The 55,960-nt window shown below is 62.3% G+C and carries 54 protein-coding genes (1 of these 54 cut by a window edge); 28 read left to right on the top strand and 26 right to left on the bottom strand.

What is annotated here, in order from left to right; translation table 11 throughout:
- Positions 1–432: 432 nt before the first annotated feature.
- Positions 433–822, bottom strand: coding sequence for a nuclear transport factor 2 family protein (locus tag NLM32_RS11825; RefSeq protein ID WP_254129147.1), 390 nt, complete (start codon positions 820–822; stop codon positions 433–435).
- 54 nt (positions 823–876) lie between these two features.
- Between NLM32_RS11825 and NLM32_RS11830 the strand changes: the two genes are divergently transcribed.
- Together NLM32_RS11830 and NLM32_RS11835 are read left to right on the top strand one after the other, a co-directional pair.
- Positions 877–1,893 (top strand): GlxA family transcriptional regulator, encoded by a 1,017-nt coding sequence (locus tag NLM32_RS11830; RefSeq protein WP_254129148.1) that lies wholly within the window; start codon positions 877–879, stop codon positions 1,891–1,893.
- A gap of 93 nt (positions 1,894–1,986) precedes the next feature.
- On the top strand, positions 1,987–2,373 hold the full coding sequence (locus NLM32_RS11835) for an SPW repeat protein (protein ID WP_254129149.1): 387 nt from the start codon (positions 1,987–1,989) through the stop codon (positions 2,371–2,373).
- 8 nt (positions 2,374–2,381) lie between these two features.
- On the opposite strand, the gene NLM32_RS11840 is transcribed toward NLM32_RS11835, so the two are convergent.
- Entirely contained in the window at positions 2,382–3,287 is a 906-nt protein-coding gene (locus NLM32_RS11840; protein WP_254129150.1) for a helix-turn-helix domain-containing protein, read from the bottom strand.
- Positions 3,288–3,337: 50 nt separating this feature from the next.
- Here NLM32_RS11840 and pobA point away from each other — a divergent pair, with 50 nt between their 5' ends.
- A complete protein-coding gene (gene pobA / locus NLM32_RS11845) occupies positions 3,338–4,510 on the top strand; it encodes a 4-hydroxybenzoate 3-monooxygenase (RefSeq protein ID WP_254129151.1) in 1,173 nt (390 codons plus the stop codon).
- 181 nt (positions 4,511–4,691) lie between these two features.
- Here pobA and NLM32_RS11850 read toward each other — a convergent pair whose 3' ends face one another.
- The 3 genes from NLM32_RS11850 to NLM32_RS11860 all read right to left on the bottom strand — a co-directional run bounded on the left by NLM32_RS11850 (position 4,692) and on the right by NLM32_RS11860 (position 8,855).
- Complete coding sequence (locus NLM32_RS11850; RefSeq protein WP_254129152.1) at positions 4,692–6,842, bottom strand: CHASE2 domain-containing protein; 2,151 nt, start codon at positions 6,840–6,842, stop codon at positions 4,692–4,694.
- A 19-nt stretch (positions 6,843–6,861) separates the two neighbouring features.
- Entirely contained in the window at positions 6,862–7,530 is a 669-nt protein-coding gene (locus NLM32_RS11855; protein ID WP_254129153.1) for a hypothetical protein, read from the bottom strand.
- A 185-nt stretch (positions 7,531–7,715) separates the two neighbouring features.
- The gene (locus NLM32_RS11860) at positions 7,716–8,855 is read right to left on the bottom strand and encodes an HD domain-containing phosphohydrolase (RefSeq protein ID WP_254129154.1); all 1,140 of its coding nucleotides are present in this window, start codon (positions 8,853–8,855) and stop codon (positions 7,716–7,718) included.
- Positions 8,856–9,141: 286 nt separating this feature from the next.
- On the opposite strand from NLM32_RS11860, the gene NLM32_RS11865 reads away from it, so the two are divergent.
- From NLM32_RS11865 to NLM32_RS11925, 13 genes are all read left to right on the top strand, one after another.
- Positions 9,142–9,465: an STAS domain-containing protein gene (locus NLM32_RS11865; protein WP_254129155.1), complete on the top strand. Its 324-nt coding sequence runs from the start codon at positions 9,142–9,144 to the stop codon at positions 9,463–9,465.
- A complete protein-coding gene (locus tag NLM32_RS11870) occupies positions 9,465–9,830 on the top strand; it encodes a response regulator (protein WP_194477495.1) in 366 nt (121 codons plus the stop codon). Before NLM32_RS11865 ends, NLM32_RS11870 begins: the two co-directional genes overlap by 1 nt.
- The gene (locus NLM32_RS11875) at positions 9,827–11,914 is read left to right on the top strand and encodes a chemotaxis protein CheA (RefSeq protein ID WP_254129156.1); all 2,088 of its coding nucleotides are present in this window, start codon (positions 9,827–9,829) and stop codon (positions 11,912–11,914) included. Before NLM32_RS11870 ends, NLM32_RS11875 begins: the two co-directional genes overlap by 4 nt.
- Entirely contained in the window at positions 11,914–12,375 is a 462-nt protein-coding gene (locus NLM32_RS11880) for a chemotaxis protein CheW (RefSeq protein WP_254129157.1), read from the top strand. Before NLM32_RS11875 ends, NLM32_RS11880 begins: the two co-directional genes overlap by 1 nt.
- A 39-nt stretch (positions 12,376–12,414) precedes the next feature.
- Positions 12,415–14,112, top strand: coding sequence for a methyl-accepting chemotaxis protein (locus NLM32_RS11885; protein ID WP_254129158.1), 1,698 nt, complete (start codon positions 12,415–12,417; stop codon positions 14,110–14,112).
- Positions 14,113–14,143: 31 nt separating this feature from the next.
- On the top strand, positions 14,144–14,614 hold the full coding sequence (locus tag NLM32_RS11890; RefSeq protein ID WP_200472456.1) for a chemotaxis protein CheW: 471 nt from the start codon (positions 14,144–14,146) through the stop codon (positions 14,612–14,614).
- A 57-nt stretch (positions 14,615–14,671) separates the two neighbouring features.
- Complete coding sequence (locus NLM32_RS11895; protein WP_254129159.1) at positions 14,672–16,477, top strand: methyl-accepting chemotaxis protein; 1,806 nt, start codon at positions 14,672–14,674, stop codon at positions 16,475–16,477.
- Positions 16,478–16,612: 135 nt separating this feature from the next.
- Positions 16,613–17,467 carry a protein-glutamate O-methyltransferase CheR gene (locus NLM32_RS11900; RefSeq protein ID WP_254129160.1) on the top strand — a complete coding sequence of 285 codons (855 nt, stop codon included), beginning with the start codon at positions 16,613–16,615 and terminating at the stop codon, positions 17,465–17,467.
- Positions 17,468–17,484: 17 nt separating this feature from the next.
- The gene (locus tag NLM32_RS11905; protein ID WP_254129161.1) at positions 17,485–18,576 is read left to right on the top strand and encodes a chemotaxis response regulator protein-glutamate methylesterase; all 1,092 of its coding nucleotides are present in this window, start codon (positions 17,485–17,487) and stop codon (positions 18,574–18,576) included.
- Positions 18,577–18,581: 5 nt separating this feature from the next.
- Positions 18,582–20,303 carry a chemotaxis protein gene (locus NLM32_RS11910; RefSeq protein WP_254129162.1) on the top strand — a complete coding sequence of 574 codons (1,722 nt, stop codon included), beginning with the start codon at positions 18,582–18,584 and terminating at the stop codon, positions 20,301–20,303.
- A 150-nt stretch (positions 20,304–20,453) separates the two neighbouring features.
- Positions 20,454–20,900, top strand: a complete 447-nt coding sequence (locus NLM32_RS11915; RefSeq protein WP_254129163.1) for a hypothetical protein — start codon at positions 20,454–20,456, stop codon at positions 20,898–20,900.
- Positions 20,901–21,026: 126 nt separating this feature from the next.
- Positions 21,027–21,311 (top strand): hypothetical protein, encoded by a 285-nt coding sequence (locus tag NLM32_RS11920; protein ID WP_254129164.1) that lies wholly within the window; start codon positions 21,027–21,029, stop codon positions 21,309–21,311.
- A gap of 129 nt (positions 21,312–21,440) precedes the next feature.
- Positions 21,441–21,869, top strand: coding sequence for a CHRD domain-containing protein (locus NLM32_RS11925; protein ID WP_254129165.1), 429 nt, complete (start codon positions 21,441–21,443; stop codon positions 21,867–21,869).
- Positions 21,870–21,922: 53 nt separating this feature from the next.
- On the opposite strand, the gene NLM32_RS11930 is transcribed toward NLM32_RS11925, so the two are convergent.
- From NLM32_RS11930 to NLM32_RS11950, 5 genes are all read right to left on the bottom strand, one after another.
- The gene (locus NLM32_RS11930; RefSeq protein ID WP_254129166.1) at positions 21,923–22,288 is read right to left on the bottom strand and encodes a VanZ family protein; all 366 of its coding nucleotides are present in this window, start codon (positions 22,286–22,288) and stop codon (positions 21,923–21,925) included.
- 154 nt (positions 22,289–22,442) lie between these two features.
- Positions 22,443–24,029: an EAL domain-containing protein gene (locus NLM32_RS11935; RefSeq protein WP_254129167.1), complete on the bottom strand. Its 1,587-nt coding sequence runs from the start codon at positions 24,027–24,029 to the stop codon at positions 22,443–22,445.
- Positions 24,030–24,181: 152 nt separating this feature from the next.
- Positions 24,182–24,346, bottom strand: a complete 165-nt coding sequence (locus NLM32_RS11940; protein WP_254129168.1) for a hypothetical protein — start codon at positions 24,344–24,346, stop codon at positions 24,182–24,184.
- Positions 24,347–24,535: 189 nt separating this feature from the next.
- A complete protein-coding gene (locus NLM32_RS11945; RefSeq protein ID WP_254129169.1) occupies positions 24,536–24,787 on the bottom strand; it encodes a hypothetical protein in 252 nt (83 codons plus the stop codon).
- A 220-nt stretch (positions 24,788–25,007) separates the two neighbouring features.
- Positions 25,008–25,181 (bottom strand): hypothetical protein, encoded by a 174-nt coding sequence (locus tag NLM32_RS11950; protein ID WP_254129170.1) that lies wholly within the window; start codon positions 25,179–25,181, stop codon positions 25,008–25,010.
- A gap of 588 nt (positions 25,182–25,769) precedes the next feature.
- Here NLM32_RS11950 and NLM32_RS11955 point away from each other — a divergent pair.
- The 3 genes from NLM32_RS11955 to NLM32_RS11965 all read left to right on the top strand — a co-directional run bounded on the left by NLM32_RS11955 (position 25,770) and on the right by NLM32_RS11965 (position 26,755).
- Positions 25,770–25,925: a hypothetical protein gene (locus NLM32_RS11955; RefSeq protein ID WP_254129171.1), complete on the top strand. Its 156-nt coding sequence runs from the start codon at positions 25,770–25,772 to the stop codon at positions 25,923–25,925.
- A gap of 158 nt (positions 25,926–26,083) precedes the next feature.
- Positions 26,084–26,236: a hypothetical protein gene (locus NLM32_RS11960; RefSeq protein WP_254129172.1), complete on the top strand. Its 153-nt coding sequence runs from the start codon at positions 26,084–26,086 to the stop codon at positions 26,234–26,236.
- A gap of 249 nt (positions 26,237–26,485) precedes the next feature.
- Complete coding sequence (locus NLM32_RS11965; protein ID WP_254129173.1) at positions 26,486–26,755, top strand: hypothetical protein; 270 nt, start codon at positions 26,486–26,488, stop codon at positions 26,753–26,755.
- A gap of 19 nt (positions 26,756–26,774) precedes the next feature.
- Here NLM32_RS11965 and NLM32_RS11970 read toward each other — a convergent pair whose 3' ends face one another.
- From NLM32_RS11970 to rfbA, 3 genes are all read right to left on the bottom strand, one after another.
- Entirely contained in the window at positions 26,775–26,981 is a 207-nt protein-coding gene (locus tag NLM32_RS11970; protein ID WP_254129174.1) for a hypothetical protein, read from the bottom strand.
- A gap of 89 nt (positions 26,982–27,070) precedes the next feature.
- On the bottom strand, positions 27,071–28,135 hold the full coding sequence (rfbB, locus tag NLM32_RS11975) for a dTDP-glucose 4,6-dehydratase (protein WP_254129175.1): 1,065 nt from the start codon (positions 28,133–28,135) through the stop codon (positions 27,071–27,073).
- A 12-nt stretch (positions 28,136–28,147) separates the two neighbouring features.
- Positions 28,148–29,029 carry a glucose-1-phosphate thymidylyltransferase RfbA gene (gene rfbA / locus NLM32_RS11980; protein WP_254129176.1) on the bottom strand — a complete coding sequence of 294 codons (882 nt, stop codon included), beginning with the start codon at positions 29,027–29,029 and terminating at the stop codon, positions 28,148–28,150.
- A gap of 85 nt (positions 29,030–29,114) precedes the next feature.
- Between rfbA and rfbC the strand changes: the two genes are divergently transcribed.
- The 3 genes from rfbC (at position 29,115) to NLM32_RS11995 (ending at position 31,100) form a co-directional block, all read left to right on the top strand.
- Entirely contained in the window at positions 29,115–29,669 is a 555-nt protein-coding gene (gene rfbC / locus NLM32_RS11985; protein ID WP_254129177.1) for a dTDP-4-dehydrorhamnose 3,5-epimerase, read from the top strand.
- Position 29,670: 1 nt separating this feature from the next.
- Complete coding sequence (gene rfbD / locus NLM32_RS11990) at positions 29,671–30,567, top strand: dTDP-4-dehydrorhamnose reductase (protein WP_254129178.1); 897 nt, start codon at positions 29,671–29,673, stop codon at positions 30,565–30,567.
- Between the two features lie 110 nt (positions 30,568–30,677).
- Positions 30,678–31,100, top strand: coding sequence for a hypothetical protein (locus NLM32_RS11995; protein ID WP_254129179.1), 423 nt, complete (start codon positions 30,678–30,680; stop codon positions 31,098–31,100).
- 88 nt (positions 31,101–31,188) lie between these two features.
- Here NLM32_RS11995 and NLM32_RS12000 read toward each other — a convergent pair whose 3' ends face one another.
- Both NLM32_RS12000 and NLM32_RS12005 read right to left on the bottom strand, forming a co-directional pair.
- Positions 31,189–31,923 carry a metallophosphoesterase family protein gene (locus NLM32_RS12000; protein ID WP_254129180.1) on the bottom strand — a complete coding sequence of 245 codons (735 nt, stop codon included), beginning with the start codon at positions 31,921–31,923 and terminating at the stop codon, positions 31,189–31,191.
- Positions 31,924–32,045: 122 nt separating this feature from the next.
- Entirely contained in the window at positions 32,046–32,372 is a 327-nt protein-coding gene (locus tag NLM32_RS12005) for a hypothetical protein (RefSeq protein ID WP_254129181.1), read from the bottom strand.
- A gap of 366 nt (positions 32,373–32,738) precedes the next feature.
- Between NLM32_RS12005 and NLM32_RS12010 the strand changes: the two genes are divergently transcribed.
- Positions 32,739–34,163 (top strand): undecaprenyl-phosphate glucose phosphotransferase, encoded by a 1,425-nt coding sequence (locus NLM32_RS12010; RefSeq protein WP_254129182.1) that lies wholly within the window; start codon positions 32,739–32,741, stop codon positions 34,161–34,163.
- A 106-nt stretch (positions 34,164–34,269) separates the two neighbouring features.
- Here the strand turns inward: NLM32_RS12010 and NLM32_RS12015 are convergent, their stop codons facing one another.
- From NLM32_RS12015 to NLM32_RS12045, 7 genes are all read right to left on the bottom strand, one after another.
- The gene (locus NLM32_RS12015; RefSeq protein ID WP_254129183.1) at positions 34,270–34,989 is read right to left on the bottom strand and encodes a hypothetical protein; all 720 of its coding nucleotides are present in this window, start codon (positions 34,987–34,989) and stop codon (positions 34,270–34,272) included.
- Positions 34,990–35,044: 55 nt separating this feature from the next.
- Positions 35,045–37,288, bottom strand: coding sequence for a polysaccharide biosynthesis tyrosine autokinase (locus NLM32_RS12020; RefSeq protein WP_254129184.1), 2,244 nt, complete (start codon positions 37,286–37,288; stop codon positions 35,045–35,047).
- 27 nt (positions 37,289–37,315) lie between these two features.
- On the bottom strand, positions 37,316–37,882 hold the full coding sequence (locus NLM32_RS12025; RefSeq protein WP_254129185.1) for a hypothetical protein: 567 nt from the start codon (positions 37,880–37,882) through the stop codon (positions 37,316–37,318).
- Positions 37,883–38,170: 288 nt separating this feature from the next.
- Positions 38,171–38,809, bottom strand: a complete 639-nt coding sequence (locus NLM32_RS12030) for a transglutaminase-like cysteine peptidase (RefSeq protein ID WP_254129186.1) — start codon at positions 38,807–38,809, stop codon at positions 38,171–38,173.
- A gap of 159 nt (positions 38,810–38,968) precedes the next feature.
- A complete protein-coding gene (locus tag NLM32_RS12035; protein ID WP_254129187.1) occupies positions 38,969–39,604 on the bottom strand; it encodes a hypothetical protein in 636 nt (211 codons plus the stop codon).
- Between the two features lie 63 nt (positions 39,605–39,667).
- Positions 39,668–40,075, bottom strand: coding sequence for an O-antigen ligase (locus tag NLM32_RS12040; protein ID WP_254129188.1), 408 nt, complete (start codon positions 40,073–40,075; stop codon positions 39,668–39,670).
- Positions 40,076–40,102: 27 nt separating this feature from the next.
- The gene (locus tag NLM32_RS12045) at positions 40,103–41,023 is read right to left on the bottom strand and encodes a hypothetical protein (protein ID WP_254129189.1); all 921 of its coding nucleotides are present in this window, start codon (positions 41,021–41,023) and stop codon (positions 40,103–40,105) included.
- Between the two features lie 375 nt (positions 41,024–41,398).
- Between NLM32_RS12045 and NLM32_RS12050 the strand changes: the two genes are divergently transcribed.
- The 4 genes from NLM32_RS12050 to NLM32_RS12065 are packed head-to-tail and all read left to right on the top strand — an operon-like array spanning position 41,399 to position 46,203.
- Positions 41,399–42,619, top strand: a complete 1,221-nt coding sequence (locus tag NLM32_RS12050) for an acyltransferase (RefSeq protein WP_254129190.1) — start codon at positions 41,399–41,401, stop codon at positions 42,617–42,619.
- Positions 42,620–42,627: 8 nt separating this feature from the next.
- Entirely contained in the window at positions 42,628–43,998 is a 1,371-nt protein-coding gene (locus tag NLM32_RS12055; RefSeq protein ID WP_254129191.1) for a hypothetical protein, read from the top strand.
- Between the two features lie 10 nt (positions 43,999–44,008).
- On the top strand, positions 44,009–45,112 hold the full coding sequence (locus NLM32_RS12060; protein WP_254129192.1) for an acyltransferase: 1,104 nt from the start codon (positions 44,009–44,011) through the stop codon (positions 45,110–45,112).
- Positions 45,109–46,203, top strand: a complete 1,095-nt coding sequence (locus NLM32_RS12065) for an acyltransferase (RefSeq protein WP_254129193.1) — start codon at positions 45,109–45,111, stop codon at positions 46,201–46,203. Before NLM32_RS12060 ends, NLM32_RS12065 begins: the two co-directional genes overlap by 4 nt.
- 5 nt (positions 46,204–46,208) lie before the next feature.
- Here NLM32_RS12065 and NLM32_RS12070 read toward each other — a convergent pair whose 3' ends face one another.
- The 4 genes from NLM32_RS12070 to NLM32_RS12085 all read right to left on the bottom strand — a co-directional run bounded on the left by NLM32_RS12070 (position 46,209) and on the right by NLM32_RS12085 (position 54,964).
- Complete coding sequence (locus tag NLM32_RS12070; protein ID WP_254129194.1) at positions 46,209–47,555, bottom strand: acyltransferase; 1,347 nt, start codon at positions 47,553–47,555, stop codon at positions 46,209–46,211.
- Positions 47,556–47,681: 126 nt separating this feature from the next.
- Positions 47,682–48,782, bottom strand: coding sequence for an acyltransferase (locus NLM32_RS12075; protein ID WP_254129195.1), 1,101 nt, complete (start codon positions 48,780–48,782; stop codon positions 47,682–47,684).
- A 189-nt stretch (positions 48,783–48,971) separates the two neighbouring features.
- Complete coding sequence (locus tag NLM32_RS12080) at positions 48,972–53,582, bottom strand: RHS repeat protein (RefSeq protein ID WP_254129196.1); 4,611 nt, start codon at positions 53,580–53,582, stop codon at positions 48,972–48,974.
- Positions 53,583–53,851: 269 nt separating this feature from the next.
- A complete protein-coding gene (locus tag NLM32_RS12085; RefSeq protein ID WP_254129197.1) occupies positions 53,852–54,964 on the bottom strand; it encodes a glycosyltransferase in 1,113 nt (370 codons plus the stop codon).
- 245 nt (positions 54,965–55,209) lie between these two features.
- Here NLM32_RS12085 and NLM32_RS12090 point away from each other — a divergent pair, with 245 nt between their 5' ends.
- Positions 55,210–55,960: the 5' portion of a hypothetical protein gene (locus NLM32_RS12090; RefSeq protein WP_375143555.1), read on the top strand. The gene runs 350 nt beyond the window's last position; only the first 751 of its 1,101 coding nucleotides appear in the window; the start codon lies at positions 55,210–55,212; the stop codon falls past the right edge of the window.

A 55,960-nucleotide genomic window follows, 5' to 3' on the forward strand; every position in this document is an offset into this window, starting at 1 on the left:
AAGCTCCAGTTTCGCATGGAAGCCGGCAGTTTCGACCGCGAGGGCTCGATGTGGCGGCCGGGAAACACACGGCCTGCTGAAAAGGCGGCGCAGACGACCGGACAGGGTGTGGCCGTCTTGCGCCAAGGTTAGGGAGGTCCCGTGCCACCAGCGCCTGGGCGCCGAATGCAGCCACGATAAGGCGTGGGCATTCCGGGCTCAATCGTACGGAGGTAAACGAATTCTATCAAAAGGGTTGGTCGTTCTATACGAAGGTAAGTAGAGGCGCCGGGAATAGGGGCGGCCCCGGTCCAAATTCACCCGATCCCGGTTATGGCCGCCTTCGACGTTCCCTTCGCCTGATCGGGAATGAGCCGGCCGCATCCGATGATGAGGCCGGCTCTCTTATCGTAGTTGAGCTTGCACCGCCGCGTTTTGTCGGCGGCGCGCCGGCTAGAAGCCGGTCGGTCCCACCGCGCCGATCCAGCGCTTGACCTTGTTGGGGTCCTTTTCGTCCATGTAGAAAAAATGGGCCATCGTCGGCCTCACGGCTGCGATGGTGGGATCGTCGAAGCGCATCGCGACCTTGCCGTGGAAGATCTTGAGCTCGGGACTATCCCAGAACTCGACGACATGATGGAGCGCGGTAAAGCCGCGGTCGATGAACTGCCGCAGATTATTGCGGATCGCCTCGCGGCCGTGCCAGTCGGCGACGCCGAGATTGCAGATCGCGTCTTCGGCGAAACAGTCAAAACCCTTGCCGAAGGTCTTGTCGTCGATCTCCTTCCACATCGCGAGAAGCCAGTCCGGCGGGACGGTCTTGATGAAAGTCTTGGTGGTCATGGTCTCTCCTCGAGGCTGGACAGCGGCAACATAACCGGGCACGCTTTGGCGCAAATGCCAAAGAACCCTCGTTTCTCGCCAAGCTCCAGGTCGCGCGCCACGCGGAACTCCGCGCGTGTGATCGAGGTGCTGGCCTATCCGTCGGTGCAGCTGCTCGACGTCACCGGTCCGCTCCAGGTGTTCGCGACCGCCAACGAGCAGATCGTGGAGGCCGGCGGAACGTCGCCTTATGTACTTCGCGTGGTGGCGAAAGGCCGCGCGTGTGTGACGGCATCCTCGGGATTGGAGATTGCAACGGAGTTGCTGCCGCGCGCCGGCAGCGGGCTGGACACGTTGCTGGTTGCGGGAGGCCCGGGCGTTGATGCCGCCGCCTCCGATCCGGTGCTGCTGGATTGGCTGCGGCAGCGCGTGAAGAAGGCACGCCGCGTGGCGTCGGTCTGCACCGGTGCGTTCCTGCTCGGTGCATCCGGCGCGCTCGATGGGCGCCGTGCGGTGACCCATTGGTCGTATTGCGCCGAGCTCGCGCGGCGTTTCCCGGCCGTGCGCGTCGAGCCCGATCCGATCTTCGTGCGCGATGGCGCGATCTGGACCTCGGCCGGCGTCACGGCCGGCATCGATCTGGCGCTGGCCCTGGTCGAGGAAGATCTCGGTCGCGCCACCGCGCTTGCCGTGGCGCGTTATCTCGTCGTCTTCCTCAAGCGTCCGGGCGGGCAGGCGCAGTTCAGCGAGGCGCTGTCGCTTCAATCCGCCGAGGATGAATTCGGCGCGCTGCACCGGTGGATCAGCACGCACCTCGCCGGTGACCTCTCTCTGTCCAGGCTGGCACGTGAGGCCGGCATGAGCGAGCGCAGTTTCAGTCGCCATTATGCCAGGGCGACCGGACTCACACCGCTTCGGGCCATCGAGCGGCTGCGGGTGGAGGCTGCGCGGCGGATGCTGTCGGAGACGCGCCTGCCAGTGAAGCGGATATCCCAGCGCTGCGGCTTTGGCTCCGAGGAGACCATGCGCCGCAGCTTCTTGCGCGTGCTCGCGACCGCACCGCAGGACTATCGACGGAGGTTCGGTTCCTGAGTGAGACCAAAGTCTAGGCAGTCAATCCGCACCCAATAGGAACAAAACCGCGCCCCGCCCCTTGCTTCGACAGGTCCCTCGCGGAGGTTTGCCATGAGCAAGCTGCAAGAGCGCGAAACTGCCCCTGACGTCTACAATCTGTTTCTCGCGGCCGTCCTCTTTGTGTCGCCGTGGCTGTTCAAGCTGACCAACAGTCAGGGCAAGATCGACCTCTGGGTCACCAGCGCCATCATTGTCGTGCTCTCGCTGGCGGCCATCATCGCCTACCGGGACTGGGAGGAATGGATCAACGTCCTGATGGGCGTCTGGCTCATCGCTTCGCCCTGGCTGCTCGGATTTCCCCATACACGGGCGATGCATTTGAGCATCGGCTTCGGTATCGCCATCGTGCTTCTGGCGTTGCTCGATCTCTTCCTGCATTACGAGAAGAGGCATCCGGAGGATGCGCGAACTGAAACCGTGAATCGGGCGCAGCAATAGGCCCCGGATCAGCCCTCGCCGCCAAGCAGTTGCTCCCGAAACGCGCGCGGCGACAGCCCGGTGGCGGCGGCGTAGACCCGGCTGAAATAGGCGGGGTCCTCGAAGCCGAGCGCGTAGGCAATCGCCGAGATCGGCAGGTTGGTATAGACGAGGTTGCGGCGGGCTTCGCGAATCAGCCGGTTCAGGATCAGATGCGAGGCGGTGTCGCCGGTCGCTGCGCGTGTGACGCGGTTGAGATGGGTCGGCGTGATCGCCAGTGTGTTCGCATAGTCCGCAACGGTCCAGCGCTCCAGATGATGTTGTTCGAGCAGGGCTTCGAAGCGGCGGAACAGATTTGATTCAGAGCTGCTACCGGTGCCGCTCTCGCCTGTCAGCGCGCGCGCCACGAGGCCGATCATGGCCGCCGACAACGCGCGCAGCACATGTGCGCGGCCGAAATCGCGCGCGGCGTGCTCGGCAAAGATCTGCTTCATCGTCGCGCGGATCTGCGGCGTGCCGCTCACCACGGCCGATCGTGACAGCACGCCGCGCAGGCCCTCGGCGGCGAGCAGGGCCTCATCCAGGATTTCCGCGGCGATGGTCAGCACCCAGCCCTGGGTCCCCGGCACGAAGCGGAAGCCATGGACATGGCCGACCGGTACGTTGACGATCCGCATCGGCTTGAGCGGCACCACACGTCCATCGAGTGTCGCTTCGCCGCCGCCGCGCTCGATCAGCAGCACCTGGTGCAGACGGGCGTGGCGGTGCACGGCGAGCGTCCAGTCATGCAGCACCGAGCGCGACGCAATCGTCTCGCAATGGACGACGTCGGGCAGGTCGCCGGCTTCGCCGAACAGATTGTAGACCCGGATGGCCGGGGCGGGGGCTGCGGTTCTCATGTTCGAATAGTACAAGACAATGGCGAAACCCTCCATCGGTCCGGACTGCTGAATCTGCAAAAAGGTGCCGACGGGAGGACGGAAAAATGAAAGTCCAGGTTTGCATCATCGGCGGCGGGCCGTCCGGGCTGCTGCTGTCCCAGCTCCTGCACCTGAAGGGCATCGACACCATCGTGCTGGAGAAATACAGCCGCGAGCACGTGCTGGCGCGCATCCGCGCCGGCGTGCTCGAGCACGGGTTTGCCCGGCTGATGCGCGAGGCGCAATGTGGCGAGCGGATGGACCGGGAGGGCGAGATCCACAACGGTTTCGAGATCGCCCATGACGGCGTGCTCTCCCATATCGATCTGCACAGGCATTCCGGCGGCAATTCGGTGCTGGTCTATGGCCAGACCGAGCTGACGCGCGACCTCTACGAGGCGCGCGATCGTCTTGGCGGCAAGGTCGTGCACGACGCCGAGGACGTGACGCCGCATGATCTGACCTCCGCCCGGCCCTACGTGACGTATCGATCGAACGGTGAGGCGATCCGCGTCGACTGTGACTACATCGTCGGCGCCGATGGATTTCACGGCGTCAGCCGCAAATCGATCCCGAAAGACGTGCTGCGCGAATACGAGAAGGTCTATCCATTCGGCTGGTTAGGGGTGCTGTCGCGCACGAAACCGGTGTCGCCGGAGCTGATCTATGTGAAGCACGCGCGCGGCTTTGCGCTCTGCTCGCTGCGTTCACAGGTGCTGAGCCGCTATTACGTCCAGGTACCGCTGACCGACAAGGTCGAGGACTGGTCGGACGATGCGTTCTGGGCGGAGCTGAAGCGTCGCCTGCCCGACGAGGTCGCCGACCGTTTGGCGACCGGACCCTCGATCGAAAAGAGCATCGCTCCCTTGCGCAGCTTCGTCGCCGAGCCGATGAGCTATGGCCGCCTGTTTCTCGCCGGCGATGCCGCCCACATCGTGCCGCCGACCGGCGCGCGCGGGCTGAACAGCGCCGCCTCCGACATCTATTACCTCTACCACGCGATGCTCGCGCATTATCAGGATGGTGACGATTCCGGACTGGAGGGCTATTCCGCCAAGGCATTGGCGCGGATCTGGAAGGCGCAACGCTTCTCGTGGTGGATGACGATGATGCTGCACCGTTTCCCGGATCGCTCCGACTATGAAGACCGGCTGCAGCAGACCGAGCTCGAGTACCTGCTGTCGTCCGAGACGGCGCAGCGGTTGCTCGCGGAGAATTATGTGGGGCTGCCGTTCTAGGAGCCGGCCTTCACCCTCCCCTGGAGGGGGAGGGTCGATCGCGCGTAGCGCGAGCGGGGTGGGGTGACGGTCTCTCCACGATGAACAGTGCCCGCGGGGAGAGATCACCCCACCCCGTCTCACATTTTCGCTGCGCTTAATGTGAGCCGACCCTCCCCCTCCAGGGGAGGGTAAGAGGTCGCTACTTCCCTTCCAGCGTATTCACCGGTGTCCACTCGCCCGGCGGCGGATTCGTTGCCAGGGCTCGGGCACGCCTGGCAAAATACCGGCACGGCGGATCGTCAGCGGCGGCGCTTTCGAACAGCTCCGCCGCCTTGGCGAAGTCGCGCGCGCGCCAGCATGCAAGTCCCATGGCGTAAGCTGCCGCGCGGGTACCCTGCTCCTGCGTCTCCTGGTTCTTCTCGGCAAGCGGCTCGTACACCCTGATCGGCTCGTCGCGTCCCTGCACCCTGACCATGTCCAGCTCGCGCCAAGTGTAGGCGTTGCGGCTCAGGTTCACGGTCATCTCCGACGCCATGATCACGGTGCCGAAATATTTGTTGGCGCCTTCGAGCCGTGAGGCAAGATTCACGGTGTCGCTCATGACGGTGTAGTTGAAGCGCCGGCGCGAGCCGATATTGCCGACCACGGCTTCGCCGCTGTTCAGCCCGATGCGGTGGGCGAGGCCGCGGCCGCGGAATGCGGGATGGTTTTCGTTGAGCTCCTCGAGCCGGTCGCGGCATTGTAGCGCGGCCGCGACCGCGTTGCGTGCATGATCGGGATCGTCGGCCGGCGCGCCGAACATCGCGACGATGGAATCGCCGATATATTTGTCGACGTAGCCGCCATGGCTTTCGATGATGTCTGTCATGGCCGAGAGATAGTCGTTCATCAACGCGACCAGCTCGCTCGGCGTCATCTTTTCGGCGATCGAGGAGAAGCCGCTGAGGTCCGAGAAGAACATGGTGATGTTGCGCATCTCGCCGCCGAGCACCGGCATCTTGCCGGATGCGACCATGCCGTCGATCACCTCGGGCGCGAGATAGAACGCAAAGCTCTTGCGCAGGAAGCGTTCCTCACGGTCGGCGATCACGAAGCGGTAGCCGATCATCAGCGCGAGCGCTGCGAGACCCGCGAGCACCGGCTCGGTCAGGGGCAGCGCGATGGCATGCGTGAACGTGCCGACGGCGACGGCGGCGTAGGCGACGGTGAGCCCAAGCCAGGTGATCGCCGCGCCGGTCGGAGCGAGCAGGCAGGCGGCCGCGGCAATGATCGCCGCGAACGCAATTGTCAGGATCGTTCGCAGCGGGAAGCCGAGCTCGGTGATGGCATCGTGCTCAAGCAGATTTCGTACGACGGTGGCGTGGACGAAGACGCCGGCGACGGCGTTGCGGGCTTGTTGCGCCGCGCGCGCAGGCGCGGGCAGGGCGCATCGCGATCCGGGTGTCCCGTCATATCCACCGGCCAGGCGCATTGAGGTGAGCTTGCGGTCGTCGAAATTGAGGATGCTGCCGAGCAGCACGATCTTGCCGTCGAAGGCCCGGCGGAAGAACTCGGCATCTCCCTTTTCGACGCAGGCGCGCAAATCGGCGAAGGAATAGGCGGGGATGTCGCGGCCCATGCCGCGGAAGTTGAGCGTGAGCGTGTTGGGGACGATGCCTGGGATCGCGTAGCCGGACAAATTCGTCACGCCGGTCGGCCCGGTCTCGGGCTTGGCAGCGAGCGCGCGCGCGGTGAGTTCGACGGCCATTGCGGGAATCGGCTGGCCCGCGATGGAAAAGCTCAGCGGCATTCGCCGGATCACGTCGTCGGCGTCGGTATGGACGTTGAGCGCGCGGATGTTGTTTTTCACCGCCAGTTGCTGCGCGCGATCGGGCCGGTCCGGATGGTCGTTGCTGAGAATCTCGCCGAGCACGAGCTTGCCGCTGTCGGAGAGTTTTCGCAGGGCGATGAGATAGTCCCGGTCAAATCCCTTCACACGGTTGCCGAACGATGTGTCGCCAAAGGGAATTTCCGACTGCTCGATCGAGCTCGGAAAGATGACGTCAAATCCGATGACCTTGGCGCCGCCTTCGGTGATGCTTCCGAGCACCCGGCCGATCTCGCGCGTCCAGGTCTGGGTCGGCGATCCCTTGAAGGGCGGGGTCTCGTAGGTCTCGCCGTCGATCGCGACGACGACGACCGGCGATGTCGCGGGATCGCGGCGGTCGCCGATCAGCTTCCAGCGCAAGGCTGTGAGGATGTCGAGCGAGAGACCTTGCAGGGTCTGCAACGGCGGAGACGTGAAGGCCGCACCCGCAACGAGCGCAATCAGGATTGCCGCAACGATGTCCCGCTTGCCGATCCGCCGCATCGTTGCTGTCGCGGACCGTCTATTCGAGCCGCAGCAGACGGCCGACGATCGGCGTCGGCGACGCGGTCGCGCTGGCGTCGACCTGGAACGTGTAGCGCTTGGTGCCGAGCTTCGCGAGATAGCTGCCGCCCGGGGTCAGCGACTTGCCGGCCTTCGAGAGGTCGTAGAATTTTCCGGCGACCATGATGTCGCTCTTGAGCGGAAGGTTGATCGTGGGCTCCTTGCCGTCGGTGCGCTCGATCACCAGCGTGCTGCCGCTCTTGGCCTGGATCAGCGGCGCGACACCGTAAATCGTCGGCAGCTTGGCCGGTGAGCTATTGGCGTCGGCGCGCATGCTGCGGAACGTGGTCGCCGCGCTCTGGTTGGCCTCGCGCTCGGAGAGCTGCACGGCGTTGGCATCGCACGGCACCTTGACGCGCTCGACGTTGCCGAGCTGCACGGTGCTCTGCTCCGCGCCGACCAGCACGACGCCCTCGGTGATGGTCTCGCGCAGGCAGGATTTCAAATAGCTGAGCGTGACGCCTGCCTTGGGGCCGAGCTTGATGATCTTGCCGGGCGCCACGTAGTCCATGAACTCGATGCCGTCGACCTTGCCTTGCACGTCCTCGACGATGGCGGCGGGCGTCTCGGCAATGGCGGGACCCGCGAGGCAAAACACGCCGGCGATTGCGCCGATCAGGCTTCTCATGACTTTCTCATCCAGTTCGAACGATATACCCGACTGATCCACGTCCCGGCGGGAGCCTAGCAGTGGATCGCCCAGGCAAGTGTGATCAGAATCACTCTTGGTATTGGTGCACCCTAGCAGGAACTGGTTCAAACCGGTGATGGCAGAAAACGGCGCCGCGGCAAACCGTTACTGTTGGCGCATTGTCAGCCTGCCGCGGTGGCCTCGCCTGTGCGGTCCAGCTCCGGGCGGCCCCCGGTCGCCCCTAATATAAAGGGTGCGAGGATGGCCTCGGATTTTGGCAACGGCGTCGCAGTCGGCCCGGCGGCGATCGCTACCACCTCATCCCAGCGCGACAGGAAGGCCTCGACGCAGGCCGGGTCGAATTGCCGTCCCTGGTTCTCGACCAAATAGTCACGCGCCAGGTCCGGCGGCATCGGCTCTTTATATGGGCGCCGCGTCGTCAGGGCGTCGAAGACGTCGGCGACCGCGACCACGCGTGCAGCGACCGGGATTTCGTCCGCCCTGAGGCCGTTCGGATAGCCGGCGCCATCCCATCGCTCATGATGGCCTGCGGCAATTTGCGCACCGAGCTGGATCAGCTCGCAGCTGGAGTCGGCCAGAATCTTCTCGCCGATCGTGGCGTGGGTGCGGATCACCGCCATCTCGTCGTCGGTCAGCCGGCCGGGCTTGAGCAGGATGTTGTCGGGAATCGCGACCTTGCCGACGTCGTGCAGTGGGGCGGCGAGATAGATGTCGCGGCAGAGGCGGGGCGGGAGCCCGAGTTGCTCGGCGATGATCCGGCTGTAGCGCGCGACCCGCAGCGTGTGCTCGCCGGTGTCGTTGTCGCGGTACTCGACCGCGAGGGCGAGCCGCAGGATGATCTCCTCCTCGCGCTCGCCGAGCTTGCGCGTTGCGGCGGCGACTTCGCTTGCCAGATGGGCAGCGCGATCGTTGAGCTTGCGTACGGCTGCACCAAGCTGAATTAAATTCCGCAGCCGCACCGTCATCTCGACGCTCTGCGGTGCCTTGGGCAGGAAATCGGTTGCACCTGCCTGCAGCGCTTCCATTTTGATGTCGTCGGTCTGTCGCGACGTGATCATCGCGATCGGAATGTCGGTGCATCCCGGCAGCGTACGAAGCGTGCGGATGAAGCTGATGCCGTCCATGTGCGGCATTTTGTAGTCGACCAGCACGAGATCGAAGACGCGCTCGCGCGCGCAAGCCAGCGCCTCGACGGGATCGAGGAAGGTGGCGGCCTCGACGAGGCCTTCCGCTTCGATATGACGTTTCAGGAAATTGAGGACGGAGCGGCTGTCATCAACCAGAAGCGCTTGGGTCAGCATCGGCGGCCGGACTCGTTCGGATGCGAGGCGTGACCTCAACAGATAGCTCGCGCGATTTAACGCGGAGCAAACGTCCATGCCGCGTCAAACTGCCTCAACGTTGCGCGCAGCGCATGAGATTTGCGCCGGCTATGCACGCATGCATGCACACGCGAAGTTTCTGGGAATGTGACCCGTAGTTGTACGGAGGATTCCATTAGGGGTTTGCACACTCTCGGACGCGAATAGTCATCGTGCGGGATTCGCGCGATGCGTGCAGTGAGTCCCGAGGAATTTTGGGGGACGAATGTCGTCTGATGTCACTGAGCCGAAGTGGTCCCTACGGCTGCCTGCAGATTGCAGCATCGCTGCGATCCGTAGTGTCTATGACCTGATCCGCGAAGCGTTCGGCCGGCAGGACCGGCTCGAGATTGATTGTTCCAGCGTCGACAAGGCCGACGTGACCTCGATCCAGCTTCTGCTGTCGGCTGCCAAGACCGGCGATGCCCAAGGCCGCCCGGTGGTCCTGACGTCTTTCTCCCAGTCTCTGCGCAACACCCTTCGCCGCGCCGGCTTCGCCAGCGAGGCGATGATCGATCAGCACTTCCCGCAAAAGAAAGATGGCGCCTAATGGCCACGATTCTGACCGTCGACGATTCGCCCAGTATCCGGCAGATGATCAAGGTCGTGCTCGAGCCGGCCGGTCATAGCGTGATCGAGGCCGGCGATGGTGCGCAGGGCCTCGCCAAGGCGCAGGCCGGCAAGCTCGATCTCGTCATCACCGACCTTAATATGCCTGTCATGAACGGGCTGGAGCTGATCAAGGCGCTGCGCAAGCTGCCGAGCGCTGTCGGCATGCCAATCGTGTTCCTGACCACCGAATCCAATGACGCGGTGAAGCAGGAAGCCAAGAGCGCCGGCGCCACCGGCTGGATCACCAAACCTTTCAAGCCCGAGCAGCTGCTCGCCGTGGTCGCGAAGCTGGTGCGCGCATGAGCGCGATGGACCCGACCGAGGTCTTTCGCCAGGAAGCCAGCGAACTGTTCGAGGTCCTGGAAGGGGCCCTGCTCGACCTCGGCCAGCGTCCCGACGACCGCGAGCTGGTCGATTCCGCCTTCCGCGCCCTGCACACGATCAAGGGCTCGGGTGCGATGTTCGGCTTCGACAAGGTCGCCTCCTTCACCCACGAATTCGAGACCGCCTTCGATCGCGTCCGCAAGGGCGAGATCAAGCCGACCCAGGAGCTGATCTCGGTCGCGCTGGCCGCCAAGGACTATATCCGCGCGCTGATCGAGGATCCGCAGTCGACCGATGACATCATCGGCGAAGCCATCCTCGACGACCTCAAACGCTTCGTCTCGTCGGACCAGCCCACCGCTCCCGTCGCCGAGATCGCGGAAGCTCCGCCGCTCGCGCCCGTCGAGAGCAAGCAGGCCGGCTGGCACCTTTACCTGGAATTCGAATCCCACATCCTGCGCAACGGCTCGAACCCGCTCGATCTGCTGGAGGATCTCTGCAAGCTCGGTCCCTGCTTCGTCGTTCCCGTGACCGACGGCATCCCGTTCCTCGACGAGATGGAGCCGGAAGATTGCTATCTGAAGTGGGACGTCAAGCTGCACGCCGCCTGCGACAAGGATGCGATCGACGACGTCTTCATGTTCGTCTCGGACGAGATGAAGCTGACGCTCTCGCCGCTGGAACATGTCGAGGCGCCTGCGCCGATGCCGCTGTTCCAGCTCCTCGACGAGGAGCCGGCTCCGATGGTCGAGATGGCTGCCTCGGTCGGTGAGGTTGTCACAGCACCCGCCGCCGCTCAGCCCGTCGTAAAGGCGGAGTCGAAGCCCGAAGTCAAGGTCGACGCGAAGCCGGAATCGAAGGCCGAAGCCAAGCGCGACGATCGCGGCATCGCCACCGTCCGCGTTCAGGCCGAGCGCCTCGACGAGTTGATGGACCGCGTCGGCGAGCTCGTCATCGCCCAGGCCCGGCTGACCCAGCTCGCCGCCTCCGGTTCAGATCTCTCGATCAAGATGATCGCCGAGGAGATTGAGCGCCTGGCTTCATCCCTGCGCGATACGACGATGGGCGCGCGCATGGTGCCGATCGGCTCGTTGTTCGGCCGCTTCCGCCGCCTGATCCACGACCTGTCGCGCGACCTGTCGAAGCCGGTCGAGTTCGTCACCACGGGCGAGGATACCGAGCTCGACAAGACCATGATCGAGTGCCTGGCCGATCCGCTGGTGCACCTGATCCGCAACGCCATCGACCATGGTATCGAGGACACTGCGACCCGCAGTGCCAATGGCAAGACCGAGCAGGGCCGCATCGAGCTCGCGGCCGTGCATTCCGGCGCGCAGGTGCTCGTCACCGTGAAGGACAATGGCGGCGGCCTCAACACCGCCCGCATCCGCGCCAAGGCCGAAGAGCAGGGCCTGATCGCGGCCGGTGCCGTGCTCTCCGATCACGAGATCCATCAATTCCTGTTCCACCCGGGCTTCTCGACCGCGCAGACCATTTCCGCGCTGTCCGGCCGCGGCGTCGGCATGGATGTGGTCAAGCGCACCATCGAGAACATGCGCGGCTCGATCGACCTGTCGACCCGACCGGGCCAGGGCACCACGGTGACGCTGCGTCTGCCGCTGACGCTCGCGATCATCGAGGGGCTTCTGATCCGCGTCGGTGAAGGCCGCTACATCATTCCGCTGTCGGCCGTGGAGGAATGCATCGAGCTGACCGCCGAGGACGAACGCTCCCGCGGACGTAACTTCCTCAACGTGCGCGGCAACCTCGTGCCCTTCCTCCGCCTGCGCGAGATCATGTCGTCGTCGGGTACGCCTGATCGGCACCAGAAGACGATCATCATTTCGACCGGCGAGACTCACGTCGGCCTCGTCGCCGACCAGATCATCGGAAACCACCAGACCGTGATCAAGTCGCTCTCCAAGCTGCATTCGGACGTCACGATCTTCTCCGGCGCGACCATCCTGGGGGACGGCACGGCGGCGCTGATCCTCGACGTCGCCCAGCTCGTCGCGCTGGCGCAGTCGAAGGTCGAGAAACAGCATATCAGCGAGGCGGCGTGATGAGCGACGGATTGGCGGGAGAACATCAGGCCGGCGCGATGCAGGTCGTGATGATAGGCCTCGGCGAGGAGAAATTCGCGCTCGACGCCGGCCTCGTGCGCGAAATCATCGATCCCGTGCCCGTAACCAAGGTGGCCGGCGCGCGGGCCTTCGTTCCCAGCGTGATCAACGTGCGCGGCAATGTCATTCCGCTCGCGGATCTGCGCATCCGCTTCGGCATGCCGCAGCCGGAAGACTCCGCGGATACGCGCATCGTCGTCATCGAGATCGAGCTCGACAACGAACCGGTGCTGGTGGGCGTCACCGCCGACAAGGTCTACGAGGTCACGGAGATCTCGCATACCGACGTGCAGCAAACGCCGCGCGTCGGCATGCACTGGAAGCCGGAGTTCATTCGCTTCATCGCGAAATGGCGCGAAGAGTTCGTCATCGTTCCCAACATGGAACGCATTCTGAATTGAAACGACGTCTCGGGGCGAGACTGGGGTTAGGGGCTGGATATGAGATTTACGGTCAAGGCAAAGCTTGCCAGCGCGTTCGGCCTGGTCATCGTTCTGTCGATGGTTGCCGGCGGCGTCGCCTATATGAAGCTCGGCGACATGATGGCGACGGCCGACAGCATTGTCCTGCGCGCCAAGCGCATGGAAAAGGCGACCGAGATCGAGAAGGACATTCTGATCCAGCTTCGCGCGGAAAAGAACGCGATTATCGGCAATGAGAGCGAAGTCGACCTGGCTGCGGCGGACGCCGCCAAGCGTCGCGACGCCGCCCTGAAGACCAAGGATGAGGTCTACGCCCTGGCGAGCGAGGCCGGCCGGAAGCTGCTTGACGCCTTTGCCGTGACCTACGCCAAGATGAATGCCTATCAGGAAGAGACGATCCGGATCGCCAAGACCGACAAAGCCAAAGCGATCGATCGCTCCACCAATGAGGGCCGCAAGATCGTGAACGAGGCGCTTGAGTCGATGGGCGCCTACGTCGAGAACACCAAGAAGCAGATGGCCGACCAGGCCGTCGCGTCGAAGGAAGAGGGGCACCAGGCGCAGTTCTTGCTGATGACGCTCCTTGGCGTGTCGCTGATGGTCGCGATCGCTGCGGCACTGTGGATTTCGATCTCGATCAGCCGTTCGCTGGGTCGCGCAGTCAACCTTGCCGGCGCGGTCGCCGATGGCGATCTCAATCAGACGATCCCGTCGTCGAGCAATGACGAAATCGGCGATCTCACGAAGTCGCTGAACGTGATGGTCGAAAAGCTTCGCCAGATCGTCGCCGAGGCGCTCACCGCTGCCCAAAACGTCTCCGCCGGCAGCCAGGAGCTCTCGGCCAGCGCCGAGCAGCTCTCGCAGGGCGCGACCGAGCAGGCGTCCTCCGCCGAGGAGGCTTCTTCCTCGATGGAAGAGATGGCCTCGAACGTGAAGCAGAACGCCGACAACGCCAACCAGACCGAGAAGATCGCGGCGCAGTCGGCCAAGGATGCCGAGGCCAGCGGTGTTGCCGTCGGTCGCGCCGTCCAGGCGATGCAGACCATCGCCGAGAAGATCACCATCGTGCAGGAGATCGCGCGTCAGACCGACCTGCTCGCCCTGAATGCCGCGGTCGAAGCTGCCCGCGCCGGCGAGCACGGCAAGGGTTTCGCGGTGGTTGCCTCCGAAGTGCGCAAGCTTGCCGAGCGCAGCCAGGCTGCCGCAGCCGATATCGGCACGCTATCGAGCGAGACCGTGAAGGTCGCGCAGGAAGCGGGCGACATGCTGTCGAAGCTGGTGCCCGACATCAAGAAGACCGCCGAGCTGGTGCAGGAGATTACCGCCGCCTGCCGCGAGCAGGATGTCGGTTCCTCGCAGATCAACCAGGCCATCCAGCAGCTCGACAAGGTCGGCCAGCAGAACGCCAGCGCCTCCGAACAGGTGTCCTCGACCTCGGAAGAGCTCGCCTCGCAGGCCGAGCAGCTGCAGTCGACCATCTCGTTCTTCCGCATCGAGCAGGCCGGTCGTGGCGAGAGCGCTTCGTCCGCGCCGATCGACCGTGCCGTGACCCAGCTCCGCAGCAAGGCAGGGCAGATGCAGGCGGCGGATCGTGGCGCAAAGAAGCCTGTGCCCGCGCGCAAGCCGGCGCGCGCGATGAAGGTCGCCAATGGCGGCGGTTTCGCCTTCGACATGCACGACGGCGAAGACGATCGCGACGCCGAGTTTCAGCGCTGACAACTAGAACCATCTGACCCTGGACTTGAGCATGGCCGCAACCTCGCAATATCTGACGCTCGGGCTCGCCGGCGAGACGTTCGGCATCTCGATCCGCAACGTGCGTGAAATCCTCGACATGCGGCCGATCTCGCGTCTGCCGCATGCGCCGAATTTCCTGCTCGGCATGATCGACGTGCGTGGCGCCGGCTATCCGATCGTGGATCTCCGCACCAAGCTCGGCCTCCCGGCCGTGGCAGCGACCGAGGCGACCCGCATCATCATCCTCGACGTGCCGATGAAGGAGCGCCTGGTCGGCGTCGGATTCGTCGCCGACTGCGTGTTCGAGGTCACCGACATCGACGAGCAGGCGATCGAGCCGATCCCCGAGGTGGGCGGCAAATGGCAGTCCGACTACGCCGCCGGCATTGGCCGCAAGGGCGAGAAATTCGTCGTCATCTTCGATCTCGCCAAGCTGATGGCGAATGACGAGCTACCGGGCGAGGCGCCTCGCGCCGCCTGATCCTAGATTTTGTGCAGCAAGCGTAAGCAACATTAATCCAGAACTACGAGATACATCATGAGATTCACCGTCAAAGCCAAGCTTGCCAGCGCCTTCGGCGTCGTCATCCTGCTGTCCATGATCGCCGGTGCGGTCGGGTATTTGAAGCTGTCGGATATGGTCGGTACCACCGAGCAGCTGGTCGGCCGCGCGGGCCGGATGGAAAAGGCCGCGGAGCTCAAGGAGGGCGTGCTGTTCCTGGTGCGCGCCGAGAAGAACTCGATCCTCGCGGCAAGCGATGCCGAATACGACCAGTTCGTCGCCGACCTCGCCAAGAACCGCGAAGCGCTGACGAAGTCCAAGGACGAGATCACCGCCGCGGCCAGCGAAAGCGGCAAGAAACTGATGGAGAATTTCTCCGTCGCGTTCGCCAAGCTGAACGCCTATCAGGACGAGACGGTCAGGCTTGCGAAGACCGACAAGCCGAAGGCGCTCGACCGCTCCATGCATGACGGCCGCAAGGTCGTCGCGGACGCGTTGGAGGCAGCTGACGGCTACATCAAGAACGTCAAGAAGAACATGGCGGAGCAGGCCGAGCAGTCCAAGCAGGACGGCGCCCGCGCCGAGATGCTGCTGATCAGCCTGGTGATTGCCTCGCTCCTGATCGCCGTCGTCGCGGCGACCTGGATCGCGCTCAATATCAGCCGCGCGTTGGCGCAGGCCGTCGGCCTCGCCGATGCGGTCGCGATCGGCGATCTCAGCCAGAAGATCGAGGCTTCGAGCAATGACGAGATCGGCGATCTCATCAAGTCGCTGAACGCGATGACGGTGAACCTGAACGCCACCGCGGCCCTTGCCAACCAGATTGCGCAGGGCGACCTCACCGTCGAAGCCAAGGCGCTGTCGGACAAGGATACGCTCGGCCTCGCGCTCGAACGGATGGTGGAGAAGCTCCGTCAGATCGTCTCGGAAGCCCTGACCGCGGCGCAGAACGTCTCGGCCGGAAGCCAGGAGCTCTCGGCCAGCGCCGAGCAGCTTTCGCAGGGCGCGACCGAGCAGGCCTCGTCCGCCGAGGAAGCCTCGTCCTCGATGGAAGAGATGGCTTCGAACGTGAAGCAGAACGCCGACAACGCCAACCAGACCGAGAAGATCGCGGCGCAGTCGGCCAAGGACGCCGAAGCCAGCGGTGCTGCGGTGGGTCGCGCCGTCAACGCGATGCAGACCATCGCCGAGAAGATCACCATCGTGCAGGAGATCGCACGCCAGACCGATCTGCTCGCGCTCAACGCCGCGGTCGAGGCCGCGCGCGCCGGCGAGCACGGCAAGGGCTTTGCGGTGGTCGCCTCCGAAGTGCGCAAGCTCGCCGAGCGCAGCCAGGCGGCGGCGGCCGAGATCGGCACGCTGTCGGCCGACACCGTCAAGGTCGCGCAGGAAGCGGGTGCCATGCTGTCCAAGCTCGTCCCCGACATCAAGAAGACCGCAGAGCTCGTCGAGGAGATCACCGCGGCCTGCCGCGAGCAGGACGTCGGCTCGGCCCAGATCAACCAGGCAATCCAGCAGCTCGACAAGGTCGGCCAGCAAAACGCCAGCGCCTCCGAGGAGGTGTCCTCGACCTCGGAAGAGCTCGCCTCGCAAGCCGAGCAGCTGCAGTCGACGATCGCCTATTTCCGCATCGAGCATGGCGGGAAGAGCAACGGGCCGGCGCCTGTCGACCGGGCCGTCACTCAGCTCCGCGCCAAGGCCGCGACCATGGCAGCGGCCGAGCGCCCCGCCAAGAAGCCGCAGGCCAGGCCGGCACGCGCCATGAAGGCGGCGGGCGGTGGCGGCTTTGCTTTCGACATGAACGACGGTGAGGATGATCGGGACGCCGATTTTCAGCGCTGAGATTTTCCGGGAACAGGTCCGCCCGCCCATCGGGCGGACTTGTTCTCTTCTCTTGTGTAGACGCGTAGGAAGCAAAATGGCCCGGTTGGCCCGACATTCATTGCATGCGGGCCGTCAGGGCCGGGGCAGGCGGCCATGATGCCCGCCATGCAGGATACGGCCGTGCACTTGTCGGACCGTCATTTCCGGACCATTGCCGAACTGATCGAAGGCCAGGTCGGCATCAAGCTGCCGCAGGGCAAGCGGCTGATGCTGGAGGGACGTCTGCACAAGCGCGTGCGCGCGTTGAACTTCTCCGACCTGAACGAATATGTCGACAACCTGTTCGAGGCCGATCATTTCGACACCGAGCTCACCCATCTGATCGATGTGGTGACGACCAACAAGACCGACTTCTTCCGCGAGCCGCAGCACTTCACTTTCATGCGGGACATCGCCATCCCGGCGCTGCTCAAGTCGCACGGCCGGAAGAATGCAAACCTGAAATTCTGGAGCTCGGCGAGTTCCACCGGCATGGAGGCCTACACCACCGCGATGGTGCTGGACGACATGACGCGGAGCGGGTCGCGATTTCAGTACCGCATCCTCGGCACCGACATCTCGACCGCGGTGCTACGCCTCGCCAAGACCGCGATCTACACCCGCGACGTGCTGGCACCGGTGCCGGAGCCGTTCGTGAAGCGATATTTCCTGTCCTCGCGCGACAAGTCGCGTGGTGAGGTGCGCGTCGTGCCGGAACTGCGGCGCATGACGCATTTCATGCGCATGAACCTGATGGATCCGTCCTATCCCGTCGACCGGGACGTCGACGTGATTTTCTGCCGCAACGTGCTGATCTATTTCGACAAGCCGACCCAGCGAAAGGTCGTCGAGCAGCTCTGCAATCATCTGCGGCCGGGCGGGTATTTGCTGGTCGGCCATTCGGAATCCATGATTCACAGTGCCGTCCCGGGTTTGAAGCAGGTTCAGCCCACCATTTTTCAGGTCTGATTGGAGCTCCGCCGAATATGCCGAAAGGGAAAGTTCGCGTACTGATCGTGGACGATTCGGCGTCGGTGCGCCAAATCCTTCAAACGATCCTCAACGATGATCCCGACATCGAGGTGATGGCGACGGCGTCGGATCCGTTCGTGGCGGCCCGTCGTCTCCAGGACGAACTTCCCGACGTCATGATCCTCGACCTCGAGATGCCGCGCATGGACGGCATGACGTTCCTGCGCAAGATCATGGCGCAGCGTCCGATCCCCGTGATCATCTGCTCGTCGCTCACCGAGGAAGGCTCGAACGTGATGTTCGAGGCTTTCGAGGCCGGCGCCGTCGATATCGTGCCCAAGCCGAAGATCGACACGCGGCAGGCACTGCTGGAGTGCTCGACGCGGCTGCGCGAATCCGTGAAGTCGGCGGCGCGTGCGCGCGTGCGGCCGCGCACGGAACGACGGGTGATCGAGAAGAAGCTGACGGCCGACGCCATCATCCCGCCGCCGGTGCAGGGCAAGGTCCGGCCGACCACCGAGCGCATCGTGTGCATCGGTGCCTCGACGGGGGGAACGGAAGCGCTCAACGACGTGCTCGAGATGTTGCCGGCGAACTGCCCTCCGATTTTGATCGTCCAGCACATGCCGGCGGGCTTTACGGCCGCCTTCGCCAGGCGCCTCGACGGCGTCTGCCAGATCCGCGTCAAGGAGGCGGAGGACGGCGAGCCGGTGCTGCCGGGCTGGGCCTATATCGCGCCGGGCGCCCGGCACATGCTGCTCCAGCGCATCGGCTTGCGCTATCAGGTCGCGATCAAGGACGGCCCGCCGGTGTCGCGGCATCGGCCCTCTGTCGACGTGCTGTTTCGCTCCGCGGCCCAGCACGCCGGCGCCAATGCGCTCGGGGTCATCATGACCGGCATGGGCGATGACGGCGCGCGCGGCATGCTGGAAATGCGCAAGCTCGGCGCCTCGACCCGCGCGCAGGACGAAGAGAGCTGCGTCGTGTTCGGCATGCCCAAGGAAGCCATCGCCCATGGCGGGGTCGAGAAAGTGGTCGCGCTGAATCATATCCCGCGCGAGATCATGCACTGGTACCAGGCCGGGCACGCGGCGACGGTAGGTTGATCGCGATGTCCGTGCTTCCGGCCAACACGCTGACGGATACGATTTCCGCGGTCGAAGACGTCTCGTCGCGCATCGAGGACGTGTTTGCGCGCGTCGGTCACGAGCTCGGTCGCGGCCACATCATCTTCAAGGAGCTGAATCAGGGGCTCGCGTCTCTTTCCGAAGAGCTCTCCGGTGCCGAGATCGAAGGTGCCGCGACTGCGCTGCAGGAGATCGCGGCGCGACTGAGCGAGCTGGCGCAGGCACTGCCGGCCGAGAGTGCGCTGCTGGCGACGATCGGCAAGAGCACGACCGAGGCATCCGCGCTGCTGAAGCCGCTGTTCAAGCATATCCAGATGATCACCATCATCGCGCGCAGCGCGCGGATCGAGGCGGCGTCGCTCGATGGCGATCGCGAGGGCTTTCTCGCCTTCACGCAGGAAGCCTACGATCTCGGCAAGGCCGTGCAGGGCTCGATCGAGGGGTGCGCGCGAGACCAGCAGCGCCTGTCGGACGCGGTCGCGGCCGCCTCCGGCCGGCAGAAGGAATTCGAGAGAAGTTACGGCGATCAGCTGGTCGCCGAGAGCGCCGAACTCGGTGCGGCCTATTCCGGCCTGCGCGACCAGCGCAGCAAGAGCAGCCATCTCGCCGATCTCGCCAGCGGCAGCACGCGGAAGATCGCCGAGGCGGTCGGCGGTGCGATCATTTCCCTGCAGGCCGGCGACAGCACGCGGCAGCGCCTTGAACATGTCTGCCACGGCTTGCGCCTCTCCTCCGACGCCGCGCCGAGCCTCGTTCCGGAACCGGTCGCAAGCGATGACGGCGCGCATGCGATCCGCCGGCTGCAGGCGGCTCAGCTCAGGGACGCGCAGCGCGAGTTCGGCGGCGACATCGGCCAGATCATCCGCGCGCTGTCGGCGATCCTGAGCGATGCAAGTGGCGTCGTCGGTCACGGCCGCTCGCTGTTCGGTGGCGAGAACGGTTCTTCCGCGTCGTTCCTGACCCGCATCAAGCAGACGCTGGCCCAGGCCTCGACCTTGATCGGCACGTGCGAGAGCGCCGGACGCGCGGTCGACGAGGCGCTCGCGGTCGTCGAGGATACGCTGACGAAATTCCGCCAGGCCATTGCGGGGCTGGCGGAGGCCACGGTCGACATCACGCTGATCGGCATGAACGCGGGTCTCAAGGCGAGCCATCTCGGTAGCCGCGGCAGCGCCTTCGTCGTGATCGCGAACGAGCTGAAGGCGACTGCAGACCAGGTCTCGGCCGGCGCAGGGCGCTTGCGCCCCGTGCTCGACGGCATCGAGCGCTCCGCCAACGCGTTGAAGGAGCTCCGCGTCCAGGGCGATCCGACGCAACTCGCCAATCTGGAGCCGCAGATCCTCCAGGCGCTGCGCGAGGTCGAAGCCGGCAACGAACGGCTCGGCAAGCTGATGAGCCGGCTCGTCGACGAAGGCGCCGAGTTCGAAGGCTTGATGAATTCGGCGCAAGGGCTGATGAGCTCGCTCGGCGAGAGCTCTGCGACGCTGCCCACCGTCGCTGCGCGCCTGGAGACGGCAAGCGCAGGCACGCATCGGCCGCAGCCGCAGGACGAGGCGCTGCTCGACGGTCTCTTCGCGCGCTACACGATGGAGCGCGAGCGCGACATCCACCGGGAGTTTTTGCAAGCGCTCGGGCTGACGTCGAGCGCTGCCGCTCGCCGGGTCGAGGCTGTCGAGCCTGCGGATGACGGCATCGAATTGTTTTGAGTTGCCGCGGGCGTCGCGCATGCGGCACACCGCAATTTGACGCTTTGGTTTTGCAGGTCGTTAACCGTGGCGGAATACCCGCCATATCGGCCATTGTCGCGCCCCAGAGTTGGTCGCAAATACGTTTGAATATTGCGACGGATGTTGTTCATGTTGAGAGACGGCAAATACGCTGCCTGGTTCAGAACCCCGCGTGGCCAGGGCACCGGCCTCGTTGAATTGATCGAGGGGCGAATCTCGGGCCGTGACAGCTTCTTCACCTATGGCGGCTCCTATCAGGTCGATCAGCAACGCTTCACGGCTGTTCTGACCGTGAAGCGCCACGCCGAGGGCAATCCGAGCGTGTTTGGTCCTGATGAGGTCGAGGTCAATCTGACCGGCCTCTGCAGCGGCGCGATGGCGACATGCTCGGGCACGGCGCGAGAGGCGCCCGATGTCGAGTTCGAGTGCACGTTGATCTACAGCCAGGAAGAAGCGCTGCCGGCCGATGCGAAATGCGCGGTCCTCAAGCTCAATCCCGACAAGTTGCCCAAGGGGCTCGACAGCCGGTCGCGGCCGCGGCCGCCATTCACGCCCTCCAGGCCTCCGGCGTCCTGACGCATCCTGCGCCTTAGCTTTGCGTTGACGCTGTTGTCGCGAAAGCACGTGAAGGCCGCACCGCGGCAACAGTGCTTTTAGATGTGAAATCTAGGTTGAGGCCCATAACAAAAGGCGGACAGGGATATGCCTCAGATCTGGATGACTTATGACGAACTCGCGACGCTCAGCGGCTGCACGGCCCCTGAAGCCAGGGTGCTGGCACTGCACTTGTTGCTCGATCGGCGCAAGAGCCGCGATGGAAACACCCGCGTCAAGCTGGACTTTGGCTTGATGACCCGCTTCTTCGAGACCATTCGCGAGGGCGAATTCGGCCTCGATGACGCGATCACGGCGCTGCGCGAAACCCACCGGCAGATGTCCGCCGGATTCGGCACCGATCAGGACGGCTTCAGGCGCGGCGTGGCGTAGGTCCGCCGCTCCGGCAGCAGTCCGCTCCGCTCGAATCAGGCATAATCATCCAGGCGGAATTTGGTGCGACCTCCGGTGTTTCACACCGGAACAGGTCGAAGCCAACGGAATCCGGGCTGGGAGGTTGCCATGTTGAGAGCCGTGTACCTGGCGGGTGCGTTGGTTTTTGCGCTCCCGCCCCTTCTCGTGACCACCGCCGGCGCCGAAGTGGTCAAACTGCAGGCCGACCTCAAGGGCAGCAACGAGGTGCCGCCCAACGCGAGTTCCGGCTCCGGCAAGGCCGAGGCGGCTTTCGACACGGATACCAAGGTTCTGACCTACACGGTCACCTACGCGAATCTGACCGGTCCGGCGCTCGGCGCGCATTTCCATGGACCGAGCGAATCCGGCAAGAATGCCGGCATCGCACTGCCGTTCAAGTCGACGCAAAGCCCGATCCAGGGCACCGCAACCCTCACCGAGACGCAGGCTGCCGATCTCCTGGCCGGCAAATGGTATGCGAACATTCACACCGCGGCCAATCCAGGCGGTGAGCTGCGCGGGCAGATGGCAAAATGATTTGTCGGCCCGGCTGCATATCGCGTTCGCGATGTGAGCTGACGCCGCCCGCGTCAGGACGGCGGTCTGGGCAGGAAAGCCAGAATGGTCTGGGCGAGGCTGACGCCGAGGATGCCGCCGGCCGACTTTTGCAGCACGTCGATGAATCGCGGATCGCGATCCGGCACCAGCATCTGCAGGACCTCGAGTCCGACGGCGACCGCGATCACGAATGCGCAAGCCAGCCTGAAGCGTCCCGGCAGCAGGAACGACAGCAGGAAGCCCAGCAGGCAATAGGCGCTGAAGCGCTCGATGACGACGACCCAATACGCCTCGGCATGGCCGATCAACACCGGCCTGCCCGCAAGCGTCGCCAGCGTGGCATAGACGATCAGCGCAAGGCAGACGGCCGCAGCTGCGATGAGGTGATTTCGGCGCATTGCAGCATCATAGCCGGTCGACCGGCGTGCCGCTCTCGAAAGCGGAGAATATCGTTAAGGGGCGTATCTCTTCGATGGCGCCTTCATGACAGGTGGTTCGCACCGGGACATGGTGCAGATCGCAACTGTCCGAATTCGGACCAGCCGGGCAGGCCTACGCCACCAGCGCGGTATCGCCTGCCGGAGCCACGGTCGCGGCACGCCGCGACGCCAGCAATTCGCTGAATTTCGCCAAGGGCAGGGGCGCGGCGACGAGATAGCCCTGACCCTCTTCGACGCCGCACGAGATCAGCGCGCGGACCTGCTCCTCGGTTTCGATGCCTTCCGCAACCACGGTCATGTGGAAATCCCTGGCGAGCGCCACCAGCATCTCAACGATCGTCGTGGTCGAGGCGTCCACCGTGATGGTGTCGACGAAGAACTTGTCGATCTTGATCGTGTTGGCACCGAGCCCCTTTAATCGCGACAGTCCGCTATGGCCGACGCCGACGTCGTCGATGGCCACGCGAAAACCGTAGTCGCGCAACTCGCCCACCACGGCCGCGGCGCGCGCGAGATCGTCGAGCTCGTCGCGCTCGGTCACCTCGAGCACGATCTGTCGCGCGGACACCCGTGCCGCCGCGACGGTGCTGCGAAGCGTTTCGACGAACCCTGCGCCGAGCAGGTGCCTGGGAACGACATTGAATGAGAGCTTGAAATCCTTGTCGGCCTTGAGAAGCGGCTGGAGGTCGGCCAGCGCGCGGCCGAGCAGCTGCCAGGTCATGGCCTCGATCCGTCCGCTGGATTCCGCCAGTGGGATGAAATTCATCGGCGGCACCACCGTGCCGTCCTCGCGCAACCAGCGCGCCAGCATCTCGCAGCCTCTGATCTCGCCGGTGTGGAGATCGAAGATCGGTTGGAAGTAAGGCTTGAATTCACCCCGCGCCAGCGCGCGATCGAGATCGGCGACGGGTCCTTCCATGCGCCGCGTCCGCGACAACAGGACCCCGAACAGCACACCGAGTGCGACCGCGACCGCCATCGCCGGCCAATAGATCTCGCTGTTCCAGGTCGACAGCACGGAATTGTCGATGCGGATGACCGCGCGCAACGGATAGCGCGCTGAGCCTTTCTCGAACTCAATCGGATGCGCCGGCGTTTTGTCGGCGTCGAGCGCGAACTCGCCGAGCTGTGCGCCGTTCTTGAGTGCCAGCAGCACCTCGCCATGGGCGCGCAGCTCGGCCGGCATGATGTCGAACAGGCTGGAGTTGATGCCGAGAATGGCGACCAGTGCCTTGTTGTCGCCGATGTCCCTGAGCACGCCGAGCGCGTCGCCACCGAACTGCTCGACACGGAATAGCATCAACTTCGAATCGCGGGACGCAAGCATGTCGGCCCGATCGACCCAGCCCTTGTCGAATTCGAGCGTCTCCGAATAGGCCGAGCAGATCACCGAGCCGTCCGAATTGACAAGGCGGACGTCCTTCACGGCGGAGCGCTGATAGACGTGGAGGCGGATCGCCTGGAGCGAGGCGGGGGCGCATGTGGCGAGCCCGCGGCCGGCCAGCTCGTCAAGGCTCGCGGTCGCGAAGTCGACGGCGAATTCGGACCGGCGCAGCACGACTTCGGTCAGCTCGTCGAGTTGGCGCGCCTGCTGATCCCGGATGAACCGCGTCGCCGCGATGTGACCGGCAAGGGCGAACGCAACCATGCCCGCAAGCACGAGCACTGCCAGTGAGAGTTTCGGCCGTGTTGCTTTCATCCGGCCCGCAGAGGTTAAGAGAGAATGACCAGAACTCTAACCTCGGAGGCGCTAAGATAGGGTTTAAGGCGATCGCGTGTGGTTGCATGACGCCAGTTCACAGTCCTGGGAACGCCCGAAGGCCTCCGGCGCGACCGGGGACGTCGGCGGCGTCAGGCGCGGCGGCGCAATTGCGATTTCACCCTGACGGGACTGAGATGGCGGGCGCCGGTATCAATGTTCCAGCTATCGGGCCGGCTCACCCACAATCGCCACGCGGCGACCAGGACATTAATGGCGAGCCAAATCGACATCACAATTAGGAAAGAGTTTGCCATGATGGGCTCCGCCCCCCGCATTCCCTAAGGGAGCAATGCTGAGGCGGCCCAGGAGTTCCGTTTATCGAGGGTTGGGCAAGCGATCGCGGCGCCGCTCAAATTCTCGTCATCCGCGGGGGGAGCCCGTCGGGGCAAGCGCGACGAGGATCGGTTCGCTGCCAGGACGATGGCGTCGGCGGCGCGCCGCGTTCAACGTCGATTGTAGGACCAGCCCTTGTCGACATTGGTCGGGTAGCGGGCCGCGAAGTAGGGATTCTTGAGGCAGTTATGCGCGGGGTCATAGATCCGGTCCGCGCATTCGTGGAAATTCAGGAATCGGCAATCGAAGCCAAACGCACACCAGGGTGCCCCCTTCGGGAAACCGAACCCCACGGGAACTTGCGCCGACGCCACGGAAGGAAGGGCCAGGAGCAAGGCGACGGCGAGAGCGCGGGACAACATGGTGCAATCCTCCAACAGATTATCGATCGGATACCGAGGCCGTCGAGCAAATGCCTCGGTAACAAAAAAGCCGACGTTCAATTGGAGAGTCAAACATCCGGACGCGGAGAGATCGAGAGCGCTGCGACGTCGGGAATGCGTCGTTTTGCGACTTGCATTCGGCCGGTGCCGACGGCAATGGCCCGCATCCACGAATTGTCGCTCGCGCGGCATAGGCCCGCTAGCTCTTCTTGGCGGCCTTCGACTTCAGCGCCAGGCCGAGACGCAAGGCCATTCGCTTGATTGCGTCGGGCGATCGCCCGAGCTGCTTCGCTGCGTCCTCCAACGACGTCGAAGATTTGGCCAGCTCCATGAGCCGGCGGTCTTCCTTGAACGACCAGGGCTTCCGCGCCATAACCGAAATCATCCTCTTCCATCGACACAACGACAAAGCCGCCAAGCGGACCCATGTCGCTCGACGGCTTTGCTTGGGTGGGGCCGGGCTCTTGGGGAAAGCCCGGTGCGAAGATGGATATGCGATCGGTGAGACTTCGCAACAAACAACGGGGATTAAGCTAACCCCTCAACCTTACCGCGAGGAAATCGGCCCTTGGCGCTCCGTACAATTCCGGGGTTTTCCTTATCGCGCGTCAATCGGCGACCTTCGCGACCATCCGGCCTGACATCCCGCCACCACGTCCGGTTGCCGCCGAGCCGGTCTCCGCTCCGTCCGCAAGACAGCTTGCAAAACTTCACATGCAGTCGGAAGGACTCACGTGAAAGTTGCAAACTCTTGATTCGTCAAAAGTCCGCACAAACGCGTCGTCGGAAAAATTGTTCCGCGTTCCGACGTTGCGGGCAGCATCGATTCAAAATTCGTTGAAGATCGCTGTCGTGATGGATTCTGCATGCGCGGCGACCGTTTCTCGTCTGTATCCGTCACGAGATCGTCGAATTCATTCGGCTATGATCGCGCGAGCGATACAAGAAAAAGAAGATCGAGATGCTTCAAAAAACGCTATCTGCAAAGCCTCTATCGAAGATGAGAGAGCGGGCATTCGAAGGTGCCTTTCTCGGCATTGCGCTGATCGCAATGGCAGGGTGGGCCTATTTCATCGTTCTGCTGTCGGTGAAATTCTTCTTCTGGCTGTTTGGCTGACGCGAACGGCCAGGAAGCAAGCACGCTGCTGCACAAAAATTCCCGCCTGTGACAACAAAATCAGCGACCGCGATCACGATCTCGACACAACTCGAAGGTGAGAATGTTCGCACTCCGAAAGGAGGCGACGGACGCGCGGCCAAAGTGAAAGACCTCGGATGAGTTGGGTTTCGATTCTGATTTCAATCTTCGTCGGCTTCTGCATCGGCTATGCGATGCGCGGGCGGCGGGCGCGCAGGGAACAGCGACCGGTCCAGGCTGCCTGGCAGCGCCAGCACCTGTCGTTTGCCAGGGCGCGCCGTGCGTTCTGAGCGAATTCAGCCGAAACCGCGCCGCGCGAAGGTAACCATACGAGGCAGGTTAGGTCGTGCCCGATATTGTTCCGCTCGCATGCCCTCACTAAGTTGCGCATGGTTCTTGCGGGACTTGATGGTCCCTGCGTGCGCGACTGAGTTTTGGAATCCGACGCGGATGGTCAGGCAATTTGCCCCTGGCCGTTCGGGCTCGCGGGCATTGTCCGGTTGGTCTGAGCGGCCCGTGGATCGCGAGAGAGGTTCGCTATGACGAGCGTCAGGAACAACAATGCGCCGCGGCGATATTTTGTCGATGCGGTCGGCAGGCGCGTTCTGATCGGGCTTACGCTCGAGGAGACCTTTGAGTTCGAGCGGCTCGACAGCGAGCCGGATGCCGGTCGAACCGGAGCAATCTGGATCGAGCGAAGTTCTCAGCCTGCTCCGGGCGAGCAGCGCTGGCTGGAGCTCTATGCCAAGCACGAAGACGCATGGAAGGTCTGGATGGCGCAAAGCCGCGTCGATCGGCCCTACCTCTAGCCTTTTACAGGCTCCAATCTCAGGCCAGTTCGTCCGGGACAGGCGGCGCGGGAAAAAGCTTCGCGAGGCGGTCCAGCCCGATCCCACGTACCCTTGCGTCAAGAGCATGTCGGGCCATGACGTGCCTGAACTTCCATTCCGGCCCGGAAAACTGGTCCGCGTCCCAGATCTGCGGCTTCGGACGACCATCCAGGCCGCGAATCCAGACGAAATAGGATTCGTGCATCCTCGTGTGAGTCCCTCTTGCGGATCGACGTGGTCGGCTGCCGTCACATCTTGCGGGACGGCAGCTGCCACCAAGGGGGCGGTCGATCCCTAGCCGAGGCCGATGCGCTTCTGCTGGTAGCCGCGATCGAGAATGGCTTGCCACCAGTCGCGGTTGTCGAAGAACCAGCGAACCGTCTTGGCAAGGCCGCTTTCGAAATTCTCGTCGGCGCGCCATCCGAGCTCGCGCTCGAGCTTCGAAGCATCGATCGCGTAGCGGCGATCGTGACCGGGGCGGTCGGCGACGAACGAAATCAGGCCGCGCCGGGGACCTGCGGTGCGTGGCGACATTTCGTCCAGCATGTCGCAAATGCTTTCGACGACGTGCAAATTGGTGCGCTCGTTTCGGCCGCCGACATTGTACGTCTCGCCGATTGCACCGCGCTCGAGCACGAGCGTGAGCGCCTTGGCGTGGTCCTCGACGTAGAGCCAGTCGCGAATGTTCTGTCCGTCGCCGTACACCGGCAGCGGCTCGCCCGCGAGCCCCTTGATGATGATGTGGGGAATGAGCTTCTCGGGAAAGTGATACGGCCCGTAATTGTTCGAGCAGTTCGTCACCATCGTCGGAAGGTCGTAGGTCTCGCGCCAGGCGCGCACCAGATGGTCGGACGACGCCTTGCTCGCCGAGTAGGGCGAGTTGGGCGAATAGGACGTGGTCTCGGTGAAGTAACCGTCCTTGCCGAGCGACCCGAACACCTCGTCTGTGGAGATGTGGAGAAAGCGGAATTGCGAGCGGCGGTCCGGGCTCAGCCCCCTCCAGTATCGCAGCGCCTCCTGCAGCAGCGTGAAGGTGCCGACGATGTTGGTCTGGATGAATTCGCCGGGGCCGTCGATCGAACGATCGACATGGCTCTCGGCCGCGAGATTCATGACCGCGGCGGGCTGGTACTTCTCGAACAGCTTGCGGAGCGAGGCAGCCTCGCAAATGCATTGCTGCTCGAATGCATAACGCGGATTGGCCTCGGCGTCGGGGATCGACTCGAGGTTCGCCGCATAAGTCAGCTTGTCGATGTTGACGACGCGCGCGTGCGTGTCGCGGAGGAGATGACGGACGACTGCAGAGCCGATGAAGCCTGCACCGCCCGTGACGAAAATCGTTGAGCCTTCGAAACGCATGTGTGATTTGCCTCAGTCGTGAGCGGCGAAGGAGCGGGCAACCGATTGCAGATACTCGCCGTAGCTGCTCTTGGCGGTCCTCTCAGCAACCTTCTTGAAGGCCTCGAGAGAAATGTAACCGCGCCGCAACGCGATTTCCTCGGGGCAGGCGATGCGCAAGCCCTGGCGCTGTTCCAGTATCTGAACGAAGTGGCTGGCTTCGACCAGCGAGGCGTGCGTGCCGGTGTCGAGCCAGGCAAACCCGCGCCCGAGCACTTCGACGAACAGGTCGCCACGCGCGAGATAGGCGTTGTTCACGTCGGTGATCTCGATCTCGCCCCGCGCCGAAGGTTTGATCCCCGCCGCGATGTCGACCACGCTGTTGTCGTAGAAATAGAGGCCAGTGACGGCCACATTCGACTTCGGCTGCTTGGGCTTCTCTTCGATCGAGCGCGCACGCCCGTCACCATCGAGCTCGACCACGCCGTATTGCTCGGGCGAGTTGACGACGTAGCCGAAGACCGTGGCGCCGCTCTTGCGTGCTGCCGCCCTGGCCAGCATCTCCGGAAGTCCGTGGCCGTAGAAGATATTGTCGCCGAGAACCAGCGCGACGGAATCCGATCCCACGAATTCGCGGCCGACGATGAAGGCGTCGGCAAGACCGCGCGGGGTGTCCTGTGTCGCGTAGGAGAAGTTGACGCCGATCTGCGATCCATCGCCAAGCAAGCGCTGGAACAGCGGCTTGTCCTGCGGCGTCGAGATGATGAGAATGTCGCGGATCCCAGCGAGCATCAATGTCGACAGCGGATAGTAGATCATCGGCTTGTCGAAAACCGGAAGCAGCTGCTTCGACACCACTGTCGTGACGGGAAAGAGGCGCGAGCCTGTTCCGCCAGCGAGTATAATTCCCTTCATAGGTCCCTCTGGTTTACCAATTCGAAAATATCAGATAGTGTGCGCTGCACAAGATTGTTGTACGTGCGGAGCTGAAGTCGCTGGAATGAACATCATCAAGACAGATCTGCCAGAGGTTTTGATCATCGAGCCGAAGCTATTCGGCGATCAACGCGGCTTTTTCTTGGAGACCTACCAATTCGAGCGCTACGCGCAGAGCGGGGTTGCGCGGCCGTTCGTTCAGGACAATCTGTCACGCTCGCGTCATGGAGTGTTGCGTGGGCTGCACCTACAAAATCCGGGCGCGCAGGGCAAGCTGGTCACGGCGCTCCGCGGCAGAGTCCTGGACGTTGCTGTCGACATTCGCGTCGGTAGCCCAAATTTTGGGCGTCATGTCGCCGTCGAACTGAATGAGGAGAATCGACGGCAATTGTGGGTTCCTCGCGGCTTCGCCCATGGTTTCGCCGTTCTCTCCGAGACGGCCGATTTCTTCTACAAATGCGACGCGCTCTACAGCCCGAAGGATGAGATCTCGATTCGATGGAACGATCCGGCGATCGGTATCGACTGGGGCCTCGCAGATCCCGCGCTGTCGGCCAAGGATGCCGATGCGCCCTTGCTCGCAGATGTGAAGAACCTCCCGCGCTACGGGGAGGTCTGACATGAAGATTCTTCTGACGGGCACTGCTGGGCAGGTGGGCGGAGCTCTGCTTCCACTGCTCAAGGGACGCGCCGATGTCGTTGCGCCGGAGCTGGAGGAGTTCGATTTTTCGCGACCGGACGAGCTTGCAGGCAAGCTGGATTCGATCAAGCCGGATCTGATCATCAATCCCGCCGCCTATACCGCCGTCGATCGTGCTGAGGACGAGCGAGAGCTCGCGTTCCGGATCAACGCGGAATCTCCCAAGGCGATCGCCCGATGGGCGGCGCCCCGCGGCGTGCCGCTGGTGCACTTTTCGACGGACTATGTTTTCGACGGCACCGGCCATCGTCCGTGGCGCGAGGACAGCACGCCGGGTCCTCTCTCGGTCTACGGCCAAAGCAAGCTCGCCGGCGATCAGGCCATTGCCGAGGCGGGTGCCCTGCATGTGATCGCGCGGACGTCCTGGGTTTACTCCGCGACGGGTGCGAGCTTTCTCAAGACGATCGTGCGGCTCGCCGGAGAGCGCGAGCAGTTGCGGATCGTCGCCGATCAGATCGGCGCGCCCACGACAGCCGATGCGATTTCGCAAGCAGTGGTTGCGATGCTGCCGCGGAGCGACGACGACCTTCGCAAGACGTTCGAGCAGCGCGGCGGCGTCGTCAATCTGGTCTGCGGGGGCGAGACCAGCTGGCACGGTTTTGCGACTGCGATCGTTGCCGGGCTGCGATCGAGGGGCGTGCAATTCGCCGTGAAGGAAATCGTTCCAATCCGCTCGGACGAATTTCCAGTCAAGGCAAAGCGGCCCTCCAATTCCCGCCTTGATCTCACGCGACTGCGCGAGCAGTTCGGCGTTACGCCGCCGAGCTGGCAACAGGCGCTCGATCGCGAGCTGGATGCTTTCAAGGCGACGATTTGAACGCCGGTTCACGCGGCCGCATCGGAGCACAACGTTCCGCGGCCTTTAAACTTTGTTAACCATCCAGGGCCCATTTTCCGGTTTGGCGCCTCGAACCGGAAAGTGCACGCATGTTTCAGCTCTTCTTGCGGGCCCGCACTCACAATTTCCTGAAAGATCGCTTCGGCGGCGAGCAGACGTTCCGTGCCCGCTCGCCCGAGCGCGACGCCGAGACCGATCGCACGCGCATCGAAGGCATCATGATCGCAATCGAGGAGGCGCTGCAGGCCGCGGAGCGTGAGCAATCAGGTCTGAACCGCCGGGTCGAGGACGTGCTGGCGCGCGCGGCCGTGACCATCGGCAACGGCAATGACGAATATCTCGAGCGCGAAGCGCTGGACAATCACCATCAGGACCTGTTCGACAAGGAAATCCTCAACGGTCAGCGCAGGCTCAAGGAGCTCAGCGCCTCGATCGCGCATTTCAAATTCCTGAAGGCCGCGATGCTCAGCCGGTTCCCGGAATACCGGCCGCCGGCCAGCCAGACCAATTGACGCTTCGCGCCGTGCGCGGGCGCGCCGGATTTTGTTTTGACGCGTTTTCTTGACGCGAACCCGTGTCCACTTCGCTCGAAAGCGCTATCTAGATCGCGAGCATGCTGTTGCCCTGAATCGACAACAGGGTCAGGTTGCCGGTCGCGTACGCCCCGGTGTCGATATTGGCGCGGTTCTCGAGCAGCTCGGCCTGGCGCACCGGCGTATGGCCGTGCACAACGTATTTGCCGAACCGCTTCTTACTCTGCAGAAATTCGTCCCTGATCCACAGCAGATCCTGCTCGCGCTGCTCGGACAGCGGGATTCCCGGACGAACGCCGGCATGCACGAAGAAAAAGTCGCCGCATGTGAAGGTCGGCCGCAGCTGGCGCAGGAACGCGATGTGCTGCGGCGGCATCGCGGAAGTGAGTTCGCGCACGAGATCCGACTGTTCGTCCTTGCTAAGATCGGGCGCTGCCGAGATCCCGTATGACATCAGGGTCTGGAGCCCGCCGAACTGAAACCAGTCGGCTGTGCGCGAGGGATCATCCAGCACCGAGGTGAAATAGGCCTCGTGATTGCCCTTGAGAAAGACCGTGTTGCGGCGGCGGCTGCGGTCGATCAGCAGATCGAGCGTGTGACGTGAGTCCGGTCCGCGATCAATGTAGTCGCCGAGAAAGACCTCGATCGCGCGATAGGGCCGGCTGTTCGCCATGTCCGCATCGATGACGGCGAACATCTGTTCAAGCAGATGCGCGCAGCCGTGGATGTCGCTGAGTGCGTAGATTCGCACGCCGTTCGGCAGCTTCGGCCGGGGCGAGGTCTGAGTCGGGGTCGTGACCATGAGGTCCAACTCTTTCAGAGAGCTTCGCCCGAGATGTCAATATGCTATCGACGAATTTGGGGCCGCACGAGCAGCTTTTTTTGTCGACGCCATGTGAACGTCGGTTCGTGCAACCGCCTTGATCACCCGTGTGGTCTGATGAGGCGTCGATTTGCCGCGCTGGGTGCGCTCAACCGAAGCTGCGGGCTGTCGAACGACGCTACGGCCTCGGCGCGATACGCTGCCGCACGCGAGCGGACCAGAAGCGCGCCGCAGAGATAGCCAAGCTGCAGCAAGCCCGCAAAGACGACGATCATAACGACAATGTGAGCGGCGCCTTGTCCCTGCCAGGCCGAGACCGCGCCAATGATCGCTCCGCCCAGCACGATTGCCGGAGGCAGAATAAAAATCCGGAATCTGCCTCCAAGCAACGATCCGATCAGCAGACTGAAAATGGCGACGGCACTCACGGCACAACTCCCTCGAAACTGCCACGAGTGTTAATGGCGCCGGCCTAAGGTCGGCTTAAGTAACAGGGTTGAACAACCGTTCAAATGCGCGCGCAAATATGTTTAAAACTGGAATGATTTGATGCGAAATACGGCGCGATGCTCAGTTAGATGTCAGGCCTGTGACAACACTTTGAGCATGCGCGAATGCGAGCACCGTGTTGCAGAAAGCAGGTGCTGTATTGCAGAAAATAGATTTGATTTTTTAGGTGCGGTGCCGCATTGTTGCTTTGTTTAGTTAAGACATTGTCGAAGACGCACCCCCAAATTTAAAACGACTGCATGCAATCGGCGGTTGCGAATGCGTGACGAGGCAGCGAGGTTCGGATGGCTGTAGCAACTTATGGTTCGGAAAACTATTATTCGGCTATATCGAACCGTCGCGGTGCTCTCCAACGTCCCCTCCAGATCGCTCTGATCGCGGGTGACTTTCTCGCACTCCTGCTGAGCTATTTCGCGGCAAGCGGTCTGTATCGCCTGCTCGTTGCCGAACAGGATTCGTCGGTCGGCGCGGGCCTTGTGGTCGCCGCGGTGTTCGTGACGATCTCCTACTTCCAGGGCATCTACGATCACCATCGTCTGCTCAACACGGTCTGGCAGCTCCGCAAGACGCTCGCGATCTGGGCGATCTCGCTGACCATTCTCGCGGTCGAGGCGTTCCTGCTCAAATCGTCGGCGGATCTGTCGCGCGGAACCACGCTGCTGTTCGCTGCGACCGGTGGTGCTGCCCTCGGTGGTCTCCGGGTGCTGTGGCGCATCGCGCTGAACTCGAGCTATGCGAGAGGCCGCCTGGTCGACCGCAAGGTCGTGCTGCTCAGCCTGAAGCCGCTCGATTTCACGTCGAGCCGTTTCAAGGATTTGCGCAAGCACGGCTTCAATGTCGTGCGTCATTTCGTTCTCGGCCCGTCCGAAGATGGTGAGGGGTGGGATCACGAGATTCGCGACGTCGTCCGCCAGGCGCGCGCGGCTGATGTCGAGGAATATCTCCTGGTCATCGATTGGGACGAGATGCCGCTGCTCCAGAAGCTGAGCCAGCACCTGCGCGTGGTTCCCCAGCCGATTCGCCTGTTGCCGGACTTTCCGATCGCCGATCTGGTCTCGCGGCCGTTCCAGCCGGTCAGCGGCACGGTTGCCATCGAGATCCAGCGCGCACCACTGACCGTGTACGAGCGGGCGCAGAAGCGCTGCCTGGATATCGGCCTTGCCTCGTTTGCCCTGCTGCTGCTGGCACCGCTGCTGATGACGGCGGCGATCATGATCAAGCTCGACTCGATGGGCAATGTGATCTTCAAGCAGTCCCGGCGCGGGTTCAACGGCAAGCCGTTCCAGATCTGGAAGTTCCGTTCCATGACGGTGGCGGAGAATGGCCACATCGTGACGCAAGCGACGAAGTCTGACGCCCGGGTCACCCGCGTCGGTCGCGTGCTGCGACGGACCAGCATCGATGAGTTGCCGCAGCTCTGGAACGTCCTGCGCGGTGAGATGTCGCTGGTCGGACCGCGGCCGCATGCGCTTGCGCACGACAATTATTACGACCAGCTGATCAGCAACTACGTGTATCGGCACCACATGAAGCCGGGCCTGACCGGTTGGGCTCAGGTCAACGGTTTCCGCGGCGAGACGCCGACCATCGACCTGATGGAGAAGCGCGTCGAGTATGACGTCTGGTACGTCAGCAATTGGAGCATCTGGCTGGACATCAGGATCATCCTGAAGACCGCTCTGGCCCTGATCCATCAGGAAGCCTACTGAGAAGCGCGAGCCTCTGCCGGGTCGTCGGCAGAACGTCTCTACCGCATCGATCTCATGAAAGCTGGCGAGGCGCAGCGCTCCTGTGTGTGCGCTATCGGCGCAGTCGCTAATTCTCGAGCAGATAGCGCGGACGGTCGTCTGCCGGATAGCAGCGATGCTGGATCTTTCCTCCGGCGTCCCGGACCAGATACCAGAAAGCCAATTTCTCCCTGGCGGACACGTCGCAGGTCAGATCGAGAAGTCTGCTGCGTGTCGACGCCGGCGCTTTGACGTAGAGGGCGGCTGCGCTCGGATACAGCCGGTCATGGAAGACGTCGTTGAAGTCCTGCACTGTCGCGTCCGTCAACGCCGTGGGCAGCGCGTCGAATGCCCGGAAGGCGAGGGGCACGCGCATCATTTGCAGCCAGACCTCATGCGGTGCCAGGCGGTAGGATTCGCCGAGAAGAGCGACCGTTCTGGCCGTTAGCCCGTCCTGGCGCGAGCCGGCCCAGAACGCTGCCAGCCATCCGAGTGATTCGGTCGGAGCGCATCCCAGCAGGATCCTGCTCATGCGCTGGACAGCATCAACGTCCGCATCCGCCTGCGTCAGGTCGGTGCCGCGGACGGTCATGTCGGCGGCCGACAATTGCAGGACGAGCAACTCCCGAAGCGCCTTCGGTTCGCACTGGTGCTGAGCCGCGGGCAGGTTCGCCGCGACGATACGCCTCAGCAACGGCGCATCGTAGCTCTCGCCGGCGGCGATTTGCCGGGCAACCCGCGAGACCGTGGGATCGGTCAGGTTGGGAAGGATCGATGCCGCCCATGCCAGGGCGGAGGCCGCCAGCAAGCAATTGGCGCCGCGCGCGAGCCAGCGCGAGCGGCGAGATGCGCCGGCTTCGGCCTTAGGCTCCCTCGACATAGTACGCGTTGTAGTGCGAGCCTTTGTAGCCCTCGATGCGCTTCAGCATCTTCGGGTTTGCACCGTTGAGAACGGCGCCCAGCACCTTCTTCTGGATGCCTTCTGAGCTCGACATCGATTCCTGCAGGGCGGTACGCGTGGTGCGGCCCCATTCGATGACATAGACATAGGCGTCGATGAGGTGGCTGATGGCCTTGGCGTCGGTCACCGGCATCACCGGTGCAAGATCGATGACGATGTAGTCGTATTCGTTACGCAGCAGCGTCAACAAATCGGCCATCGCCTTCGAGGCCATGATGTCGGCGGAGTTCACCATGCGCGTGACGGCAAAGGAGGGCAGGAAATCCAGGCCGGTCTCGGCGCTGCGCCGAATGTGATGTCCGACCGATTGCGGACTCTTGAGAGCCTCGAGCAACCCGCTCTTGGCGGTCGGGTCGAGCTCCTTGGTGAGCGAACGCGTATGGAGGTCGCCGTCGATCAGCAGCACGCGCTTGCCTGTGAATGCGGTGAGGTGCGCGAAGTTGGCGGAAACCGTGGTTTTGCCTTCCTTCGGAAGCGACGACACGATGCCGATGACCTTCACCTCGCGGGACAGGCGGGCGAGATCGATCGAGACCTTGATGTTGCGCATGGTCTCGGCATAGCGCGAGAAGGGATGGTCGATGACGTAGCGGGAGAGCGGGCCGGCGTCGGCTCCGCCGTCGGGCGGTCGCGATCCGCGCACCTTCGGCAGGCCCATCGCCTTGGCGCCGATGGCCGGAAGCACTCCGAGACATTTGACGCCGATCTCGTCCTCGACCTCGATCGGAGAACGCAGCACGTCGCTCAGCATCTCGCGGGCGAAGGCAGCGCCCAGGCCGAAGCAAAGGCCACCGAACAGCGCGCCGATCAGCGAGAGCACGGTCTTGGGGGAGCTCTTGCGGTCCGGCTTCACAGCGGTGCTGATGATCCGGGATTCGCTGATCGGGAAGCTCTGGTTCTGCATCGCCTGCTGCTGCTTCTCGAGGAAGCTGTTGTACAGGTTGCGGTAGGTGTCGGCCGCGCTCTCGAGGTCGCGCAGCTTCACCTGCGCCTGGCCGGTGTTGCCAGCCTGGCTGACCAGGTTCTTGAGGTTCTCCTCCAGCGAGGTCTCGCGGCTCTTGGCGATTTCGTAGTCGCTGCGATAGGCGTCGCCGATACGCTTGACTTCGTCCGCGATCGACTTGCGCAGCTCTTCCATGCGGTTGGCGAGATTGACCGAGGCCTGGTGGGTCTTGCCGTAGCGGGCCGACCAATCGGAATACTGCGCCTGCAGATCGAGATATTGAGCGCGCAGGCGGGTGATGACGGGATTGTTCAGCGCGTCGGTGACCGTCGGCTGGGCAAGATCCTTGTCGCTGATCGCCTCGATGCGGTCGAGCCGTGCCTTGGCCTCGGAGGTGGCCGCGCGCGCCTGGATGAGCTGCGTGTTCACGTCGGTGAGCTGCTGCTCGTTCATCAGGCCGCGGCTGGTGCCGACGATATTGTTCTGGCTCTTGAAGGTCTGCACGGCGCGATCGCTGGCGGTCGCCTGCTCGCGCAGCTCGGCACTGCGCTGCTGCAGCCATTCGCTGGCGCGCTTGGTGGACTGATACTTCGCGTCGAGCGCGCCCACGATATAGGCGTCGGCGATCTCGTTGGCGATCTGGGCCGCCTTGTCGGGGTCCCGCGAGCGGAAGCTGGCCGACAGCACGTAGGTCGTCAGCAGACGCTCGACCTTGAGGTTGTTCTCGACCGCAGCGACCGTCCCGCGTTCGATGCGTTCCTTCGAGGCGGGCCCGTCCGATCCGAACAGCCCGATGACTTTTCCGATAATGGCGGGCAGGAGGCCTGGATCCGAGCCGTTGAACTCGGGATCCTCCGTCAGATTCATGCGGCGGACGACGGACCGGATCAGATCGTCCGAGGTGATGATCTCGACCTGACTATCGACGAAGCCGGGGTCGATCAGCGCGTTGGGCGTGCCGTTGTCCTTGTCGAGCACCTGCGTCTGGCGGGTGTCCATCAGGATGCGCGTGTTTGCCGTATACATCGGCGTCGCCGTCAGCAGGTAGACGAGGCAGATCGCCACCGCGACGCCGACGACCCCCGCGATGACAGGCCACTGCCGGCGCAGAATGCCAATGATGCGCTCGAGGCTGAGAGACGACCCCGCCAAATCGAAGGCGGACCTCTCTTGCAGGTGGAATTGCTCTCTGGGCTGATACATCTGAATGTTCATCGACCTGACGTGGGATTATTGGGGGAGCGGCGCAGGAGCAAACGGATCGCCGACATCCGTACTCCACTCGCCGGACATGAGGCTGTTGGCAGAACCAGAAGGCTTGTTGGTCGCCGACCCTGGCGCACTTCCCGACGGGGACGCCACCGCATTCGGATTGAATTCGACAGCCTCGAGCTCCGCGGAGTAGCCGGCGCTCACGGCCGAGTCCGACAGCTTCTGCACGAACTGACTGATCTTCTGGGCGTTCTCGGGTTTGCGCGGCACGCAAATCAGCTGCGCCCGGCGCAGCGCCATGCCGATCGAGGTCCGTTCGACATTGGCGGATTCGCTGACGAGCGCGCGCACTGCGGACAGAATCGTGATGTCACTCACGACATAGGCTGCAAGGCGACCCGTGAGCTTGTTGCGGTCGCCGCGGACGTCGCGGTCCCGCAGGAGCGACGTCGGCTCCATCTGGAAGACCTTCAAGATCTCCGCGGACACACGCTCCCCCTGCTCGACGCATTGCGCCTCGCAACTGCCGGCAGCGCACACCAGCATCAGCACTGCGAGAGCAAGTGCCGCGCGAAATCCGCCCAAGAAACCACCTGAGGCACGATCGGAAGATTGTCGTCGTTGAGGCAGGCCCAAACCACTCATCGCGTTCATTCAAATCGCCGCAAGACTTCGCTCAAACCGAGTGTCGCGCTTAACTATGTCAAATTCTTGTGCGGTGCAAAATATAGTCTGGAACCCCGGAGATTCATAGCAAATTTCACAATGCGCGATGACCTGTTGCGAACAGGGTATACGGCAACGCCCGCGGCGCGAGCCACGGGCGTTGATATACACGATCCGCTTAAGAAGTGGGATCCGAAGGCGCAACAATCAGAGCGACGAACCCGAAAGGGAAGCGAAGCGCTTCTCGCGGAGCTTGCGTCCATGATCGCCGATGTTCACCCAGAAGCGCGGGTTGGCGCCGGACTGCATCGAGATCCATTCGTAGCCGAGCGAATTCCAGGGGCGGACGCTCGCGGACAGATTGTCCAGCACCACGTCGCCGTCGGAAAGCCGGGCCACCAGCACCAGGTGACCCTGTCCGCCATCGATGCGCACAACCGCAAGGCGCAGGGCGGCCTGTGGCCATCCCATCGCGATCAGCTGGTGACGCTTGGTGACTGCGTAGTCATTACAGTCACCCGCTGACGGCGAGACCGTCCAGTTTGCGGTCACCGGATCCGTCGGCTTGCGCATCGGCGCAATCGATTCGTTGACCGAGAGGTTCACCTGGCGAAGCATCGCCATGGCGGTGTCGGCAGGCGGCAACGAGCGCTCGCTGACATCGGTGCCGCATTCCGCATCGTTCTTCATGCAGAATTTGACGAAGTTCATCGGCGCGAGTGCGTTGTCGAATTCTTCGATGAACGAAGCTCCGGCCGGACGTTGCGTGCTATCCGACTCGGCCTTCGCGGTGTTGCCGGCGCAGGCAATCAGGGCTGCGAGCAACGGCGCGTACAACAGTTTCATGTCATTCCCCGTTATCCGTCTTTCTTGACGCAACAGGTGTCGCACAAAGATTTTAGAGGCAGGTTCCCCGAACCTCTAAAATTGAATGCAAATGACCCGGCCACGTCTGCACGTGGCCGGTTTAGTTAATCAATCCGCTGGGGTTGAATTCGTTCCGGGCTAGCGCGACGGGCTAGTGGCCGTGAGCGACGAAGTCCCCGTCGATGCCGCGAACAGGGTCGTCGTCGTTGTCGTTGACTGGGAGGCCGCGCCCGCTCCGGCACTAAACGAGGGGGGCGGAGGGGGGCTGATCGCGCCGCCCGAGCTCGGGGTTGGTGTCGTCCCTTGTCCGCCACCTGCGGTGGTGTCGCCGTTGGCGTCCGCGCCGGTGATGGCCTCGGTCGGAATGTCGCCGGTGATGCTCGTGAAGGACTGGATCAGCCCGGGCTTTTCGGTCTTCAGCGCGACCTCTTGGATCTGTTGGGCGAACTGGGGCTGCGTCAGCACGCAGACCGCAGCGGCGGTGCCCATTCCCGCGCCAATTGCACGGCCTTGGTCATCCGAACTCGCCTTGGCCAGCGAGGCCATGCCTTCCAGGCTTTCCGGGCGATTGGTCAGGAGATCGCGGACCTGCGAAGCAAGACCGCCCTGACCGTCCTTGAACTGGTCGAGCAGAGCGGCAGGGTTACCAAGAAATTGGATTGCCCCCTCAGACGTCACTGCGGGATTTGGCACGCAGCCGTTCTGTGCTGCAAAAGTCGACGTCGCTGCCGTCATCGCGAGCAAGGCAGCCCCGAGCCCCACGGAAATACGCATTCAGCTCCCCAACCATGCAATCGAAAAAGTTTGACTTAACATATTGCCAAAACCGCAATTACGCTACTTTTTTTGCTCGGATGAGGGCCTGCTTTGTGCCAGCCCGCAGCCTGTGATCGCCGCAAAAAACACGCCGAAGCCTGGAATCTGCAACGAGAAATCGATGCTCGTATGCAGGAAGCCAAGCGTCGCCACACTTGCACCGATGATCGGTATGTAGCGGTCACGCCGCCGATGCAAGCTTCCATTTAACAAATGGTAAAGATACCAGAGACATGTGACTATAATCAAACAAGCAGCAGGAAGGCCGAGCTCGGCTGCAAGCTCGAGCGGAGTGCTGTGCGCGCGGTCCCAAACTCCGAGACTTCCGAGTGAATCCGGCCGGTAGGCGGGAAATGCGCTTTCGAAGTTTCCGTAGCCGATCCCGAGCAGCGGATGCTCCTGGATCATGGTCAGTACGGTTCGATACATCGTGAACCGCTGTTCATCCACGAGGCCCTAAGTCAGGATTCGTCCCGCCACAGCGCCGCCGACGAGCTGAAACAGCAACAGCGCTGCCACCGCGATTCCTGCGAGCCAGCCCCAGCGGCGAAGCTTGCCGATGCGCAGCGGTGCGAAGAAGAGCGCGGTGGCCATAAAGACCGTCAGGATCAGCAGCAGAAGCCCCGCGCGCGAGCCTGTCATCGCCGTCGCAACCATGCAGACGACAAAGCCGCCTCCCAGCGCCACGGGGGAGGACAGATAATATGCGATCAGTGCGGTCATTTGCCGCGAAGGCGGTCGACTTGGCCGATCCTGCCGATAGATGAAGCGCAGCAATGGCAGCAGAAACAGCAGGGCGCAGCTCGCAAAGAAGGTCGCAGCCGTGTTCCTGTTGACGAATGTGCCCGTGACGAAGCCGATATAGGCTTCCTTGCGGCGGAACAGGAGCGAGGTCGGATCGCCGATCCCCGCGAGGATTCCGTAGAGAGCATAGGCAAGTCCCGTCCAGGCGAGGATGCGCAGCAGCTGCCGCGCGTTCTCCGCGTCGGTGGCGATGTAGACGGCGCGCGTGAAGGCAAGCACGAACAAAAGCGGATAGCCGAATGCGAGCCATGGCCCGTTGGCGGTGACCGAGACGCGGCCGGGCAGATCTGCTCCCACCACACCTCGCGCCACCGCCCACGCCGCATCGACCTCGTGAAGGGGGGAGTTCGGCCATAACTGGACCGTGATCACGGCTGCGACGACGACGAGAACGGCGAACAGCGGCAGCAACAGGTAGAAATCATCGATCGTCGCGCTGCGCAGGTCGGCGGTGGCGAGGCTGAACGCTAGCAGCGCCGTCCAGATGCAGATCCAGACCGTCTCGGCGGAGCCGAACGGCAGCGGGGCCAGCATGAATACCCCGATCGCCGTAAACCGCGAAACCTTGTACAAGATCAACTCCCGAGAGCCGCAGCGCGGCTCCGCCTTCCAGTTCCCGAAGCTGGGTGCTCTTTTGCCACATTCGTGCCGAATGAATAGGTTAATTGCACAGTTCGCGAACATGCAAAGCGAGCAGCATTAACGCGAAGGGTGTGTGGCCGATCAGCTTGTCGTTTTGCAGATGGCAAGCTGCACATCCCGAGGCACGCGGCCGATTCATTCGCCACCTGCCGGGTGCATTTCCTGCGGCAAATTAACCGTCGTGCCAATGCCTTCGATATGGGCGACACCTCCAATCGATATGCATGCGACGAGTGCGGGCGGGACATTGTATTCAAATCGAATGCCCAGTAGAAATGCTGCACTGCAAGGTACTAGGAAATTGCCGTGACGGTGCCCGCTCATCGCGAGAAAGCGCATGTCCTCACTCTGGACAGCATTCGGGGAATTGCCGCGGTCACCGTGGTGATTCACCATGTGATCCTGATGCCGACCTTTCTTGCGGCATTTCCGAATCGTTCGTGGATCGACTGTGCGTTCTTCCGCAGTGGCGGATTTCTGGTCGACCTGTTCTTCGTGCTCAGCGGCATCGTGATGTCGTTGAGCTATCTGCAGACCGATTTCGGGCGCTTCTCCCTGCGCGACTTCATGGTTCGACGGTTCGCACGCGTCTATCCGCTGCACATCGTGATGCTTCTGGTGTTGTTGCTATTCCGTCTCGCGCGCATCGGGCTTGGCCTGGTGATGGCGGGCGTCGTCGTGACCGCTCCCGCTGCCTTTGAAGTCAACAACGGCTATTCGTTTTTCCTGAACGTCTTCCTGCTGCACTCGCTGGGCTTTGTTCAGTACCTGAACTGGAATGCGCCGAGCTGGAGCATCAGCGTCGAATTCTACACCTATCTCGTGTTCGGCCTGATGCTGCTGGCCGCGCAGCGGCTCAATTCGCTCGCCTGGTTTTATGTCGGGGCCGTCGCTCTGGCGATCGGCAGCTGGTTGATCCTCACACTGGTGATCGCGACGCCTCAACTGGACGTCCAGTTTGATTGGGGGCTGCTGCGATGCTTCACCAGCTTCTTTCTCGGCGTGCTCACCGTGAAAGCGGTCGAGGCACTGCCGCGTGACATCAGTCCCGCTTTTCAGGGCGGCATTCAGCTTGCGGCCGCGGTTGCAGCCGTGGCGCACGTGTCGCTGACCGAAGCCTATCCCTGGGCCAGCTATCTCGCGCCCGTAACCTTTGCCGTGCTCCTTGGCTCGCTATTGGCGTTTCCGAAGGCCGCCGTCGTTCCTGCTACGCTCACGATCAGGCCATTGTTATGGCTCGGTCAGCGGTCATACTCGATCTACATGGTTCACGCCTTCGTCGTGCTGCTTGCCGAGTATTTTGTTCGCGCTGCCGGCAAGCCGGCGGTGGACAGGCTTGAAGCGATCCATCCAGGACTGGCGCCCACGCTCAATCTGCTGATCGTGCTCGGCGCCGTACTCGCTCTCTCGCAATTGACGTATCGGTGGATTGAATTGCCTGGGTCCAGGCTGGTTCGGAACATGTTCCGCGGAGCGGTGGCGTATTCGCCGGCACCGGCCGAGCCCTCTACACGCCTTTCGAGCTAAGGACGAATATGACGACGACAACGCTAGCGCTGCGCCGGACAATGCCGCTGTTGCGCTTACCTGTGCTGATGTGGGGGGCGTTCAGCCTCGAAGCCGTCGCGATGGCCACATATTTCCTGCGCGACGATTTCTCGGCCGCCGCGCGATACTACCTTTACATTGCCCATCTGAGTCCGATCTGGTTCATACCGGATGGTTTCGGACTCATCTGCCTCTTCCTGTTCATTCATCGCTGTATCATCCAGAATCGCAGCATCATTGCCCTGGTCGTGCTGGTTTGGATCTTTCTGTCCCTCGGGATCGGTTATCTCTTCTTGGGCAACGTCACAGCGCTCGCCTCATCGTTCAAAATGATCCTGCCGGTCTTCATCGGCTTCAGCTTTTGTGATGCGGACACCGGGACCTACAAGAAGCTTCTGTTTTTGATCTCGATACTGTTCTACGCATCGATCTTCGGCGTGGTCCTGTCGGCCTATTGGAAGGCGCCCTGGCTCAACTATACCTATGAGGCCTTCGGCGTACAGCGGAAGGCGGGGCGCCTGTGGTGGGCAGGCTCCGAGCAACGGCTCTCCGGCTTTTGCGAGGACAGCACCATCGTGAGCCTCTTCATTCTGGTTTCTTTCGTGATGACGTCGATACGAAGGAACGTGTGGTGGTGCTTGTTTTGCGGCGGGATTGCTCTCTATGCCTTGAAGTTGACGACGAGTAAGACGACCATGGGCGTTCTAGCCATCTATCTGATGGCACTGCTCGTCATCCGGATGATGCCCGAAAGAATGCGCTTCCCGACCCTGAGGATGCTGGCGGCATGGTCCTATGCAACGATCCTCGTTCCTGTCTTCTTGATCCTGGTCTTTGGCGGGACGTCGGTCGGTCAGAAGGCGTTTCTCTTCAGCCTGGTCGACCGGATCAACAACAGTTGGCAGAAGCCGTTTATCTTCATGTCGCAGTTGATGCCGATCGGTTACATCACAGGCTGCGGTGTCGGCTGTTTCAACTATCCGATGAATCAGTTTTCAAACCTGACGTCCTATTGGGTGCCGGTCGATAATTTCTATCTCGTCACCTTTCTGATGTTTGGCGTACCTTTCATCATCTTCATCTTCTTCGTCATCCGTGCGACGTTGCTGACGACCGACGTCTACAAATTGTCCCTCACATTCGTGCTGAATATCTTCAGCGTCACTGTGGCCGACTACGGGCCGGCGTCGGGTCTGTTGTTGATGTCGTTCATCTTCAGCGGCGTGTTCTCCAAGCGCGCTTCCTTCGTTTTCCAGGGAGGGAAGCTGAAGCGGCGCTTCGCGTTGCCATCGAATGCGGCTGCTCAAGGCGTGCCGGCCATGGGCGGAGCCACGCCCAGATTAAGTGAATCGGGCTAAGGGGCCGACGATGCACAGGCGGCTCGCATTCATAGATACCTTGCGCGGCATCGCGGTTCTGTCGGTGCTGCTCCAGCATGCGGTGGAGCAGATCGTGCTGAACCAGGCGGCCGGCGACTATTATCGGTTCTTCCAGAATGCGGTCGGCGAGTACTTCAATTTCGGCCGGTTCGGCGTCGTGCTGTTCTTCTTTGTCAGTGGCTTCGTGATTCCGAACAGTTTTCCGAGCAGCTCTGCGCCGATCCGGGACTTCGCGATCAGCCGCTTTTTCAGGCTCTACCCGGCCTATTGGGTGTCGATCGTCGTTGTCCTGCTCATTGCGCCGGCGATGGAGGGGAAGACGTTTCCGCTGTCGCAGGTCCTCGCCAACATCACCATGTTGCAGATGTTCATGAACATCCAGAACCTCAACATCGGATATTGGACGCTCGCCGTTGAGTTGATCTTTTACGTCGGATGCATTGCGCTGTTTGCGATCGGGCTGCTCAGGGCACGCTGGACCGCGATTTGCATCGTCGTCGCGGCGTCCCTGAGCGCAATTGTCGCCTTTCCCTTCGTCAAGAACCATCTCGTCTGGGGCTTGCTCGAGCTCATGCTGGATCTGACGGCGATGTTTCTCGGCAAGGTGGTGCGCGATGCCGTGACCGGCGACCGCCTGCAATGGCGCTATGTCGCGATCTGCACGCTGCTTTACGTGCTCTATGCGGCCGTCTGCGCCTATCGGCGCTATGGCGTGGACTATCAGGACAATTTCTTCTCCGCTTACGGCATGGGTGCCGCCTATATCGGTGCTGCTTTCGTGTTCCTGGCATTTGCCGTTCTCGGAGAGCGCGGGGCCTCGGGCATCATGTCCTTCGTCGGCCGCATCAGCTATTCGATTTATCTGATGAGTCCCTACGCGCTGGTGGTGATCATGCATTTTTTCGGCACGGGCCGAAGCCTTGCTCAATGGTCTCTCTTTGTGATCGGAGTTGCGTTGGTGTCGATCCTGGTCAGTTGGTTGAACTATCTGGCTGTAGAGAAGCCGATGGTGACCTTTGGTCACCGGTTTCGTTCGCGGGCATTTGCCGCGGTCGGGCTTCAGCCGGCGCTGCGGGGACACGGGGCCGAATGAACAGCCAGGGCGAGAAAACCTATGCTGAGGCCGGCGGCGCATTCGTGCCGTCGATTCAGGGATTGCGTGGAGTTGCTGCGCTCACCGTGCTGATCGATCACTTTTGTGACATGCCCAAGGGGGGCGTCTACGATATCCCCAATCCCGGCTTTCTGCCGCCGATATGGCCGTGGCTTCAGGCCGTTCTCAACTCAGGCGGCCATGGCGTCGAGCTGTTCTTCATGATCAGCGGCTTTCTGATCCCCGCGAGCCTGGTGCGGCACGGATCAATCGGAAAGTTCATGTATGATCGCGTTCTGCGCATCATGCCGGTCTTTGTGCTGCTGCACCTTGCGTTGTTCGTGGCTGGCCCGATCGTCGGATACAAGTTCTTCCGGGGGATCGATCTGCCGACCTATCTTCAGGTGTTCTTCGCCAATCTGTTCTTCGTCCAGGACGCGCTCGGGCTTCCTATCGCCCAACAGAACGCTTGGACGCTGACCTACGAATGGGCGTTCTATATCCTGTTCGCATTGTGCTTCGGTGCCGTCGTACGGCTGAAGAGTTGGTGGCTTGCGGCGCCACTGATTCTTCTCGGATTCCTCTGCATGCTCTATTGGCCGATTACTGCGTTCTTCGTGGTCGGTATGCTTTTCAGCGCTAGTAACTTGCGCTTTCGGATTGCGGGGGGCGTAGGCGTCGTTGCGGGGCTCGCCTCTTTTGCTGCCATGTATGCCGCACTCGACGTCTTGCATCCTTTTGCCGCGCTGATTCCGGGCTTTCTGCTGTTCGGAATGGTGCTGGCGCCGGGATCCGGATTGGCGGGTCTGTTGAGCTCGGCGCCGCTGCAATACATCGGCAAGATCAGTTACAGCCTCTATCTCGTTCATCCCTTCGTGCTGTTCCCGTTGCAGGTCGTCGGGTTGAAGCTGGTCGACCGCGGCGTCGATCGCTGGCTGCTATGGAGCGGGTTCGTGATCTTTGGGCTGGCGCTGGCCTTGATCGCAAGCGCGCTCAGCTACGAGATCATCGAGGTGCGCCTGCGTCGATTCATCGATGGGGCGCTCCGGCACATTCTCGCGCGGAAAATGGCGCAGAGCCCGGCGGCCTGATCGCGTCAGGCCGGCCTCTGATAGAACCGGCGCAGCCGCAGCGCCGGTTTTTCAATGACGTTCCAGGAGAAGGCCGCAAAGCCGAGCGTCAGCACGATGACGATCGGCAGGATGATCGCAAGCGAGAGGCGGTGATCAGGCCCCAGCACGCGCTGGAAGATGTCGATCGTCGCCTGTGTGATCGGGAAGCCGTAGAGATAGATGCCGTAGGAGAGATCCTGGATGAACAGGCGATCGAATGCCTTGAAACTCTGCATGCCGATGTAGACCGTGCAATAGGTCAGGAAGATCCCGGCCAGCGGCAGCAGGACGTTGAGCCACATGATCGCGGCGTAGCAGAGCGCCGAGGCGGCAAAGATCGCCCAGTGGATCGGCACGTATTTCGCGTGCAGGCGGAACAGCATGCCGAAGAAGAACATGAAGACAAGGTACCAGCCTGCCAGCCTCGTCGAATCGGACCGGACGTTGAAGGTCGCGGGATCGATAAAATAGGCGACCAGTTCGATGAGGAGCGCTACGCCCACAAGCAACGTGATCCAGCGGATCTTTCGCGGCTCGTCCGAGATCATGCGCGCAAGCAGCAGCGCGAAGGCGAACACGTAGCACCAGAGCTCCCAGGGCAGGGTCCAGAGATTGGCATTGACCATCTCCGGCCAGGGATTGTGCAGGAACAGGCCCGGCAGCTCGAAAGTGACGTGACCGACGATGTTGCCGAAGTAGCGGTAGAACTGGTACTCGGACAAATATTGCGACAGCGGCAATTGCGTCAGCAGCGGTCCGACCACGAGCGCGCACAGCGTCACCTCGACGCTGAGCGCCGGGACGATCCGCAGCACGCGGTTGATGAAGAAGGTCTTGAGATCCGGATTCTTGATGGCGCTGCCGGTGACCAGGAAGCCGCTGAGCGCAAAGAACATCCCGACGAGCGCGATCAGCCCGGGCCGGAGCAGCTCCTGGATGATTTCGGATGCATGGAGGTGGCTGAAGGACAGCGCGGTCAGTCCGCCCATCTTGTCGATGGCGGCGGCGCCGGGGTCCTTGAGGACATAGACGGCCATTCCCGGTTCATCGAGCTTCTTGACGAAGGCGGCGCCGGCGAACAGGCCGGCAACCGCGACACGGCAATGATGCGACAGAATGACCAGCGACAGCAGGTGCCGCATCATGTTGAAGCCGGGTCCGAGACCCTTGTTCTTGGCCAGAATGCTTTCCGCTGTTTCGTGGCGCGCCAGGCCCGACTGGATGGTGTCGGGCAGCCGCCAGAGCCGCGTCGGAGCGGAAGGGCGCTCACGGCCGAGGGCGCCCGGCAACGAAACGGTTGCGAGCTCTGCGTCTCGATCCGGTTGCGACATTCTCGTCAGCCTTTCATACGCCTGTTTTGGCGGCACCTGCGGATGCCGCGGAGTTGAAGCCAATTCATGGCCGTGCGGCCGGCTTGGCATAGCATCGAATTGCGGCGTTCGCCCAACCGATGGCCGCTATGCGACAATGGAACGGCGGCGTCCGAGCCGGCGGCAATAGGCAATGAGCGGTTGCTCGACATACCAATGGATCAGGATCCCGGCGAGGATCGACGCGACCACCGCTGCGATGACGAACAGCGCGGTCGGCAACGGATTGTGGAGCCGCGCGGAAATCTGAATCAGCACGACTGCGGTCGCCGCGTGAGTGAGGTAGATCGAATAGGAGGCGTCGCCGAGCAGCATGCCGAGGGAATGCAGCAGTCCCGGCTTCTCGGTCGAGACGATGCCCAGCCAGACGACGACGGTCGCGAACAGCGTCCACCAGAGGGCGCGGAGCCCGTTGTCTTCCGACAGTGTCGCCCCGACAAGGGCCGTTGCCAGGACCGTCGCAGCGAGTGTGAGCAGGAATGCTGCAGGATAGCGGCGCTGCACGATGGGATGCCCCTTCAGCCACAGCAGACCCAGCGCAAATCCCATGCCGAACTGAAGGTTGGGCATCATGATGTTGCCGTAACCGACCACGGTGGCGAGCGCGAGGCCTGAACCTTCGGGCTGCAGCAGTTCCGGCCACGCGAGCCAGTGAGACGCCGTGTACCACGCCAGCGGCGCAAGGAACCAGGCGGCCAGCACATAGGAAAGAGGGCGGGGCCGCAACATCGTGATTGCAAACAGGATGTAGAAAATGAACTCGTGCCTGAGCGTCCAGACCACGTGGGGCCGCAGCTCTCCGATCGGCCAGAGCGCCATGGCGCGCAGGCCCGGGAGAAGATCGATCTTCGCCGAGCCGGCCATCGACAGCAGGTTGTATCCGATCACGCATACCCACATGAAGGGAATGATGCGCAGGAAGCGCCGGCCGAAGAATTCGGCGCGCGTGCTGCGGATCGGGCCGAATGAAACAATCGTGATGATAAAGCCGCTGATGACGAAGAAGATTGCGACACCGAACAGGCCGGTTTCGGCAAGCGCAAACGGGCTCTCACCGTAAGACGGCGGCAGGCTGACCAGCCAGTTGACGTGCCAGATCACCACCAGAATGGCTGCAAAACCGCGCAGGTATTGAATTCCCGGTACGATCCCGCCCTTGGGGGACCGCGCACCCTCGATATCCGTCAATGTCGCCTCAATGCCGCGCTGGTGCTCGATTTTACCGATCGCATCAGTGATCGGTCAAATCCTGATTTTTTGGCGCGATGATGATGGATGAGGCAATGCCGCAGCGATAAGGCGGCTGAATGCGGGCGTGCCGTCGATTCCAGGTTGCGTGCGGCTAGGCGGCGTTCGCCGCACGCAATCCCGGCTCGATCAGACGAACATGAAGTCGCTGCTGGTCACGTTCGCGGCAACGACGTTCTTCAGCAGGATGGTGTCGTTCGCCGTGACGTGGATCAGGGTGTCGGCACCGGACTGGCTGAGCTGGAGCTGGCTGTAGTCGGTGGCCATCAGCTTGGCGATGGCGACCGTGTCGTGGCCCGTGGCCGATCCGGCGTGGAAGCCGTTCACCGTGTCGCTGCCACCGCTGAACGAGATCGTGGTCGATCCGGCGCCGGCCACCGCGAAGGTGTCGTTTCCGGTGCCGCCGGTCAGCGTGATGCCGGCGACCTTGGCCGACGAATTGTGCGTGCCGTCCGAGTTCAGGATGTCGACATAAGCCAGGTTGCCGGCCGTGTTGTAGGAGTCGTGCTCCGTGTTGGTTGCGTTGAAGTAGAAATTGTCGTGCGAGCCGTCGGCATTGTTGACGTACATCTTCGCCTTGACGCCGTCCGTGTAAACGGTCGTCGCATTCGAGCCGTCGGTGTTCTGGACGTAGTCGCTGGCGATCTTGCCGCTCGAATAGGTTTGGGTGTCCTTCGAGCCGTCGGCATTGGTGATGTAGACCGACGTCTTGACGCCGCTGCTGAAGTTGGTCGTCGTGGTGTTGCCGTTGGCCTTTGCCACCGTTTGGGTCACGCTGCCGGTCGTATCGTAGGTCGACGACAGGGTCGAACCGTCGGTGTAGTTCTGCACTTCGGTCGTCTTGTGACCGGTCGAGTCGTACAGATCCGTCGTGATGCTGCCGTCCGAGTTGACGACCTTGCTGTATTGTAGGGTGCCGTCGGCGTGCAGATCGGTGATCGAGGTGATGGTGCCGTCCGCCTTGGTCTGCTGGATTTCGGTCGTGTAGGCCTTGCCGGTGACGTTGTAGGCGGTGTTGGTGTGAGTGCCATCGGCATGCGTTTCATACGTCGCTGTCTTGACGTCATTGGTGTAGACCGTGGTCAACGACGATCCGTCGGTCTTTTGGACCAGCGTGCTGGTCAGGTGACCAGACGTATAGAGATCAGACTCCTTCGAGCCATCTGCGTTGACGATGTAGACAGATGCTTTCACGTCGCCGCTGTAGTTGGTCGTCGTGGTGTTCCCGCCGGCCTTCGCGACCGTCTGCGTGACCACACCTGCCGTATTGTAGATGGAGGTCAGTGTCGATCCATCGGCGTAGTTGACGACCTCGGTCGTCTTGTGCCCGGTGCTGTCGTACTGGTCGGTGGTGGTGCTGCCGTCGGCGTTGACAACCTTGCTGTACTGCAAGCTGCCATCCGCGTGGAGGTCGGTGATCGCCGTGACGGTGCCGTCGGCCTTGGTCGTCTGGATCTCGGTCGTATAGGCCTGGCCGGTAATGTTGTAGAAAGTGTTGGTGTGGGTGCCGTCGGCGTTGGTAACGTACACCTTCGATTTCACGCCGCTGGTGAACACCGTCATGGTCGACGACCCGTCGGTCTTCTGGACGAGATCGCTGGCGATCACGCCGGCTGTGAACAGCTTGGTTTCTTTGCTGCCGTCAGCGTTGGTGATGTAGATCGAGGTCTGTACACCTGCGCTGAGATTGGTGGTCGTGACGGTGCCGTTGGTGGCCTTGGCCACGGTCTGCGTCGCGACCCCCGACGTGTTGTAGGTCGTCGTGAGGCTAGATCCGTCGGTGTAGTTGCGCACCTCCGTGATCTTCTGGCCGGCGGTGTTGTAGAGGCCGGTGGTGGTGCTGCCATCCAAATTGGTGATCTTGGTGTACTGGGTCGTGCCGTCGGCATGCAGATTGGTGAAGGCCGTGATCGTTCCGTCGGCCTTGGTGGTCTGGATCTGGGTCGTATAGGGCTGGCCGGTGATGTTGTAGAAGGTGTTGGTGTGGGTGCCGTCGGCGTTGGTGACATACACCTTCGATTTCACGCCGCTGACATAGACCGTCATCGACGACGATCCGTCGGTCTTCTGGACGAGATCGCTGGTGATCACGCCGGCTGCGTACAGCTTGGTTTCCTTGCTGCCGTCGGCGTTGATGATGTAGACCGACGTCGGAACGCCCGCGCTGAGATTCGTTGTCGTGGCGTCGCCGTTGACCGCCTTGGAGACCGTCTGCGTCGCGACCCCTGATGTGTTGTAGGTCGTGGTCAGGCTGGACCCGTCCTTATAATTCTGGACGGTTGTGATTTTCTGCCCGGCCGTATTGTAGAAGCCGGTGGTCGTGCCGCCGTCCGCATTGGTGATCTTGGTGTACTGCGTCGTGCCGTCGGCGTGCAGTTGGGTGATGGTGACCACCGTTCCATCGGCCTTGGTCGTCTGGATCTGCGTCGTGTAGGCTTGGCCGGTGATATTGTAGAAAGTGTTGGTGTGGGTGCCGTCGGCGTTGGTGACGTACACCTTGGATTTGACGCCGTTGGCATACACCGTCATCGACGACGATCCGTCGGTCTTCTGGATGAGGTCGCTGGCGATCACGCCGGCTGTAAAAAGCTTGGTTTCCTTGGTGCCGTCAGCGCCGGTGATGTAGATCGAGGTCAGAACGCTCGCACTGTAATTGGTCGTGGTCGCGCCGCCGTCGGCGGCCTTGGCGATGGTCTGGGTTACGACGCCAGATGTGTTGTAGTTCGTGGTCAGGCTCGATCCGTCGGTATAGTTGCGCACTTCCGACGTCTTCTGGCCGGCGGTATTGTACAGGCCCGTGGTGGTGCTGCCGTCGGCGTTGAGCACCTTGGTGTACTGCGTCGTGCCGTCGGCGTGCAGTTGGGTGATGGAAGTCATCGTTCCATCAGCCTTAGTGGTCTGGATCTGAGTGACGTATGCCTGCCCGGTGATGCCGTAGAACGTGTTGGTATGTGTGCCGTCGGCATTGGTCACATAGACCTTGGACTTCAAACCGTTGGCGTAAACCGTCGTGGTCGTGGATTTGTCCGAGCCGTAGACAGTCTCGCTCGAGATACTGCCGTCCGAATTGTAGTTGATGATCTGCTTCGCACCGCCCGTGCTGACGATGGTTTCCTGCGTCTTCACGCCAGCCGCGTAAAGAAGCGTGTCGCTGCTCCCGTCGACGTTGACGAGCGATTTGCTGGTGATGACGCCGTTACTGAAGTTCGACGTCTGCGTTCCCGTCTGTGTGCCGGATGAATTGAAGAACTTCGTCTCGCTCCAGCTCGACGTCGAGGTTGTGACGGAGAAGGAGTAGCCGCCCTGGATCGCCGCGAGCGCGTTGCCGTAGTGCGAGATGATGTAATTCATCGTCGACACCGACGCGACGGCGAGCACGTGGGTGTCGGTCAGCGTGATCGAATGCAGGGTGGGGGATGCAGAGAGATCGGCGAGCTCCGCGACGATCGTGGCGGCCGTGCCGGTCACGTCGGTGGCCTGGGCCGGATTCGAGGGGGCGCGGGCCACGCCGTCGATCTCGATGATGATGGGGTGATCGCTCACGGGAATCGTGAACGAGCTGACATTGGTGAAGGTCTCGATCGGGTCGGTTCCACTGGTCGGGTCATAGACCTTGATGGACTGATGCACGCCGTCGAGCTCTACCGTGACGGTCTGGCTCGGATTGCTGATCTCGGTGTTGGTCTTCGGATCCCAAACCTTGGGCTCGGCCCAGACGACCAGATCGTAGGCGCCGTTGCTCTTGCCGAGCACCATGCTGTTGCCGGAGTCCGGCATGTTGCTCAGCGTGTAGCTCAGCGGGCTCGTCGGCTGGCCGCTGCCGGTTCCGTCATCGTTGAGAATCGTCGTCAGATTGTGGACGGCGGTGGCCGCCAGCTTGGGCGTGCCGTCGTCGTAGAACAGTCCGAAATGGCTCTGCGCATTGGTATCGCTGCTCGACGAATTGCGGTCGAGCAGCTCGTAGAGATAAGTCGTGCCGACACCGTCCTTGAAGGCGTCCATCAAGGTGTTGAGGATCGACTTGGCTTGCACCGACTCGTTCACGCCGAGATACGGCGTGGTGCTCAGCGTGGTGTAGCCGGTTTCGGTGATCACCGTAGGATCGCCGGGAGACACCGAGGTTGCGAGGTTCAGCGCAGACGCCAGCGCGGCGCCCGGTGTGGTGCCGGTGCTGACATAGGCGTGGGTGTTGGCGTAGTCCGAGGACGCGCCGAGATTTCCGAGCTTGGCGAAATCGTTGGGATCGTCGTAGGCGAGGGTCAGATTGTAGACCGGAAGCTTGGAAAGGTTCGCATCGGCCTTGATCGCGGTGTAGAGCGCCTGCTGGAATTGCGCGGCCGCTTCGATCGTCGAACTGCCGTTGTAGCTGAACGCCTGGAGGTTGACCTCGTTCAGGCCTTCGAGCGCGATGATGCTGCCCGGGTGTGCCGCCTCGAACGCATCGAGCGCGGCGATGTATTGCTGCAGGCCCGCGGAACCCGTTGCGGGGATCGACGACGAGACGCCGAGGTCGAACTTGTATCCGTCGTTCGCCAGGCCGTCGAGCACCGGCTGCGCCGCCGGGATGTTCGTCAAACCGTCACGAAGCGTGGTGACGCCGAGATATTTGAGATCGGCTTCGACGAGAGCCAGATTGTTGTAGCTGCCCCACGCATATGACACGTGCGTGTTGACGCCGATTGAACTTGTGAACGCGCTTGCCGAGAGAACAGTTTGATCGCTGCTGGTGATGGTCGCCATGACTTACTCTGGTGATGCCCGCTGTGTTGCTCCATGCGTAGCGGCAGAGTTTGTCAGTGACGTTAGAAAGAAGGCTAAAGATGTAGGTATCCGCGGCTTTTCGCGGAACGAACTGCAAGTATTTTCAGCACATTGCGCGACACTGCTTGTTCCTCGCAGGAACTGGACGCGATTGCCTAATTACGATTCACAATTGGCCCGTCGTTCTACGGAATGTTCCATGACAGCCGCGTGAATCGTTTGCGCAATCGAAAATGATTCGTCGCGCACTAATGCGCAGACGCAGTGCTCGATGGTGATGCGCCCGGCAATTGATACTCGGTTCGCCACCCAAGTCGCTGTGCGTCGCCGTCGGCGATGGCTTCGAGCAGCGGACGAAGCGCCTTTCTGGCACCATTGAGGCTGCGGTAAGCCAGGATTGCCTCGATCGCGAGCAGGCCAACGTAGCTCGTTCGATTGATTCGATAGATAAACGTAGAGGTTGTATACCGTTTCTCAATCAAGATCCGGTTCCTGCAGGCATAATAGAGCCGCCACGCCGGTGCGTCGGGGCTGACGAGCGCGCTGCGCGCGCTGGCGCTCGGCTTCTTGTCCCAGGATTCTTCCGCGTCGTTGATGCAACCGACATCCGTCAGATAGATGGCGATGCCTGCGTCCATCAGGCGCAGCGAGTAGTCGTGGTCGTCACTATAGAGAACGAACTCCTTGTTCGGAGGTGAAACCTTCCGGACTGCGCCGATCGGCAGCAGGAGCCCGCCATAGGGCGCGGTCTCGATCCGGCGCAGGTGAAACTCCCCGTAATTGTCCGGATTCCGCCGCGCGGACCGCGCAAACCGCCGCCATAGTTTCGACGGAAGCGAGGCGAGATGAAAGTTCAGGAACGAGTTGGCGCGGATGGCCACGGCGTTCTGATCGGCGAGCAGGGTCGGATAGATGCCCCGATGCCTGCGCAATGCGCACAGCCCGATATCGTCCGTCGCGCCGAGCGCCGTATGCAGCGCGAGCAAGCGATCCAGGAAGCCGTCCTCGCCGACATTATCGTCGTCCAGAATGAGGACGAACCCCAAATCGTCGTCCTCGAGCCGCTGGGCCGCGGTGATGCCGGCGTGAAAGCCGCCGGCCGATCCCAGATTTGAATCGAGCCTGACAACGTCGACGGGAGGCATGGTTGCGAAATCGTCAACCATCACCGGCCGGTTGCATCCATTGTCGACCACGATCACGCGTTTGACCGCGGGGCTGGCCTGAACGGCGGCAACGGTCCGCCGCACCAGCTGCTCGCGTCGTCCGTATGTCACGATGACACATGCGACCGAGCGCCCCGCTTCGGTCGAGCGATTGAGGACGATCGGTGGCTTCGATTCGAGGGGAGCGTTCGACAATTTACTCTCGCTTGGCGTTAAGTCGTTCCATTCGGGCGACATTATAGATACTCAGTCGAATTGGAACGGCAATTCCTCCGGCAATTTTCGCCACAAAAGCGTGCAAACGTATGTTTGCTCCGACAGCGGCCGCGCTTTGCCGGTGAGACCCTATTGTGATCATATTGTGAAGGTCGGTCGCGCAGATGCAGGTGATGGTGGATCGGAATCGGATGCATGCAGTTTCTCGGGCGCATGGAGGCGCGATGTTCGTGGCAGTGAAGAGAATGTTTCTGGCCGTGGTGCTGCTGACGCTTGGTCTGGTGGCATCCATCGAGAAAGCCAGCGCGGGTCCGCTCACCTGGGGGGTCGATGGTCCCGACGCACGGCGCGTCGATCTGAAGGCGGTCTTTGAGGTCATGCGAGCCCGCGGGCTCACGCAATACCGCGTCGCTGCAAATCTCGCGCGGGATACCGATCCCTACGAGGTCCAGATGTACCGGGACATGCTGGCGCTGGCCAAGACCTATGGCATCACCCTCAAGCCGATCCTGGCTACTCCGTTTGCCTGGGGCGATCGCACCGACGGAGGCAAGTATCCGGCCGGCGACTGGAATGCGCTGTATCAGCAGGCCTATTCGAGAACTTACACCTTCGTGATCAATTTCAAGGACCAGATCAACGATTGGGAGATGGGTAACGAGATCAACCTTCTGGCGCTGGATTCCAGCGGCAAGAAGCTCTACGGCCACGGCTGGACCGCCGAGGAATTCGACATGCCGGTCATGAACGACTGGGTCGCGGTCCTCAAGGGCATGTCGGATGCGATCGACAAGATCAATCGCGAGCACGGGACGCATTTGCGACGGGTGCTCAACACCACGTCGACGATGTTCGGCTTCCTCGACTTCATGGCGTCGAAGGGCGTTGGATTCGATGTCATCTCCTATCACTATTATGAAGTCCTGAATCAGAATCCGAACCGCGCGTGGGGCGGCAGCAGGCAGCCCTACAATC

Source organism: Bradyrhizobium sp. CCGUVB14 (assembly GCF_024199935.1).
Taxonomy (GTDB): domain Bacteria; phylum Pseudomonadota; class Alphaproteobacteria; order Rhizobiales; family Xanthobacteraceae; genus Bradyrhizobium.

What these genes read in the sequence shown, in the direction of transcription:
- NLM32_RS12040 (WP_254129188.1), bottom strand. Translation starts at nt 40,075, where the DNA reads ATGTATCGAACCGTACTGACCATGATCCAGGAGCATCCGCTGCTCGGG.
- NLM32_RS11885 (WP_254129158.1), top strand. Translation starts at nt 12,415, where the DNA reads ATGAGATTTACGGTCAAGGCAAAGCTTGCCAGCGCGTTCGGCCTGGTC.
- NLM32_RS11860 (WP_254129154.1), bottom strand. Translation starts at nt 8,855, where the DNA reads ATGCTGACCCAAGCGCTTCTGGTTGATGACAGCCGCTCCGTCCTCAAT.
- NLM32_RS12030 (WP_254129186.1), bottom strand. Translation starts at nt 38,809, where the DNA reads ATGAAACTGTTGTACGCGCCGTTGCTCGCAGCCCTGATTGCCTGCGCC.
- NLM32_RS11890 (WP_200472456.1), top strand. Translation starts at nt 14,144, where the DNA reads ATGGCCGCAACCTCGCAATATCTGACGCTCGGGCTCGCCGGCGAGACG.
- NLM32_RS12035 (WP_254129187.1), bottom strand. Translation starts at nt 39,604, where the DNA reads ATGCGTATTTCCGTGGGGCTCGGGGCTGCCTTGCTCGCGATGACGGCA.
- NLM32_RS12055 (WP_254129191.1), top strand. Translation starts at nt 42,628, where the DNA reads ATGACGACGACAACGCTAGCGCTGCGCCGGACAATGCCGCTGTTGCGC.
- NLM32_RS11865 (WP_254129155.1), top strand. Translation starts at nt 9,142, where the DNA reads ATGTCGTCTGATGTCACTGAGCCGAAGTGGTCCCTACGGCTGCCTGCA.
- NLM32_RS11955 (WP_254129171.1), top strand. Translation starts at nt 25,770, where the DNA reads ATGCTTCAAAAAACGCTATCTGCAAAGCCTCTATCGAAGATGAGAGAG.
- NLM32_RS11925 (WP_254129165.1), top strand. Translation starts at nt 21,441, where the DNA reads ATGTTGAGAGCCGTGTACCTGGCGGGTGCGTTGGTTTTTGCGCTCCCG.
- NLM32_RS11900 (WP_254129160.1), top strand. Translation starts at nt 16,613, where the DNA reads ATGATGCCCGCCATGCAGGATACGGCCGTGCACTTGTCGGACCGTCAT.
- NLM32_RS11850 (WP_254129152.1), bottom strand. Translation starts at nt 6,842, where the DNA reads ATGCGGCGGATCGGCAAGCGGGACATCGTTGCGGCAATCCTGATTGCG.
- rfbA (WP_254129176.1), bottom strand. Translation starts at nt 29,029, where the DNA reads ATGAAGGGAATTATACTCGCTGGCGGAACAGGCTCGCGCCTCTTTCCC.
- NLM32_RS11960 (WP_254129172.1), top strand. Translation starts at nt 26,084, where the DNA reads ATGAGTTGGGTTTCGATTCTGATTTCAATCTTCGTCGGCTTCTGCATC.
- NLM32_RS11945 (WP_254129169.1), bottom strand. Translation starts at nt 24,787, where the DNA reads ATGTTGTCCCGCGCTCTCGCCGTCGCCTTGCTCCTGGCCCTTCCTTCC.
- NLM32_RS11905 (WP_254129161.1), top strand. Translation starts at nt 17,485, where the DNA reads ATGCCGAAAGGGAAAGTTCGCGTACTGATCGTGGACGATTCGGCGTCG.
- rfbD (WP_254129178.1), top strand. Translation starts at nt 29,671, where the DNA reads ATGAAGATTCTTCTGACGGGCACTGCTGGGCAGGTGGGCGGAGCTCTG.
- NLM32_RS11970 (WP_254129174.1), bottom strand. Translation starts at nt 26,981, where the DNA reads ATGCACGAATCCTATTTCGTCTGGATTCGCGGCCTGGATGGTCGTCCG.
- NLM32_RS12020 (WP_254129184.1), bottom strand. Translation starts at nt 37,288, where the DNA reads ATGTATCAGCCCAGAGAGCAATTCCACCTGCAAGAGAGGTCCGCCTTC.
- NLM32_RS11835 (WP_254129149.1), top strand. Translation starts at nt 1,987, where the DNA reads ATGAGCAAGCTGCAAGAGCGCGAAACTGCCCCTGACGTCTACAATCTG.
- NLM32_RS11940 (WP_254129168.1), bottom strand. Translation starts at nt 24,346, where the DNA reads ATGGCAAACTCTTTCCTAATTGTGATGTCGATTTGGCTCGCCATTAAT.
- NLM32_RS11920 (WP_254129164.1), top strand. Translation starts at nt 21,027, where the DNA reads ATGCCTCAGATCTGGATGACTTATGACGAACTCGCGACGCTCAGCGGC.
- NLM32_RS12070 (WP_254129194.1), bottom strand. Translation starts at nt 47,555, where the DNA reads ATGTCGCAACCGGATCGAGACGCAGAGCTCGCAACCGTTTCGTTGCCG.
- NLM32_RS11930 (WP_254129166.1), bottom strand. Translation starts at nt 22,288, where the DNA reads ATGCGCCGAAATCACCTCATCGCAGCTGCGGCCGTCTGCCTTGCGCTG.
- NLM32_RS11875 (WP_254129156.1), top strand. Translation starts at nt 9,827, where the DNA reads ATGAGCGCGATGGACCCGACCGAGGTCTTTCGCCAGGAAGCCAGCGAA.
- NLM32_RS12060 (WP_254129192.1), top strand. Translation starts at nt 44,009, where the DNA reads ATGCACAGGCGGCTCGCATTCATAGATACCTTGCGCGGCATCGCGGTT.
- NLM32_RS11895 (WP_254129159.1), top strand. Translation starts at nt 14,672, where the DNA reads ATGAGATTCACCGTCAAAGCCAAGCTTGCCAGCGCCTTCGGCGTCGTC.
- NLM32_RS11935 (WP_254129167.1), bottom strand. Translation starts at nt 24,029, where the DNA reads ATGAAAGCAACACGGCCGAAACTCTCACTGGCAGTGCTCGTGCTTGCG.
- NLM32_RS11840 (WP_254129150.1), bottom strand. Translation starts at nt 3,287, where the DNA reads ATGGAGGGTTTCGCCATTGTCTTGTACTATTCGAACATGAGAACCGCA.
- NLM32_RS11995 (WP_254129179.1), top strand. Translation starts at nt 30,678, where the DNA reads ATGTTTCAGCTCTTCTTGCGGGCCCGCACTCACAATTTCCTGAAAGAT.
- NLM32_RS11825 (WP_254129147.1), bottom strand. Translation starts at nt 822, where the DNA reads ATGACCACCAAGACTTTCATCAAGACCGTCCCGCCGGACTGGCTTCTC.
- NLM32_RS11910 (WP_254129162.1), top strand. Translation starts at nt 18,582, where the DNA reads ATGTCCGTGCTTCCGGCCAACACGCTGACGGATACGATTTCCGCGGTC.
- NLM32_RS11950 (WP_254129170.1), bottom strand. Translation starts at nt 25,181, where the DNA reads ATGGCGCGGAAGCCCTGGTCGTTCAAGGAAGACCGCCGGCTCATGGAG.
- NLM32_RS12010 (WP_254129182.1), top strand. Translation starts at nt 32,739, where the DNA reads ATGGCTGTAGCAACTTATGGTTCGGAAAACTATTATTCGGCTATATCG.
- NLM32_RS12065 (WP_254129193.1), top strand. Translation starts at nt 45,109, where the DNA reads ATGAACAGCCAGGGCGAGAAAACCTATGCTGAGGCCGGCGGCGCATTC.
- NLM32_RS11870 (WP_194477495.1), top strand. Translation starts at nt 9,465, where the DNA reads ATGGCCACGATTCTGACCGTCGACGATTCGCCCAGTATCCGGCAGATG.
- NLM32_RS12080 (WP_254129196.1), bottom strand. Translation starts at nt 53,582, where the DNA reads ATGGCGACCATCACCAGCAGCGATCAAACTGTTCTCTCGGCAAGCGCG.
- NLM32_RS11880 (WP_254129157.1), top strand. Translation starts at nt 11,914, where the DNA reads ATGAGCGACGGATTGGCGGGAGAACATCAGGCCGGCGCGATGCAGGTC.
- pobA (WP_254129151.1), top strand. Translation starts at nt 3,338, where the DNA reads ATGAAAGTCCAGGTTTGCATCATCGGCGGCGGGCCGTCCGGGCTGCTG.
- NLM32_RS11965 (WP_254129173.1), top strand. Translation starts at nt 26,486, where the DNA reads ATGACGAGCGTCAGGAACAACAATGCGCCGCGGCGATATTTTGTCGAT.
- NLM32_RS11855 (WP_254129153.1), bottom strand. Translation starts at nt 7,530, where the DNA reads ATGAGAAGCCTGATCGGCGCAATCGCCGGCGTGTTTTGCCTCGCGGGT.
- rfbC (WP_254129177.1), top strand. Translation starts at nt 29,115, where the DNA reads ATGAACATCATCAAGACAGATCTGCCAGAGGTTTTGATCATCGAGCCG.
- NLM32_RS12000 (WP_254129180.1), bottom strand. Translation starts at nt 31,923, where the DNA reads ATGGTCACGACCCCGACTCAGACCTCGCCCCGGCCGAAGCTGCCGAAC.
- rfbB (WP_254129175.1), bottom strand. Translation starts at nt 28,135, where the DNA reads ATGCGTTTCGAAGGCTCAACGATTTTCGTCACGGGCGGTGCAGGCTTC.
- NLM32_RS11915 (WP_254129163.1), top strand. Translation starts at nt 20,454, where the DNA reads ATGTTGAGAGACGGCAAATACGCTGCCTGGTTCAGAACCCCGCGTGGC.
- NLM32_RS11830 (WP_254129148.1), top strand. Translation starts at nt 877, where the DNA reads ATGCCAAAGAACCCTCGTTTCTCGCCAAGCTCCAGGTCGCGCGCCACG.